Source organism: Pseudomonas marginalis (genome assembly GCF_024169655.1).
Classification (GTDB): Bacteria; Pseudomonadota; Gammaproteobacteria; order Pseudomonadales; family Pseudomonadaceae; genus Aquipseudomonas; species Aquipseudomonas paraveronii.
The window spans coordinates 1,087,814-1,145,484 of record NZ_JALJWV010000001.1; the positions used below are offsets into that span (position 1 = coordinate 1,087,814).

Genomic DNA, 57,671 nt, shown 5'->3' on the forward strand with positions numbered 1-57,671 from the left:
TGGGTTCAAACCGCGTAGCTGACCCCCCCCACCTTTGAGGCGTGATTCATGTCCATCTACAACAAGCTTGACCTGACTGGCTGGAAACCCCGGCAACTGACGTCCCAGGAAGTGCGCTTCGCCACCTGGATCGCGTTTTTCGCCTGGGTGTTTGCGGTGTACGACTTCATCCTGTTCGGCACGTTGCTGCCGGAGATCGGCCGGCACTTCGGCTGGGGCGAGGTGGAACAAGCTGAAATCGCGACCTGGGTGGCGGTGGGTACGGCGGTGGTGGCATTTGCCATTGGCCCCGTCGTCGATAAGTTGGGGCGGCGCAAAGGCATTATCTTCACCGTGGCCGGTTCCGCAGTGTGCTCGGCGCTGACCGCGATCGGTGGCGCGTGGGGCAAGTCGCCGCTGATTCTGATCCGTTCGTTGGGCGGCCTGGGCTATGCCGAGGAAACCGTCAACGCCACGTATTTGAGCGAGCTGTATGGCGCCTCGGAAGATCCGCGACTGACCAAGCGCCGTGGCTTTATCTACAGCCTGGTGCAGGGCGGCTGGCCGGTCGGTGCGCTGATCGCCGCCGGGTTGACCGCGCTGTTGCTGCCGATCATCGGCTGGCAGGGGTGTTTCATTTTTGCCGCGATTCCGGCCGTGGTCATCGCGATCATGGCGCGCAAGCTCAAGGAGAGCCCGCAGTTCCAGATCCATCAGCGCATCAGCGAGCTGCGTAAAAGCGGCGCGGTGAGCGAAGCGCAAAACGTCGCCGCGACCTACGGCGTGGACTACGACGAACACAGCAAAGCCGGCCTCAAAGCCGCCTTCCGTGGCCCGGCCCGCCGCGCCACCCTGGTGATCGGCGCCGCGCTGTTGCTCAACTGGGCAGCGATCCAGGTGTTCAGCGTGCTTGGCACGTCGGTGATCGTCAGCGTTCACCACATCTCGTTCGAGAACTCGCTGATCATCCTCGTGCTGTCGAACCTGGTGGGTTACTGCGGCTACCTCAGCCACGGCTGGATGGGCGACAAGATCGGCCGCCGCAACGTCATCGGCCTGGGCTGGATGCTCGGCGGGCTGTCGTTCGCCGGGATGCTGTTCGGCCCGAGCAACATGGCGATGGTGGTCGGGCTGTACAGCCTGGGCCTGTTCTTCCTGATCGGGCCGTACTCGGCGGCGCTGTTCTTTATCAGCGAAAGTTTCCCCACCAGCATCCGTGCCACCGGCGGCGCGATCATTCATGCCATGGGCCCGATTGGCGCGGTGGTCGCCGGTTTCGGCGCGACGCAAGTGTTGTCCGCCGGCAGCGACTGGCAGACCGCCGCCCTGTGGTTCGGCGCCTTGCCGTGCTTTTTATCCGGTGTGCTGATGTTTGCCGCACGCCATGTGCGTCCGGAAACCGTGCAGTAAGGAGTGTTTGATGAAGCGTAAAGTTGCCTTGATTACCGGTGCCGCCAGCGGCATCGGCCAAGCCCTCGCGGTGGCCTATGCGCGCAACGGCGTGGCGGTGGTGGGCGGGTATTACCCGGCCGATCCCCATGACCCGCGCACCACCGTGTCCCTGGTGGAACAGGCGGCTGGCGAATGCCTGATGCTGCCGCTGGACGTGGGCGATACCGCCTCGGTGGACGCCTTGGCCGCCCACGCCGTGCAGCATTTTGGCCGCCTGGACTATGCGGTGGCCAACGCCGGTCTGTTGCGCCGTGCGCCGCTGCTGGAAATGACCGATCAACTGTGGGACGAAATGCTCAACGTCGACCTGACGGGGGTGATGCGCACCTTCCGCGCGGCGACTCGGCATATGCCCGCGGGCGGCGCGCTGGTGGCGATTTCGTCGATTGCCGGCGGCGTATATGGCTGGCAGGAGCACAGCCATTACGCGGCGGCCAAGGCCGGTGTGCCGGGGTTGTGCCGCTCACTGGCGGTGGAATTGGCGCCATTGGGAATTCGCTGCAATGCGGTGATCCCGGGGTTGATCGAGACGCCGCAATCGCTGGACGCGCAGAACTCCCTCGGGCCGGAAGGTTTGGCCAAGGCCGCACGGGCGATTCCGTTGGGCCGGGTGGGGAGGGCGGATGAAGTGGCGTCGCTGGTGCAGTTTTTGACCAGTGATGCGTCGAGCTACCTGACCGGGCAAAGCATCGTCATCGACGGAGGCCTGACCGTGCGCTGGCCCGACTGACCCCACGCGGTGGAAAAAGTGTGGGAGGGGGCTTGCCCCCGATAGCGGTGTGTCAGTCACAGCTGTTTTATCTGAACCACCGCTATCGGGGGCAAGCCCCCTCCCACATTGGCACTGTGTTTTTTCAGGAGTTTTTGCATGAACCAACTGACCCATCGCCGCGCCGTGATCACCGGCGCCGGCAGCGGCATCGGTGCCGCCATCGCCCGTGCCTATGCCGCTGAAGGCGCACGCCTGCTGCTGGCCGACCGCAATGCCGTCAGCCTCGCCGAAACCGCCATCACCTGCCGCAACCTCGGCGCGCAAGTGTTCGAGTGCCTGGCCGATGTCGGCACCGTCGAAGGCGCCCAGGCCAGTGTCGATCGTTGCGTCGAGCATTTCGGCGGCATCGATATTCTGGTCAACAATGCCGGCATGCTCACCCAGGCGCGCTGCGTCGACCTCTCCATCGAGATGTGGAACGACATGCTGCGCGTCGACCTCACCAGCGTCTTCGTCGCCAGCCAGCGCGCCTTGCCGCACATGCTGGCGCAGGGCTGGGGGCGGATCATCAACGTCGCCTCGCAACTGGGGATCAAGGGCGGCGCCGAGCTGACCCATTACGCAGCGGCCAAGGCCGGTGTGATCGGCTTCACCAAATCCCTGGCGCTGGAAGTCGCCAAGGACAACGTGCTGGTCAACGCCATCGCGCCGGGGCCCATCGAAACGCCGTTGGTGGGCGGCATCAGCGACAGCTGGAAGCGCGCCAAGGCCGCCGAACTGCCCCTGGGCCGCTTCGGCCTGGCCGACGAAGTAGCGCCCACCGCCGTGCTGCTGGCCAGCGAGCCGGGCGGTAACCTGTTCGTCGGCCAGACCCTGGGCCCGAACTCCGGCGATGTCATGCCATGAGCGGGGTGTAGCGATGTGCGGACTCTGCGGGCTGCTCGGCGAAGACCTGCACTGGAGCGACCCCTTGGGCGATGAGTTGCCCCGGCGCCGCGAACGCCTGCGCCGGATCGCCGCGATCAACCAGGTGTTGGCGGTGTTCCGGCTCCAGGTCGAAGACTTCCAGGGCGCCTCATACCTGCTGTTGGGCGCCACCGGCAAACAGGCGTTGGCCAGCGGCCTGGATCAACTCTGGCAAGCGGCCGAAACCCTGCTCGGGCGGCCGCTGGACCCCCTCGACCCGCAACTACTCGATCACTTGGAATGCCCCTTGTAGGAGCGAGCTTGCTCGCGAAAAGCCCGAGAGCGCCGCGTGCATCCAGGATGCCCGCGTCATCGTTGACGATTTTCGCGAGCAAGCTCGCTCCTACAGGGGGCGGAGGTAACATATGAGTATTGCCCTCAACGTCATCACCGGCTTCCTCGGCAGCGGCAAAACCAGCTTGCTCACGCGCCTGCTGCAAGGCGAGAGCCTTGGCGACACCGCGCTGCTGATCAACGAGTTCGGCGACATCGGCATCGACCACCTGCTGGTGGAAGAAGTGGCGCCGGACACCGTGCTGCTGCCCAGCGGCTGCGTCTGTTGCTCGATTCGTGGCGAACTCAAAGACGCACTGCTCGGCCTCTTGCAACGCCGCGAGCGCGGCGAGATCCCGGCCTTCAAACGGGTGATCCTGGAAACCACCGGCCTGGCCGACCCGGCGCCGATCCTCGCGACCCTCAACAACGACGTGCAACTGCGCGGGCGTTTTCATATCGGCCTGGTCATCACCCTGGTCGACGCCAGCCACGCCGCCCTGCAGGAACGCCTGCACCCGGAATGGCTGGCCCAGGTGGCGGCGGCGGATCGCTTGCTGCTGAGCAAGACCGACCGGGTGGACGATTGCGAGCCGCTGCGTGTGCACCTGCAGGCGCTGAACCCGGGCACGCCGATCCTGAATACCCACGACATCCACAGCGGCGATCAACTGCTGCTCGGCGAAGGTTTGCGCAGCGCCGAACCGGCGGTCGAAGTCAGCCGCTGGCAACTGCACCGGACCACCACGGCCAGCCATGGCGCCGCGCAAGTCTGCTGCCTGACCTTCGACCAACCGCTCGATTGGGTCGGCTTCGGAGTGTGGTTGTCGATGCTGTTAAGATGCCATGGCGAACGAATCCTTCGCGTCAAAGGACTGCTCAACGTGAACGCAAGCTCGGCCCCCATCGTCATTCATGGCGTGCAGCACTGCCTGCATGCGCCAGTCCACCTGCCGGCGTGGCCGGGTACCGACCGCCAATCGCGCCTGGTGTTTATCCTGCGCGGCATCGACCCCACGCAGTTGCGCCGCTCGTTTGAAGCGTTTTCACGGCGGTTCGCAGCATGATCACCTTAAGAGTCCTCGGCACTTCGGTGACCTTGCTCGAATGCTTGCGCGTGCGGGCCGAGCAGGAACTGGGCATTCGCCTGGTATACCAGGTGCATGACGTCGAACAGGCCCAGCGCATCGCGGTGATGCAGCCCGACAGCTACGACCTGTACGACCAGTGGTTCCACAACGTCGACTTCGTGTGGCCCGCCCGCGCAATCCAGCCCATCGACACGCGGCGCATCGCCTTGTGGCACGAGATCAACGACCTGCCCAAGCGCGGTCGCCTGTCGCCCAGCGACCGCCTGGGCAGCGGCAGCGTGCCCAGTGAGCGGTTGTTTGTGCAGCACGATGGCAGCCTCGGCAGCACCGTCACCGAACGCATCAGCATGTTGCCCCTGACCCACAACGCCGACAGCTTCGCCTACCGCCCCGAACGCTTGCCCGAGGCGTTCAGCCGTAGCAATGAAAGCTGGGGCTGGTTGCTCGACCCGCAGTTGCGCGCGCGCACCGCCCTGCAAAGTGACGCCGCCATCGGTGCCCTGGATGCCGCGCTGGCGGTGCAGGGCGCCGGGCTGGCGACGTTCAAGGACATCGGCAATATGAGCATCGAAGAGATCGATGTGCTCGCCGATATCCTGGTGCGCAAGCAGAAAGAAGGGCACTTCGCAGCCTTCTGGTCCGACGATGAAGAGGCGGCGCACTTGATGCTCAGCCCGAGCATCGATATCCAGAGCCTGTGGTCGCCGACCCTGATGCGCCTGCACCGTGCGGGGGTGAAGTACCGCCTGGCGGTGCCGCGTGAAGGCTATCGCGCCTGGTTCGGTGGCCTGTCGTTGTCGCGCCATGCCCAGGGCCCGGTGCTCGACGCGGCCTATGCGTACCTCAATTGGTGGCTGTCCGGCTGGCCGGGGGCGGTGATGGCCCGCCAGGGTTACTACATCGGCAACCCGGCACGCAGCCGCGATCACTTGACCAGCGCCGAATGGGACTACTGGTACGCCGGTAAGCCCGCGCGGGAAGAATTACCGGGCAGCGATGGCCTGCCGCTGATCGATATCGGCGAAGTGCGCGACGGCGGCTCCTATGAACAGCGCATGGGGCATATCGCGGTGTGGAATTCGGTGATGGATGAACACAACTACCTGGTGCGGCGCTGGGGGGATTTCATGCGCGCGCGAGGGGGATGATGTCAAATTGCCTGTCGCCAATAATATGACGCGAAATATCCTGTTTTTATTGTATGCGCTTGCCTGAACTCCCAGCTAATCTGCTCAAACCCAACATCTTCTAAAAATGGATGTTTTTTTGACGCAGAGTCAGTCGTCGCAAGGAAGGCACATGACGAAGGGACGCAATGGCATAGAAAGGCGCACGCTTGCGCGGGCCGCGGCCATGCCGTGGCGCCACACGTTTCAGACCCGTATTGCCGGAGTGCTGGCGCTGTTGCTGCTGCTGGTGGTCGCTGCCACCTACTTCGCGGTCAAGGCCGCCACCAGCCGCGCCATGGAAAACCAGGCGCGGGTCCAATTGAAAACCGGCACTCAGGTGTTCGAACGCCTGCTGGACTTGCGCGGCCGCCGCTTGCAATACGGGCTGGACTGGCTCACCGCCGACGGCTCGTTCAAACACGCTGTGGCCGCAGGCAAGACCGCGCCGATCCTGGCCGCCCTGGGGCAACACGGGACCGGCATTCGTGGCAGTGAAGTGTTTGTGCTGGGGCTCGATGGCAAGGTGATGGTCAGTACCCTGCCTGTGCTCTCCAGCGGTCAACCGTTTCCCTACGACGCGGCACTGCGCCAGGCACGCCGCAGTGGCTTGCAAATGCTGATCGTGGCCATGGACGGGCGCCCCTATTTGCTGGTGCAAGACGAAGTGCTCGACCCGCTGCCCGTCGCCCGCGTCGTCATGGGCTTTCCCATGGACACACTGTTTGCCAATGAACTGCGTTCCATGAGCAACCTCGACGTGTCGTTCCTCAGTGTGCAAGGCGCACGCCCCGGTGCACTGTTCAGCACTCAGCCCGATGGCTACCAGGCCACCCTGGTCAACCGGCTGCGCGACCCACACCCCAACCCCGAGGCACAGATCGATCTGTTCTACGGTGAACGCGTGCTCAGCCATGTGCTGTCACTGGCCAACACCGGCGATGGCGATGCAGTGCGGGTGCTGCTGCAAAGCCCGCTGGACCATGCCCTGGAAGCCTTTGCGCCGCTGGGCCGGCAATTTCTCGGGATTGCCCTGGCGGTGTTGCTGGTGTCGCTGGCCGGCGCGTTGTTTCTGGCGCGGCGGGTGTCGCGCCCGCTCAATGCGTTGGTGGAGGCCGCCGAACGCATCGGCGCCGGTGACTACCGCACGCCGGTACGGGTGCGCGGCAACGATGAATTCGGCCTGCTGGCCCGCGCCTTCAACGCCATGCAAAGCGGGATTGCCGTGCGCGAACGGCAACTGGCCCATAACGCCCTGCATGACTCGCTCACCGGCCTGCCCAATCGCGCCCTGGCCATGGAGCGCCTGGGCAGTGCGATCAGTGCGCAGCGCCCGGTGGTGTTGCTGTACCTGGGGATTGAAAACTACCGGCTGATCAATGAAGGCTTCGGCCCGCAAGGCGTCGAGCAAATGCTCCGCGAAGCCAGCCGCTGTTTGTCCGTGAGCCTGCTGCCCAGCGACACGGCGGCGCGCATCACCGGCAGCGAGTTTCTGGTGCTGCTGGAAAACACCCAGATCGACCGCGCCGTGGCCCGTGCCGACCGTCTCTACGCGCTGATCACCGAACCCCAGCGCATCGGCAACGACGAACTGCGCCATGAAGTGAGCATTGGCATCGCCGCGTACCCCGCCGACGGCCAGCAGGTCGACGAACTGATCAGCCGCGCCGCCATTGCCCGCCATGATGCGGCGGCCTTGCCTGGCTATCTGCAGATCTACCGGCAGGACCGCGACCTGGCGCACCAGCGCCAGATCACCCTGATCCGCGACCTGCGCCGCGCCGCCCTCGAAGGTGAGTTGTTCCTGTGCTATCAGCCCAAGCTCGACCTCAAGCACGGCCATGTGCGCCAGGCCGAAGCCTTGCTGCGCTGGCAGCACCCGACCCTGGGCCTGGTGTCACCCGTCGAATTCATCCCCCTGGCCGAACGCACCGGCAGCATAGGGAGCCTGACGTTGTGGGTGATCGAAGAAGCCATCCGCCAGATCGCCGAGTGGGCGCACAGTGGTCTGCATATCCAGCTGTCGGTGAATATTTCGGTGGACGACTTGGCCGATGACGACCTGGCGATTCGCGTCACAGCCTTGCTGCTGCAATACGCCGTGCTGGCCCAGCAACTGATTTTTGAAATCACCGAAAGCGCGATCATGCACAACCCGCAACAGGCGCTCAGCGTGCTGGAACAACTGCGCGGCTGCGGCATCAGCCTGTCGGTGGATGACTTCGGCACCGGCTATTCGTCGCTGGCGCAATTGCAGCGCCTGCCGGTGCAGGAACTGAAGATCGACCAGTCCTTCGTGCGCAACCTCGACAGCACCAGCGGCGACGGCGTGATCGTGCGCTCCACCATCGAGATGAGCCATAACCTGGGGCTCAAGGTGGTGGCCGAAGGGGTTGAGTTCGAGCCCAGCCTGGCGCTGCTCAAACAGTGGAATTGCGACACCGCCCAGGGTTACTTGATCAGCCGGCCGTTGACCGCGATGGCGTTTGAGCGGTGGATGCGGCGCGAACACGTTCTGCTGTGAAAAAACCGCAGTAAAAAGGCGGCTACCCATGAGGGAAGCCGCCTTTGTTGTGCTGCCGGCACCGCTTAATCCGGCAGTTTGAACGCCATCACATAGTCACCCTGCTTGGTGCCCAGGGAGCCGTGACCGCCGGCCATGACCAGCACGTACTGCTTGCCGTCCTTGCCGGTGTAGGTCATCGGTGTGGTTTGCGCACCGGCTGGCAGGCGACCTTCCCACAGTTGCTTGCCGTTTTTCACGTCATAGGCACGCAGGTACTGGTCGAGGGTGCCGCTCAGGAAGGACACGCCACCGGCGGTGGTGAAGGTGCCGCCCAGGCTAGGCACGCCCATGGTCAGCGGGACCGGAACCGGCGAGCTGTCGCGCACGGTGCCGTTCTTGTGCATCCAGATGGTTTTGTGGGTGGTCAGGTCGACCGCTGCTACATAACCCCACGCTGGCGCCTGGCACGGCAGGCCCATCGGCGACAGCATCGCTTCGAGGATCACGCCGTAGGGCGCGCCTTTGTTCGGCTGCACGCCTTCGGTTTCGCTGACGCGTGGGCCTTGCTTGGCGATGTCGGCGGCCGGGATCAGTTTCGATTTGAATGCCATGTAGCTCGGGTTCACGAAGGCGATCTGGCGCACGGGGTCGACGGAAATGCCGCCCCAGTCGAACACGCCGAAGTTACCCGGGTAGACGATCGAACCTTGCAGCGATGGTGGAGTGAAAGCCCCGTCGTAGCGCATGGATTTGAAATCGATGCGGCACAGCATCTGGTCGAACGGGGTCACGCCCCACATGTCACGCTCTTTGAGCGGCGGTGGCATGAAGTTCAGGTCAGACTTCGGTTGCGTCGGCGAGGTGTGATCGCCCGCGACGGCGCCTTGCGGTACGGCCACTTCGTGGACCGGTACCACCGGCTGGCCCGTGGCGCGGTCCAGCACGTAGATGCTGCCTTGTTTGGTCGACGCCATCACCGCTTGCTTCACGCCGGCTTCGGTCTTGATGTCGATCAGCGACGGCTGGCCGCCCACGTCCATGTCCCACAGGTCATGGTGGGTGAACTGGAAGGTCCACTTCACGTGGCCGCTGTCGATGTCCAGGGCGGTCAGGCCGGCGCTGTATTTTTCCGAATCTTCGGTACGGTCGCCGCCGTATTGGTCGGGCATCTGGTTGCCCATCGGCAGGTAAAGCATGCCGAGTTTTTCATCCACGGAGAACATGGACCACATGTTCGGCGAGTTGCGGGTGTAGGTCTTGCCCTCGGCCAACGGGGTGGTGTCGTCCGGGTTGCCACTGTCCCAGTTCCACACCAGCTTGCCGGTGTGTACGTCGAACGCACGGATCACGCCGCTTGGCTCGTCGGTGGAGACGTTATCGGTGACGTGACCGCCGATCACTACCAGGTTTTTGGTCACGGCCGGCGGCGAGGTGGAGTAGTAACCGCCTGGGGCGAAGCTGCCGATATTGGCACGCAGGTCGACCTGGCCTTTGTCGCCGAAGTCTTCGCACATCTTGCCGGTGTCGGCGTTCAGGGCGATCAGACGGGTGTCGGCGGTCGGTACGAAGATGCGTTTCGGGCAGGCGTTCGGCGCGGCAGCCGGGCTGGCGCTGCCGGTCGGGCTCTGTTCGGAGGCGTAGGCGGCGTCATCGTGATACGACACGCCACGGCAGGTCATGTGCGCCCAACCCTTGAAGCTCTCGGCGCCTTGGGTGGTGATCTTCGGATCGAAACGCCAGATTTCCTTGCCGGTATCCGGGTCGAGGGCAATCACCTGGCTGTGCGGGGTACACACGTAGAGCATGCCGTTGACTTTCAGCGGGGTGTTTTCCGCGGTGGTTTCACCGGGGTCGCCTGCGCCGGGAATGTCGCCGGTGCGGAAGGTCCAGGCTGGCACCAGTTTGTGGGCGTTTTCCGGGGTGATCTGTGCCAGGGGTGAGTAGCGATCGCCGTAGGCCGAACGGCCGTAGGAGTTCCAGTCGCCATCGGCCTGGGTCGGTGCAGCGCTGGCCATGCCTGGCACCGCGTCGCGGTCCAGTTGGCCTTTGATTTCACCCGGGTGGGTGAATTGGCTGGCCACGGCGGCGGCGCCGGCCAGGACCACGGCCACGCTCAGCGCGCCGGTGCCCAGCGGTGCCGGTTGGCCACGCAGCAATGGACGGCGAAACCATGGGAGCAGCATGACGATGCCCAGGGCGAACAGCAGTGCCAGGCGCGGCACCAACTGCCACCAGTCCAGGCCGACTTCCCACAGTGCCCACACGGTGCTGGCGAACAGCACCAGTGCGTACAGGCCCAGCGCGGCGCGGCGGGTGGCCAGCAGCAGAAGGCCGGTCAGGGTGATGCCGATACCGGCCAGCAGGTAGTACAGCGACCCGCCGAGCAGGCTCAGCTTGATACCACCGGCCAGCAGGGCCAGGCCCATGATCAGCAGCAAGACGCCTAGCAGCCTGGGCAGTAGGCGGCTTGGGCTTGAGGCACCATCAGTGCTCATAGTGTGTTTCTCCGTGACGTTGGAATTATGTATCCCCGTGTTGCTTCACTGTAGATGACGATTTGGCACGGGCTTGGTTCAGCGTTAATTGGGTTTTTCTGGGGGTAGCGTGGGTTATCCACAGGCGGGCGATTTATCCCCAGGCGCGGCTGGGTGTGAGACAGCGCTGTCTTTATGGCGAGGGTTAGTCGGCAAGATGGGGTTGACCGAGGGTGAATCGTTTCAGGTTATTGCCGCCAAGGATAATGCGCTGGGGCGTTGAGAGAAAGTGAAAATCGCAAGATGCATTATTTCGGATTTGGTAACAGTGACGGATTGTCGCTGTTAAACGGGGGAGTTTGCTGGTGTGGCGGCCTTGTAGTCAGCCCGGGGAGTGGGGTGTATATGCGTTTCTTTGGTAACGGCGGCTTATGGTTCCGCCCTTACGGCGGGTCACTTTTGAAAAGCGCAAAAGTAACCCAAACGCTCTTGCCCCACCACTCGGCACCGCCCCTCCCACATTTGGATCTCCATAGCGGCGTTTTTTTGGGTGGTTAGAAGGTGGTGCGTAGGCCCACTTGCACGCTTCTGCCTGCTGCCGGGGCGATGTCGCGCAGGATCGAGCTGGCGTAGCGCACGGTCTGGTTGGTCAGGTTTTCGCCGTTGACGAACGCCAGCCACTGGCTGCCGCCGACGTTGAAGCGATAGCCGGCGCTGGCGCCTAACGTGGTGTAGCCGTCGGTGCCGTTTTCGTTGGTCGGCACGCGGCCTTGCCCGGCGGCGTGTTCGATGTCGATGCGTGCTTGCCAGCGGTCCAGTTCCCACAACAAGCCGCTGTTCAGGCGCAGCGGTGCGATGCGTGGCAGGGCTTCGCCGGTGTCGAGGTTGGTGGCGCGGGTGTAGTCGCCTGACAGTTCCAGCGCGAATTTGCCGTAGGCGCTTTCGCCGAGCTTCCAGTGATCCTGGGCTTCAAAGCCGGCGAAACGGGCGCGTACTCCCGAGTATTTGTATTCAGGGATGCCGGCTGCGTCTTCTTCACCTTCGTCGTTCAGTGTGCGACCTGTGCCCAGCAGGCCGATGTAGTTGGAGAAGCGGCTGTAGAACACGCCGAAGCTGCCTTTGTGCGTGCCGTTGTCAAAGCGCAGGGCCAGGTCGCTGGACACGGCTTTTTCTTTTTTCAGGTTGGCGTCGCCTAATTCGTAGGTGCCGGTGGCGACGTGGGCGCCGTTGGCGTACAGCTCGTAGAAGGTCGGCGCGCGTTCGGTGTAGCCCAGGGTCGCGGCCAGGGACCAGATTGGCGTGAGGGTGTAGACCGCGCCGGACGATAGGCTGCCGGCGGTGAAGTCGTTGGTTTTGTTGGCATTGGCGAAACGTGCGTTGCCTTTGCCGTCCGGGTCGACGCTGGTGTGCTCCAGGCGTCCGCCGAGGCTGAGTTTCAGGCGTTCGGTGGCCTGCATTTCTTCGAGGATAAACAGTGCGCCGGTGTTGGTGTCGGTCTGGGGCACGAAGGCTTCTTCGCCGAGGGCCGAGAATTCGTTGCGGGTCACTTGTGCGCCGACCACGCCGTCGAACGGGCCGAGCGGCTGGTGGCGCGCTTCAACCCGTGCTTCGTAGCCCTTGTTCTTGAAGACCGTGCCGGTTTCGCCGCCTTCGATTTCGCGGTGTTCGTAGTCGGTGTAGCCCGCGTCGAGTTTCACCGAGGTGAACGGGCCTTGCAGGTTGCGGATCTCGGAGGCAAACGCGTAGTGGTCCTGCTTCATGCGGATGCGCACCGCCTGCTCGGCGGGTGAGCCGTAGTTGCTGTCGTAGGTGCTGTAGGACAGCCCGGCATAACCGTCGTCCCAGGTGTAGGAACCGCCCAGCGCTCCGCCGTCCTGGCGCCCGTCGCTGTTGCCCAGGCGGCCGTTTTTGCCGGGGCCGTCTTCGGTCTCCGGGGCGTGGCGGCTGCGGGCCTGGCCCGGGATTTTCAGGTCATTGAATTGCCGCGCGTTGGCGTCCAGGTGCAGGGCGAAGGTGCCGTTGCCGGCTTCGAGCTTGCCCGCGCTGCTGCGCGTGGTGTCGGCGCCGCCGTAGCGTAATTCACCGGCGCCGTGGATGCCTTCGATGGCTTCGGTGGGGATGCGGTTGTCGAAGGTGTTGACCACGCCGCCGATGGCGCTGCCGCCGTACAACAGGGCCGCCGGGCCACGCACGATTTCGATGCGGTCGACGTTGACCGGGTCCAGCGGGACGGCGTGGTCGTAGGACAGCGACGAGGCATCCAGTGCGCCCACGCCGTTGCGCAGGATGCGAATGCGGTCGCCGTCCTGGCCGCGAATGATCGGTCGGCTGGCGCCCGGGCCGAAGTAGGACGACGACACGCCCGGCTGCTTGTTCAGGGTTTCGCCGAGGCTGCCTTTTTGTTGCAGGGTCAGGTCATCGCCTTCCAGCACGGTGGTCGGTGAAGCCAGTTGCTCGCTGCCCAACGGGTTGGCGGTGATGACTTGGGGTGGCAGTTCCAGCGCGTGGGCTTCGGAGCAGATCAGCAGGGCGGCGGCGAGGGGGGACAAGCGCCAGGCAGAGGAGAGGGACATCGGACATTCCTTGGCAAAACGACAAAAAAGAGAAGGCGGCAGACGTTATCGAACGGCTTGTTTTTGATTGTTATCGTTATAATATAACATCTCTTTTTGCTCTGAAAAGAGCAACTTTTCCCCAGGGGCTATATTCAATGCGGTGCTTCCACCTGTTCGCCCCGTCGGCTAAGGTGCGTGGCTGTATTTCCTCTTTTTGCGATAGGCCTGGCATGACCGCGACAAGCAACGACCCGCTTCACGGCGTGACTCTGCAACACGTCCTCACCACCCTGGTGGAACACTACGAATGGAGTGGTTTGGCCGAGCGCATCGATGTTCGCTGCTTCAAGAGCGACCCGAGCATCAAGTCGAGCCTGACGTTTCTGCGCAAAACCCCGTGGGCGCGGGAGAAAGTCGAAGGGCTGTACGTGAAACTGATGCGCACCAAACGCCCGTTGGACTGAACCCATGAAGCGCTGTGTAGCGGCGGCCGCCCTGGCCGGTTGGGTGGGGTTGGCGGTTCAGCAATACCTGATTTTCTATTCGCGCTGGTCGACGGGCGCCAGCCTGTTGGGCGGGCTGGTCAACTTTTTCAGCTTCTTCACGGTGCTGACCAACACCCTGGTGGTGGTGGTGCTGAGCTACGCCGTGGTTGAGCGTGATTCAGCGGCGAAGCGGTTTTTCCTGGCGCCCAGGGTCAGCAGCGCGATTGCCGTCAGCATCGTGCTGGTGAGCCTGGCCTATAACCTGTTGCTGCGGCATTTGTGGCAGCCCGAGGGGTTCCAGTTCATCGCCGACGAATTGCTGCACGACGTGATGCCGCTGCTGTTTGTCGTCTACTGGTGGCGCTGCGTGCCCAAGGGGGCTTTGCGGTTCAGGCACATTGGCCTGTGGGTGCTGTACCCGCTGGTGTACTTCGCCTATGTGCTGCTGCGCGGGGATTTGCTCGGGCAGTACCAGTACCCGTTTTTCGACGTCGGTACCCTCGGTTATCCACAGGTGTTCGTGAATGCCGGGGGGATTCTGGCGGGGTTTGTGCTGATTGCGCTGGCGGTGGTGGGCTTGGACACATGGCTCAAGCAGGCCCGATAAAAAGGCGCGGCTTGCTCGCGATAGCAGGGGGCCAGACGAGCCTGTTGTGATTGATACACCGCTATCGCGGGCAAGTCCGGCGCCCACCGTTGACCGAGTTGTTCATGAGAACACGCTCCAATGTGGGCTTGCCGGCCCGAACATCTACCCTATCAACCCCCCCGCATTCGCCGTCATCGGCATCGCCCACAGTGGCGTTCGCGCGCGGCTTCCTCTCCTCATTTTTTGTTTAATTATTTAGTGGGTTTGGCCAAGTAAGTGCTGCTATTTTCTGCGCGTGTAATCCTGTTCTTACATACTTGTTAGTTGCTGATAGATTCTCATTAATCTTCATGTAGCCGTTTTCCTACGGATACTTTTAAAGTTTTGGCAAAACGCCATAGTTTTCCTATGTGTCTGGGTGTAACAAGGCTACGCAAGTTTGCGAAACAGACGGCTTACTTGCTCGTGATAGACCTAGACAATTGTCTCGCTTCGAACGCACTCCTGTTTTGCAATACAAATAATTGGAAAAGACTGTTTTGCGCGCCATCGCGTGATCCCAATTGTTGTCGAGGTGAAATAGGAAGTTGAAACCTGTTCGTCGCTTGTTTGATGAGTCCTACGCACTGCTGCGGCAGGGTTTCTTTTTATTAATGTGTGAGTACTGGTAAATGAAAAGCAAAATGAAAACTGCACTGTTGTCTATCGGGCTGCTGATGGGTTCGGCATCCGTTGTTCAGGCGGCGGATGGAACCGTTACGTTCATCGGCTCGGTCCACTCGGGGGCTTGCTCCATTAAGCCTGACTCCGTCGATCAGACCGTTCACCTGGGGGCGATCGCAAAGCATCAGTTGCAAAGCGGCGGCAAGTCTGAAGCCCGACGTATGCTTATTGAACTTGAAGGCTGCGATTTGACTGGCCTCACTGATAACACCGTGACGACCACCTTCACCGGTGCACCCTCGGGCGCTGTGCCTGGCGCGATCGGCACGGTCGGCGGTGCGGGTGGCATCGGCATCATGATGACGCATGGCAACAAACTCGTTGAGCTGGGTGTCCCTACGACTCCGCAGGCCATTGTCGTCGGTGATAACACCCTGGAGTTCGGTGCCTATGTACAAGGCGCCGCTGCGGACCCGATCGTCCCTGGCAGTTTCAGCGCGGTAACCAATTTCACCTTGGCTTATCAGTGAGTTTTCCCCCCGCCACTTAAGGTGGCGGGGGACGCTGGCGGGAGAAAACGGTGAAAACATTCATACGCCTTGCTATCACCTCTTCATTGACGATGTTCATCAACCCTAGCGTGTTCGCGCAGGAGCCTGCGCAAGGCGCCGGGGTCGTCACGTTGGGGGGGGAGATCATTGACTCAGCTTGCGGGCTGGAATTGGTCAGTGCCGATCAATCCATCGAGATGGCTCCCGAACCCATAGGTCGGCTCTTGCGAAATACGATGGGCGAACCACACCCCTTCCAGCTGCGTCTGGTCAATTGCTCATTGAGTCGCCCCGACCCGTCGCGGCCAGGCGTCAGTCTGCCGGATTGGCAGCATCTGCAAGTGACCTTTGACGGGGCTCGCGATAGAGACGGTCGCTCCTTTGCTGCCTTCGGCGATTCAGAGGGGATTGCCCTTCATATCTGGGACGCGGCTGGTCAAGAGAGTGTTCCGGGTGAGCCGATGCCTCTGCTGCCGTTGGCTGAAGGTGACATGACACTTCACTACACGCTTCGCCTGATTGGAAACGGACTGCCGCTGGTGCCTGGCGCTCACCTTGCTGCGGTGCGGTTCAAGTTGGAATACTTTTGAACAGTGATGGGTTGTTTTCATGTTGAATGCGTCGAAGATCAAAAAAACGCTCCGCCCAAGCCTGTTTGGCGGGTTGATGTCAGCGGTGGGAACTGCATTGGGTGCAGGGGATATCGAGTTTAATACCGATGTTCTTGATCTCGTTGACCGCACCAATATTGACTTGTCTCAGTTTGCTCGCAGTGGGTTTATTCTGCCGGGCACCTACTCGATGGTTGTGCAGATCAATAGCCAGCCTATTTCTGAGCAATCGGTGACGTTTTATCCCCCCGATGATGACCCCAAAGGCAGTCAGGCCTGTGTGTCGCGCGCTCTTGTGGAGCAGTTGGGCCTCAAGGCCTCCGGCGCTGCCGGGCTCACCTGGTGGAAAGGCGGGGAGTGCCTGGATATTCAAGGCTTGCCGGGTATGGAAGTCGCCGGCGATTTGGCCACCTCCACGCTGAACATCAACCTCCCCCAGGCCTACCTTGAATACAGCGCCATCAACTGGGACCCACCCTCCCGCTGGGACGAGGGGGTGCCGGGGTTGCTGGTTGACTACAACGTGACGGCGCAAGCCAGTCACCAAAAGAATGACAGTGTCCGCCATAACTTCAGTGGCAACGGCACCGTGGGCGCCAATGCCGGGGCCTGGCGCCTGCGGGCGGACTGGCAGGGGCGTGTCGACAGAGACCGCGATCAGGCGGCCAGGCATCCGACGCTGGAGTGGAGTCGCTACTATGCCTATCGCGCCATTCCTGCGCTCAAAGCGCGCCTGGTACTGGGTGAGGACTACCTGTATTCGGACCTGTTCGACAGCTTCCGTTTTACCGGTGCTGCACTCAACTCGGATGAAAGCCAGCTGCCACCCAACTTGCGCGGTTACGCACCTGAAGTGGTCGGGGTCGCCAAGACCAATGCAAGGGTCATCATCAGCCAGCAGGGGCGTGTGCTGTATGAAACGCTGGTCGCGGCCGGACCGTTTCGTATTCAGGACCTGAATGACGCCGTGAGCGGCAGGCTGGATGTGCGGGTGGAAGAGCAGGATGGTTCGGTCCACACGTTCCAGATCGATACGGCGGGTGTTCCCTACCTGACGCGGCCTGGACAAGTGCGTTACAAACTGGCGAGTGGGCGACCGTCCAATCTTCAGTACGGCGGCGATGGTGACTTTTTCGGCAGTGGCGAGTTCTCGTGGGGCATCAGTAACGGCTGGTCGTTGTATGGCGGCGGTATAACCGATAACAACTACCGTGCGCTGTCGGTCGGTGCCGGTCGTGACCTGTTGGCGTTCGGTGCTGTGTCGCTGGATGCAACTCAGTCGCACGCGAGTGTGTGGAATGAGACGCTCTCGGGGAAATCCTACCGCCTTCAATACTCCAAGAAGTTTGAAGAATACGACAGCCAAGTCACCTTTGCCGGTTACCGCTTTTCCGAGAAGAACTACTTGAGCATGAGTGAATACCTCGATGCTCGACATTACGGGAGAAACGGCGAACTCGCCGGGCTCGACAAAGACAGTGAGTACAGCGGCAGTTGGAAACCGATTGGTGGCAGCAAGGCACTTTATACGGCCACGCTGAATAAGCAGTTTCGGGATCTGGATGCCACGGTTTACCTGAGTTACAACAAACAAACGTATTGGGAGCGCCCGGCCACTCAGCGTTGGAACGTGTCGATGTCACGCTACTTCAATGTTGGCAGCGTCAAGAACTTGAGCGTTTCGCTGAATATGTATCGCACTCAGGAATACAACTATAAGGATAACGGCATGGCGCTGACGGTCAGTCTGCCGTTGGGGCGCAGCGGCACGCTGTCGCTGGATGCCAATAGGGCGGCAGGCAAGAACAGTTTTTCGACGCGCTACAGTGATCGCCTCGATGAGCGTAATAGCTACCAGCTCAGTGCCAGCGATAACGCTGCCAGTGGTTATCTGAGTCATATCGGTGACCAGGCAGACATCGATCTCGCCGCCAGTAAACAACAAGGCGATTACACCAGCCTCAGTGTCTCGGCGCGTGGTGGCGGCACGCTCACGCCTTACGGTGCGGCACTGCATCGTACCAACAGCACGGGCGGCACCCGCCTGATGGTCGATACCGCCGGTGTGCCCGATGTGCCTGTGCGGGGTTATGGCGCGCCGACCCGCAGCAACGCCTTCGGCAAAGCGGTCATTTCCGATATCGGCAGCTATCAGCGCACGGCGGCCAGTGTCGATCTGGAGAGTTTGCCGAGCAATGTCGAAGCCACTCAATCCGTCACGCAACTGACGCTCACCGAAGGGGCGATCGGTTATCGATTCCTGGACGTGATTTCCGGCCAGAAGGCCATGGCGGTTCTGCGCCTGCCGGATGGCAGTTCCCCGCCCTTCGGCGCGACGGTGAAGAACGTCAAACAGCAGGACACCGGGATTGTGAATGACGGCGGCAATGTCTACCTCAGCGGTATTCAGCCCGGCGAAGAGATGATCGTCAGTTGGGGTGGGGCCGAACGATGCGTCCTCACGCTCCCAGGCGTTTTGCCCGCCGATGGCTTGACCCATGCCCTGCAACTGGGCTGCCGCAGGGTAGCCACTGATCAATCCTTGCCCGAGCCAGCCAAGCTGACCGGGAAGCCTACCGATATGGAGAACACATCCTCATGATGCTCAAAACGCGCCTCACACTCCAAGCCTTCACGCTGCTGGCCCTGGGCTTGAGCCAGAGCGCCAACGCGGCGGTTGGCCTGGATCGTACCCGAGTGATTTTTGATGGTGGCAAAGAGGCCACCAGCGTGAACATCACCAACAACAACACCCAGTTGCCGTATTTGGCTCAGGGCTGGATCGAGGACGAAGAGGGCAAAAAAATCACCTCGCCCTTGATCGTGCTCCCGCCGGTTCAACGCCTGGAGCCAGGGAAGCAAAGCCAGGTGAAAGTTCAGGCGTTGCCGGCGGCCAAATCGTTACCGCAGGATCGAGAGACGGTCTACTACTTCAACTTGCGGGAAATTCCGCCGCGCAGCGATAAGGCCAACACCCTGCAAATTGCGCTGCAGACCCGGATTAAATTGTTCTATCGGCCGCAAGCCATTGCGCCAAGCCAGCAAGACTTATCCAACCCGTGGCAGGAAAAACTGACCCTTACCCGCGAAGGCGAGCGTTACCAGGTGAATAACCCTACGCCTTACTACGTGACCCTGGTGGATGCGCGCAGCACCAAGGACGGTAAAACCGTACCGGGCTTCGAACCCCTGATGGTTCCGCCCAAAGGCACGCTGACCTTGGGGCCAACGGCCACCGTACTCGGCACAACGCCTTATTTGGCCTATGTGAATGATTACGGCGGGCGTCCGGTACTGGCATTCACCTGCGGTGGCAATACTTGCAAGGTCAACTCGCAAGTATCGACGCCTAATGAATAGTGCCTGCTGCTGGAGAACGTCATGAAGTCGCGCAATGTGAAGGTCTTGGGCGGCCTGTTACTGGTCTTTGCGGGGGGCGCACAGGCCGAGGATGTCGAGGGCATGAATGGGTTGCTGAAGATTTCCGGGGCCATGCATGAAACCCCCTGCAGCCTGGAGATGGCCTCACTCCATCAAACGGTCGACCTGGGCGCCGTGTCGACCAGCCAGTTGCAGCGTCCCGGCGATCAGGCAAAACCGGTGGCGTTTCAGCTGCGGTTTACCGATTGCCACCGCACCGCAGGCAGCATCCGCAGTGAACGTACCGGGAACCTGACCTGGAGTGCCTTTCAACCCGTGCTGTCGGTGGCGTTTTCCGCGCCCGCCGATGCCGATGATCCGCGGTTGGTCAAAGTGCAAGGCGTCACCGGGATGGGCCTGCAATTGACCGATGCACTGGGGCGGGATGTGCAGTTGGGCGCCAGGGGCGAACCGTTGTTTTTACCCCTGGGCGGCAATGTCCAGACCTGGAATGTTCAACCCACGCGCACCTCCGCGGCGTTGACCAGTGGGGCGTTTCGGGCCGTGGTGGATTTCAGGCTCAATTATGAGTAGGGGCAGAGTGATGGCAACCTCAACCGGCCCGTGGGCCATTCTTATCGCTGGCAGCCTGCTGTGGGCTGTCGGCCAAGGCGTGCAAGCTGAAACCAGCCTGACCATCCGCGCGGTCATCATCGCGCCGCCGCCCTGTGTCATTAACAACGGCAGTACGCTCGATGTGCCGTTTGGGAACGACCTGCTGACGTCGCGGGTGGACGGGGTCAATTATCGTCGAGACGTGCCTTACACCGTCAGGTGCGACTCTCCCTTCAGCAACGCGTTGACCCTCGAACTCAAGGGTTCGGGGGCTGCGTTCGACAATCGTGTGCTGGTGACCCGCAAACCGGATCTTGGGGTCAAGCTGTTCGTGAACGGGGCTGACTGGCCGCTGAATACGGCGGTGAATTTTACCTATCCGAACTTTCCGGTGGTGCAGGCGGTGCCGGTCAAACGGGCGGGCAGCAAGCTGACGGGAGGCGCATTTGATGCGACCGCCACCCTTGTGGTCGATTACCAATGAAGAGGAACGATCAATGACATTTTGGCAACCGCGAGCGTTGCTCGTCTGGTGGTCCATCGGCCTTTGCAGTGGTGCTTCGGCCAACCTGACCTTTAGCGGAACGCTGAACGAGCCTCCTCCTTGCACGATCGATGGCGGCAACACAATCGAAGTCGACTTTGGGGACGTCGGCGTCAAGCGAGTCGACGGCGTGAAATACCGCAGGGGGCTCGGTTACACCATCAGTTGCAGCCCTGCCACGCTCCCGTGGGAGCTGAAGTTGAGTGTGAACGGCACGCCCACGGTGTTCGACGGCTCGGCGGTGCAGACCAATGTGCCTGAACTGGGCATTCGGATTTTTCAGAATAACCTGCCGTTTCCACTCAATACGCCACTGGAGATAACCCTGTCGTCGCCGCCGGTATTGGAAGTCGTACCGGTCAAACCGCTGGGTGCAGTTCTGGCCCCGGCAAGGTTTACGGCGGTGGCCACGCTATTGGCCGAATACGAGTAGGAGTTGAGCCCATGCGACATGAAATGCTTCATAAAGGCTGGCCATGTGCCGGACTGGCATGGCTGTTGATCTTCGGCCTGATCCCGGCGGGGCAGGCGGCGGACAACCTGAGTTTCAAGGGCAACCTGGTTGAGGAGGCCTGTACGATCCGCCCTGGCGACGAGGCCATCACCCTGGAACTCTGGGACGTTACCAGCAAGCACCTCTATATCAACACGCGCTCACAGGGGAAGGGTTTCAAACTGCACCTGGAGGACTGCGACACCACGATTGGCAACACGGTCACCATTACGTTCGGCGGTAGGGAAAACATGGCGCTCCCCGGATTGTTCGCGCTGGACGGTGGAAGCGGTGCGTCAGGTATTGGGGTCGGTTTAGAGACGCCGAGCAACAAGCCATTGCCGCTCAATACCGTCAGCGATGAACAGGTGTTGAGTAATGGCAACAATGTCATCGAACTCAAGGCCTATGTGCAGGGCGAGCCGGATGCGATCAGGGATCAAACCATCGGGCATGGCCTGTTCACGGTGACCTCGACGTTTACGCTGGACTATCCGTAACCGCCTCAGACAAACCTCAACTCTCCCCAGGGCAGCGTTAAAGCGCGGGCTGAATGTTCGCTGGGCAATGCCTGGGTAGAGACGCAAGAGAGATCAACATGAAACAACTCTATGGTGCGATGGCGCTGTTCGTCCTGATGGGTTTCAGTACGATCGTAAGCGCCGCTACATGCCGTGTGAATGGCGGACAGTGGACAGAGATAGTCGGGGAACTCCCCCTACGGGTCCCTGTTACGGTGACCTTGGCCGCAGATCGTACACGGATAATGATGGAAGGCGCACGGCTTGAATGTGGGTTCTCCAGAGGCTCGCAAAGCCCGTCTTCCCGGCGGGACTACTGGGCAACGGGTAGCTCGGCGGGGACCCCCTGGGTACCGGGTATCAAATTCAGTCAAGAAGGGGCCGGTTTACGAATCAATGGAACGTACCGAAATATTCCTATCCCGAATGGAATACGGTTCGCCACGCTGCCTGATGACCTGAGAGGTTATCCGATCGATGTCACGCCCTATATTCTGCTACGCAACAATCCGTCCAATCCGATCGATATTCGAGCAGGGGATACGCTTGGAATCCTGCGTCTCACCGCCACGAACAACTACAACGCCAATACGGCAAGGATCTCGGTTACCTACACCGCCGCCAACAACTTCACCATCACACCGTCAACCTGCACGATCAACAATAACAACCCGATCGAGATCAATTTCGGCAACGTCCACCAGCGGGCCATCGGCGCCGATCCGTTGACCACGACGATCCGCAGCGACCGCAGGCTTACCTACTCATGCCCGGATGGCGGGATTACCATGCCGATAAGCATTTCCTACAAAGGCAGCCCGTCGTCGTTCGACACACGCCTGCTGATGATGACCAACCCGGACGTGGGCACCGCCCTCATCCGTGCGGGATCTGCGGTTCCAGTCAACGGTTCGTTCCTGACCCGCATTACCAACAGCGTGGGGGGCGACGATGTGACGTTTTCTCTGGTTCGGCGCGCGGGGTCGCTACCTGTCGCTGGCGCCACCAGCGGCAGCGGGGTACTCGTGATGGGGGTACCGTGACATTCCCACTCGTTTGCTCGTTTTAGTCGAGGCGACCAGCGGCCTAGTTTTACGCTGGAACAACCGTTGTGGTGACCCGCCACTCGTAGTCCGGAAACCGCTTCAGATAAACCTCACCTCACCCCAGGGCGGCTTTAAAGCGCCGGCTGAATGTTCGCTGGGCAATGCCTGGGTAGAGACGCAAGAGAGATCAAAATGAAACAACTCTATAGTGCGATGGCGCTGTTCGTCCTGATGGGTTTCAGTACGATCGCGAGAGCAACGGATTGTCGTGTAAATGGCGGGCCGTGGAATTTTGTAGGCGCCGGCGGGACGCTCAACCTGCAAGTCCCTGTCACCGTCCAGCTGGGGGCGGACAGAACCCGGATCATGCTCGAAGGGGTGAGGTTGGAGTGCCGATTCTCCGGTTTTGGTGGTAGCCAGCCCTGGTATACGGACTACTGGGCAACGTCGGCAAGAGTCGGTCCCGCCTGGGTGCCCGGTCCCAAATTCACCCGCGAAGGCACCGGTCTACGCATAAATGGAAGCTACTACAACACCCCTGTTCCGAATGGTATTCGAATGACGACCATGCCTAATAACGGCGTAGGGGTTCCGGTGGATGTAACGCCGTATATTTTGATACGCAACAATCCGACTAACCCCATCGATGTTCGAATAGGCGATGTCCTCGGAAGGTTAAACCTCGACCAGACCAATAATTATAACTCCGGCAGTTCAGCGCTTGCCCTGACGTATATCGCCGCCAATAACTTCTCCATCTCCCCATCAACCTGCACGATCAACAATAACAACCCGATCGAGATCAATTTCGGCAACGTCCACCAGCGGGCCATCGGCGCCGATCCGTTGACCACGACGATTCGCAGCGACCGCAGGCTTACCTACTCATGCCCGGACGGCGGGATTACCACGCCGATAACCATTTCCTACAAAGGCAGCCCGTCATCGTTCGATACACGCCTGCTGAGGATGACCAATCCGGACGTGGGCACTGCCCTTCTCCGTGGGGGGGCTGCGGTTCCAGTCAACGGTTCGTTCCTGACCCACATTACCAACAGCGTGGGGGGCGACGATGTGACGTTTTCTCTGGTTCGGCGCGCGGGGTCGCTACCTGCCGCTGGCGCCACCAGCGGCAGCGGGGTATTGGTGATGGGGGTGCCGTAACACCCGCGCCAGGCTCATTCTTCCTCACTGCCCTCGGCACGCCAGTAACCGACGGCCTTGAGGAACGCTTCATCGACCTTGTGCGTGTCCAGCAACACCCGACGCACCTGGCGCGACAGCTTGGTTTCCATCGCGACGAAGGTGTACAGCGCGCCGCTCGGCAACGTCAGTGTGCGCACGGTGTCGAGCAGGTCAACCTGGCCGCGTAGCACCCAGATCACTTCCACCTCGGCCGCGCTTTGCAGCACCTGTTGCTCGGCCGCATCGGCGATTTCAATCACCGCCAGCACCTTGCGCCCGGTCGGCAGTTCTTCGAGGCGGCGGGCGATGGCGGGCAGGGCGGTTTCGTCGCCGATCAGCAGGTAACTGTCGAAGATATCCGGCACGATCATCGAGCCCCGTGGGCCGCCGATGTACAGGTGCTGACCGACTTGGGCCTGTTCGGCCCAGGTGGAGGCGGGGCCATCGCCGTGCAGCACGAAGTCGATATCCAATTCGCCAAGGCTGAGGTCGAAACGCCGTGGCGTGTAGTCGCGCATCGCCGGCTGCGGGCCATCGCCCTTGATGCTGAACGTCGGGCTTTGCAGCGCGGCCTGCTCGGCGGCGTTCTGCGGGAACATCAGCTTGATGTGATCGTCACTGCCCAGGCTGACAAACCCCGCCAGCTCAGGCCCGCCGAGGGTGATGCGGCGCATGCGCGGGGTGATATCGACCACCCGTAGCACGTCGAGGCGACGGCGTTTGATTTCGTGGGTGACGCGATGGATGACGGGCGTATTCATTGGGTTTTCCCCTGGACAGGTTGAACGGCCGGGCCGTCGACGATGGCGCGGGCGGTGCTGTTGAGCAACGCGGCGACGCGCGCGATTTCTTCGGCGCTCCAGCGCCCATGGTGCAGTTGCAGGGCATGGCGCAGGTTATGCACCGCCTCGTGGATTTCCGGCGGGCGATCATGGCCGCGCAGCGAGCGTTTGCTGACATCGATGCGCATGCGCACGCCTTCCAGTGCAATCGCCTGCTCAACTAAAGAAAGACGACCGGCGTCGGTCAGGGTGTAGCGTTTTTTTCCACCTTCGGCGTCGCCGCTGATCAATTCGCTTTCTTCAAGAAAGGTCAGGGTGGGGTAGATCACGCCGGGGCTGGGGCTGTAGGCGCCGTCGAACAGGCCTTCGATCTGGCGGATCAAGTCGTAGCCGTGGCACGCCTGTTCGGCGATCAACGCCAGCAACAGCAACTTCAGGTCGCCGGGGGCGAACACGCGTGGGCCGCGGCCGCCGCGTTCGCGGCCGGGGCGTTTTTCGAAGCCGTCTCGGCCGTCGCCGTGGTGGTGGGAATCATGCTCTCTCATTTTGGGCCTCTCCGTTCTGGTTAAGATATAACTTAAGATATATCTTAAGGCCGTTCAAGATCAGTCGACCAATGGTCGCGGCCCTACTTAACTACCACCGCCTCGCGTGATGCGCCCAGCATGCTGATAGCCCTTCCCATGTGCATGGAGCCAGTGCGATGAGCACATTGATTTCCCCCCCTTACTCGCCGACCTCCTTGGAAATACGGGGCTATCTGCATCAGATCGGTCACCAGTTACTCGAAACCGACACCCCGTTACTGTCCAAACGGCCGCTCCCCATCGAGTTGCAGCAGTTGGAAAAACTCAACCAGACGCTCAAGGCGTACACGCAAGCGCATGTCGAAAAAAATCGTGCGCTGTACGCCGATGTGGCCCAGGCCGACCTGCAGAGTGACGAGGGCAAGCAACGGCTGGCGACGCTCAAACGCGACCTCACGCCGCAGTTGCAGAAGCTGGACGAAGTCGGTGTGCTGGGCAGCAAAAGCCTGCGCACGTTCATGGCCAACGACGCGGGCCTGGTTGCGTTGGAACTGGAAGCCAAACTCAACATTCAGGACTATCTGCTGCATCGTGAAGAAGCCCGGCTGGTGCAGAACCTGGGGCTGGGGCCGAGCTTTCGACCGGGCATCTATGCGCTGACCTTCACCTACCAAGCGCAGACGATCGAATTCGCCGGGGCCTTTGTGCTGACCGAAAAAAACACCCCCATGGTCACGCAACTGACCGCTGCGGATGACGTCGGCTTCGTGGTGCTGTTTACCCCGGCCCGTGGCTTCGAGTCGTTTGGCTCGCTGGCCGAGATGAACAGCCGACTGCGCGAAGCGATGGCGGTCGGCAGTTGGCGCAAGGAGTTCATGAGCCTGCTGCCGCGCCAATACCAGGGGCTGTCCGTCATGGGCGTCTGGCCTCTGCTGTTGGCGGCCATCGATGGCGAACCGCTGTGCGAACACACCTACGACGCCCGGCTGGCCAAGCGCGCGCTGGATATCGACTGGGCTCTGAACAACCCCGGCCCCAGCGCCCAACACCTGCTTGCCGAGCTGGACGCTGCGATACGCGCCGCGTTGCCCGACTTCAGTCAGCGCCTGGAATTGCGCGCCCAACGCCTGCTGGACCGCTGCCTGGAACACAGCGCCCCGGCCTGGTACCGCAACGCCCCCAGCCACCAACGCGAGGCTCTGGCGCGGCACCTGACCGAGTACGACGAGGCTCGGCAAACCCTGCTGAACCTGTTCGGCCATGCCGCCTCGCCGCAGACCCTGGCGCGCTATCAGTTGCTCGAACAACTGGCCACTGACCTGGAAATCAACGACCTGGACCCCGACCGCCTGCACGTGCGCACGCGTCGCAGCGTGGCCAGGGTCGGCACCTACGAACAAAAACACAGCCTGACCGAGCTGGCGCTGCGCGGCCTGCACAGCGGCGACGAACTGGCCGGGTCGACGTTTTTGCTCAATACCTCCTTCACCTATGGCGACGCGCCGCTGCCCGAGGCCTATCAAGACTTGACCGCCGACTATCTGGTCGGCCTGCTCGACACCCTCAAACCGCGTGTGGCGTTTGAAACCGTGCGGCGCGAGTACTACGCCAAACCCGAGATCCATGCCGCCATCGAACAGATGCTCGACCGCCGCCTCAATGCCCTGGCCTACACCGCCATGCTGCAACACCACATCACCGAGGCCGACTATCAACGCTTTACCCGCCTGCGTCGCGGCACCGACGCGCAACTGCGCGCGAGCAGCGTGGCGCTCAATGGCTACGTGCTCAAAGACCTCTGGCTGCTGCGCGAGAGCGACGAGCAGGGCGGCCTCACGCGCTTGCTGCTGTGTACCCCCGAAGCGCCCCAGGCCCAGCAGTTTCATGGGTTCGACTCAGAAGTGCTGTGCCAGGCCCACCTCCTCGCGTGGTGTGCAGACGACGCCATGCGCGCTTATCTGCTGGAGCAAGTCGCCCTCAAGTCCCGTGCGGGCCTGCACACCTTCATGACCGGCCTGGGCTTCATCCCGGCACACCAGGAATACCGTCACGTCACCTTCAGCGAGGCGAGCAGCCACGCCGACTGCCTCAAGGCCTTGCGCGGCCAACTGCTGGCGGTGCAGACCGACGATTACCACTGGGGCACCCCAACGTGGTACCGCGCGGCCAGCGAGGCCCAGCGCCGACAATTGACGCTGTTGGCCGAGCAGGCCGAAGGCGCCGCCAACACCTACGCACAGCACCCGTTGTCCGACGCTCGCTTCATCACCTTCGAGCGGTTCCTGCATGCCCAGGCCAAGGCACAGCTCAATACCCTGCTTGGCCGCCAGCGGCAAAACGATGTCGACCCCGATACGGTGTGGGTGCAATACCCCAAAAACTTCCCGGCGTTAACGCGCCCCGCGTCCGTGACTTATACCCGGCTGTATCGCGATGGTTATGAGGAATCCCTGGGGTTTCTCGACGCCAAGTTCGAAACCGTCGCCACCTTCATGGGCCCGGCCGGGGTCGACCTGAGCAAGCTCACGCCGCGCAACGTCGAGCTGTCAGTGCGCGGCGTGTGGATCGGCCAGCGCTACGCCGATGAAGTCCAGGCCAAACTGCAAAACCCCACCAGCCCCGGTTATGCCCTGCGCCGCGATGCAACGCTGGCCATCAACCAGTTGCAGTTGCGCAGCGCGGCGCTGGAGTCGCGCCTCAAAGGCCATATCGTCCAGGTCGATCTGGACTGGCTCGAGCGCGCCATCCAGAGCCTGGACGACACCTCGGTCGAGACGCGCAGCACCTACCGCGTGCATCGCCTGATGATCGACGGCGACTGGGTGATCGACACCCTGCTGTTCAGCCACGCCGCGAACCCGGTGTTGCTCTATACGCCGCAGGCCCCGGACGGCGTGTTCTTCCGTGAAGCCAGGCAGTTCAACTACCTGCTGAAAAAAGTCGACGGCATGCTCGACTACTTCTGCACCCGCGTCACGGTGCAGTCCCAGGTGCGCGTGCGGCATTTTCTGCAAACCGCCCAGGCCGGCCTGCCCGCAGACCTCAACAGCACCGACCTGAGCCTGGCGCGCTACGACACGATCGAGCGCGTGCCGCCCGTGCTCGACCTGCGTCACCTGCTGCACGACATGAAGCTGCAACGCAAGATCGACGACGTCGCCGCCACCACGGTCAATCGCACTGACATGATCATGGGCCTGGTCTGGCGTTGCCTCGAACCGCTGATCGCGATTGCGACCGCGCCGTTCCCGGTGTTGAGCCTGAGCCTGGGCCTGCTGCTGGCGCTCAAGGACGGCATGCTCGCCCTGCACGCCTACAACCAGGGCGACACCGACGCCGCGCTGCAACATTTCGTCGGCTACCTGAGCAACAGCCTTGGCGCGGTGTTCACCGACCTGCGCCCGGCACTCAAGTCCATCGGCCCGCTGGTGCGGCCGATGCGCCACCTCATGCGCCCAGCCGCGCCGCGCGAGGCCATGGCGCTGATCAAACAATTGCAGCCCCCGACCCCCGCGCCCGCCGCTATGCAGGCCGTACTATTCGAAGGCCGGCCGTTATGGGCGCCCAAGCAACCCGATGCCTTGGGCCGCTATCTGCTGTTTCGCCAAGACCCGGTGAGCGGCAAACTGTTGTCGACCGCGCGCCTGGTCAACCAGACGGTCGAGGGGCGCTGGGTGCGCTCGGGCCTCACCGGCGGCGCGCCGAAACGCGCGCTGCCGACACCCCACGCGTTGCAGCGCTATGAAGTGCCGATCGAACAGGCCAAGGACTATGAAACCGTGATGACATTGGAATTTGGGCAACTCTCCAGTGTCGATCAGTTGTTAGGCGAGGGCACCCGCGACAGCCTGCTGACCTATGAAATGAGCTCGCTACGGGCTCCGTATTTAAAGGCATACCTGCAGTTGCGCAGCGACGCCGACACCTTCTTCGCCCAGCTCAAACCCATCGTCCCCAGGGCCGATGTGCTGGCCTTGGAAGTGAACGCGAGCCATCGGCATATCCTGGAAAGCGCCTTCAAGGAAAACCAAGGCTTGGTGCTGGGCGCGGTGCCTGGCTCGCTCGCCGCCAAACAACTGCTGATCGACAACATGCCCACCCTCTACGAGCAGGGCGTGCGGCGCCTGTATATCGAATACCTGCCGGGCGACTTGTTCCGGGCCAAACTGGACAAGTTCAACGCCGGCGGCAGCTACAGGCACATCGGCGACTATCTGAAAAAAGTCGAGGCAGCCCTGGGGATCGCCAAAGACTCGCCGCACTCCTATCGCGCCCTGATCCTTGCCGCGCGCCGCGAAAAAATCGCCGTCTGTGCGCTGGATGCGTCCACCGGCTACGAGGTGGACAAAGCCTTCAACCTGAGTAACGGTGCGATGGTCAGCCCGCGACCCAACGCCCAGCGCAATTTTTATTCCCACAAACTGATCGAGGCCGACCTCGCCGAAAAACCCAGCGAAGGTTGGGTCGCGCTGGTCGACAGCCGCCGCCTCAACACGCACACACAGACCCCAGGGTTGGCCGACCTGCAAAAGACCCTGAGTGTGCGCGTTGAAGACGTCGCCGCCGGCCAGCCGGTAGGCATCTGGAACGACGTGCCCGGCTCGATCGCCGACGACCCGTTGGCCAAAGCCGATTTCAAGCTGACCCTGCCAACCTCCTACAGCGCGCCCCCTGTGTTCCTCAGCGCACCCCGCGCGGCTAACACCTTCAGCGACTTCGATATCGACCCACGGTTCACCCACGAACTGCACCAAATGGGCAAAGACCCGCATCCGTTCGACACCCGTTACGGCTCCCTCAACCCGAAAATCGCCGCCGCCGAAAACGCCTTCCGGAAAACCCGCGACCGCCTGAACAAGCGCGCGCAGGAGTTCTTCAAAACCCATGAACTGCCACCCCGGCCCACCTTGCCGGACCTGCCGGCGAACACCACGCCTGCCGACTTTATCGAACGCAGCTACCAACACGCCCCAGGGCTGATCATCTGCGAGAGCCACGCCGAGCAATCGAGCAAAGCCCTGCTGATCGATCAGATGAGCGTACTCAAGGCGCAGGGGGTCAAAACCCTGTACATGGAGCACCTGTTCACCGACCTGCACCAGGCGCACCTGGATGCCTTCCATCAAACCGGGGTGTTGGCCAAACCGCTCAAAGACCACCTGTGGACCCTCGACCGTGGCCACATGATCGAGTACCTGGGGCCGCACACCTACACCAGCGTGGTGGAGGTGGCGGGCAAGCACGGCTTGCGCATCCGCGCATTGGATTGCGTATCGAGCTACTACACCAAGGGCATGAGCGAACCGCGCACGTCGCGGACGTCGATGTTCAACTTCTTCGCCAGCGAGGTCATCCGTCAAGACCAGGTCGCCCAGGGCGCGCACAAGTGGGTGGCGCACATGGGGAACGGCCATGTGTATCCGGTCGAAGGGATTGCCGGGGTGGCCCAAACGCAAGGCGCGATCAGCCTGCGGACATTCGATGTACCGACGGGCACGACCACCGAGTTGCGTTCAGGGCTGGAGTGGACAGTGGCCTACGGCTCGTCGTTGTACCCCAACCGGTTGACGGCGATCCGCAGCGACTTCACCTTGAGTGTCGGCATCCCTGGCAAGCGTCCTCCTCCCGCCTATGTGCCCGCCGATCGTTCACGCTTGACGCGACCGGGACAGTTCATGGTCGAGCAGCTTTCACCCCACGAAGTGAACCTGGTGCATCACTCGCGCAGTGGCGAGATCCTCACCACGCCGATCCAGATCGACGATCAAGGCCGCTTCTTCATCGAACGCTGGGCAGAACTGAAGGACGAGCGCTTTACCGTGTTCGAACGACTGCTCAGCGCCCTCGATCAGGTGCTCAAGCTCACGCACGTCCAGTAGGTCTGGCCCCCCCCTGTCGGCATGCGGCAGGGGGGAAGGGGAGTCCACTGCGTTGTCCAGATCATTGACGAATTGCGATATTCTAGCCCACCCGACGATGGTGATTGTAAGCGATCCATCACCCACACATTCAAAGCCTCAAGTTTAAATCCGGTGCTGTGCTCCCGATTCTTTTCTGGTGCCAGCCCCTCATGATGCGACCCGACGCCAAAGTCGAAAATCTATGGTCACCCCCTTTTTTGCAATGCTGATCAGTGATGGTTAGTTGGCTTGCCTAAATCTATCCGGCGTCTGGTTGGAGCACGCTCCGCGCCACAATGAGAGTCGCGCCTGGCAATCCTTAAAAGTGTACCGGCTTGAAAAGCCGATTTTCGACACAGGTTCTTTGCCAGGCCGGTGGGCCGTTCACGTCATCGATTGTTCAGTCATCGCAAAACCTAGGTGGGTGATTCTTAGCACAGCACAACATCAGCTTCAGGCAGCTAAAGCCTCTGGCCCGGTTTCAAATTGCGTATGGTGAGCCGCTATCGCCCATGCGATTCGTGCCAGCGTGTTGGCCAAAGCGCATGCCACGACGTTCGAGTGGCGACGACAGAGCATTGAGCGCACCCAATCGGCCAGAGCGCCGTGCTGATATTTCAGCCTAAGCATGTAAACCCTGGCGCACTGCACCAACAATCTTCTGAGGTTCTTATCGCCTCGTTTGCTGATTCCCAGCAGAGTCGCCTTAGGCAGTTGTTTTTGCAGGTGAATGGGCGGCTGCGTAGGGATAGGCGGGGTCACTGGGCCGATTATCTGTGAGAGCCACGCCGAGCAGTCGAGCAAAGCGTTGTTGATCGAGCAGGTGATCAAGCTCAAACATGTTCAGTAAGCCGGAGCATCAGGATTATTTGGAGCGGGTGCCTGATGGGGGGAGGTGTGACTTTGTATGGCCGAAGCGGACGTGAGAACGAGCGAAAATAGGCGGCAGACCAACAGTATTGTGACTGTGGTCTGACACCTGTTTTGCGGCTTTGGCAAGAAAGCGTAAGCGTCCAGCCAACACACGTTGCCGGCAAGGGCGAAATGATTTGAGTTCGATGCATTCCTTGTAGAGAATCCCCGCCTTTGGCTCGAAAGGATGCGTGCAATGAAGTTCGAAGGGACTTTTCAATACATGGGCAATCACGGGATCGTTTTCAACGTATCGCAGATCACCCTCACCGACAGCGAACGCGGGCGCCTGCGCGAGCTGCATTTTGGCGAGGCAGGACGAGCCCACTATGAGGTCAACAACAAGGTCGTCGAGGTGTACGACAAGATGTTGGCCAAGAGCCTGCCGTGCGTGATGATGATCGGCATCTCCAAGCCGCTGACCCGGCAGCAGGGCGATGTTCTCAATGCCCAACGCACCAAGATCGCTAACCTTGCTGCCAGTGCCTTCGCTGGTGCCACCTCTGCTGTGGCCTCCCCATACGTCGGTGTTCCTGTAGGCGCCGGTGTGCGCATGTACGCCAATGAAATCTTGCCCACCTATCATGCCGGCGACGTACTGGTCAGCATCGAGGCGCAGGTCAGCGGCGGCATCGGCCCGCAACGCTCCAGCTCGACACTGATCATCAAGACCTGACTGGAGATGCACATGTCTGAAATTATCCAACTGGTCATTGCCCTGGTGCTGTTCTTTCTGCTCGACCGGTTTCTCAAGGCATATCTGCTTCGCAAATGGCTAGGGGTGCTGTTAGTGGTGGGGGGCGCGGCCGGCTGCGTTGCTACGGGCCAAATCCGCTTGTTAGGGTTTGATCTGGGGTTGCTGTCGATCTTTGCCGTTGCGCTGGGGGTGGGGTTGTTCCTGAAGCGGCGGCGGTTTGAGCGGGTTGGCTGAAGGGGAGGCGTTTGCGCTCATTCACCGAGGTCAGCCGGTGCCGCACAGTTTGAACGTATAGAGCAATGCTCGCATGTAGTTTCAATACTACAGTCGCGGCTTTATCGGCTAAGTTGGTTTTTATATCTGTGCTGCTTTTATTGATTTATCTGTGTGTCACTCAAATCTTACAGTTGTTTTTTTGAAAGTCGTATTTATTGTATTTCTTCCTCCAGCGTAATGGCCTATTGGCCTGCATGTTTCTCGGAGCGTGCCTGCTTACGTTGAGCTTGATTTGGTCGATTATTTGCGGCGGTGAAGGTTCATAAAAAATGAACCTGATGCCCAGGTGTTAGTTGGAAGTGAGTCTTGACTTGCTTTTGAGTTAACCGCCTTCCTTTAAATGACTATTAGGTATTCAAGCATGATCAAGAAGTTTGCTGTTCTGCTCCCTCTGGCTGTTGCGGTATTGGGTTCTTCGGCTGCCATGGCCGCCAACGATGCAAGTACCACGATCAACATCAAGGCCGATATTCCGACCAAGCAGTTCCACGCCCAGCCTCTGGACCCCAACTTCGGTCGTGACGAAATCATGACCTACAACACCGTGACCGGTGAGCTGAGCACCCTGTCTTCGATGTTCACCCTGAAAAACACCGGCGGCTCGATCGATGCCTACCTGCAGGATGGTCCGGCAGCGCTCACCAACGGTACGGACTCCATTGCGCTGACCATCAGCCTGGGCTCCGTGGCCCTGACCGGCACCCCGCAAGAAGTGGCCGCCGATGCAGAGTCCAACCCTGGCCTGCAAAAGCTGATGACCATTAAAGCCGCCAAGCCGGCGGACACCCAGGCCGGTCTCTACACCAGCGTCGCCACCGTGATCTTCGACAACGTGCCGCGCACCACTTTCTAAGCGCCCGGCACTCGATAAGGCCTGGCCTTATTGATCACCCGACCACAGGCGATATTGCCTGTGGTCGGTTCCCCGATGGTTTGCAGTTCGCCCTAGAGTATTAAGTTCATGTTCCCGATGAAACCCATCGCGGCGGCGCTGGCCTTGCTTGCCTGTTCGGCGGCTTTGGCAGCGACTGACACTAGTTATACGCCGCGCAGTTTGCTGGCTCAGGCGAAAGGTCTGCCGAGCGAATTCGAAGAGCACTTTTTTGATGTGCCCCTGGCCGTGCGTATCGAGCGCGACGAAGTCTTGTTGGGCGAGGCGATGGTGGTACTGTCGCGCGATGACCGCCTCACGCTGCTGGACTTTACCGATATCAGCGACAGCCCGGTACAACCGGCTGAGCGCGATACCTGGAGCAACTATCTGCAACAAGGCGTGGCCCTGGGAAGTTGCACGCAAACCTGCCCGGAAAAGATGTTGGCGGTGCATTACAACCTGGAAAACTCGCTGGTTTCGATCCTCACGGAGAACGCCGAGCACGACACCGATCATCAACGTTATTACCACCAGCCCCAGGATGGCAGCACGGGCCTGATTGTCAGCAATCAGTTGAACCTCAACGGCGGACAAGACCAGGAACTCGGCGGACGTTTCGGCGTTGAAGCCAGCAGTAGCCTGGGTAACTGGAGCCACGCGCTCAACCTGCAACTGGCGCGCCTCGGCGGGCCGGACACGCAGCTCTATCACGCACTGTATTCGCTGTACGCCCAGCGCGAATTCGAAGGCCGGTTCCTGCGCCTGGGGTATTTCACGCCTACCTCCGAGGGGCTCAATCGCCAGCCGCGTGCGTTCGGCGCCGCGCCGGATATCGCCGTCGGTGTGATGCTCGGCAGTTCCGACAGCCTGGCCATCAGCAATCCCAAGCCTAGCGTGTACCCGATTTACGTCACCTCCAACCGCCAGGGCTCGGTGGAGATCTACCGCAACGGCCTGCTGATCAACACCCAGGCGGTGGCGGCCGGTTTGCAGAGCATCGACACGCGGCCATTGCCCGGCGGCATTTATGAAGTGGAAGTGCGCCTGGTCGAAGACGGCCAGGTCACCGCCACCACCCAGGAATTGGTGTACAAGCCCAACAACTGGCGTAACCACGACGAGCGCTGGCGCTACAACCTGTTTGCCGGTCGCGAAAGCACCCTGTTCAACAACTGGGAGCAACGCGACAAGGGCGACATGACCGCCGGCGCCTCGGTCAATTACCTGCTGCACCCGCGCGTGATCGTCGGCTTGTCCGGCCGCCAGGTGCAGGACCGCATGCAATACGGCACGTCCATCGACTGGACACTGGCGACCCATGCGAGCCTGTACGCCAACGTCTACCAGACCCAGGACCACGGCACCGGCATGGACCTGCAAGGCCTCTACAGTTATGGCGCCGGCAGCGTGATCGCCAGCCACAACCGCAGTTGGCTGGACACCCGCAACACCTACGACACGCTGCCCGACGGCACGCGGCTGCGCACCCGGCAAACCTTTGTCGGCCAGACCAGCACCTCGTCGCTGTCGATCAACCACCGCCTGATCAACCAGCATTCGCTCAATGCGCGCCTGTCCCACAGCCAGGGCAACGTCGAGGGCGTCGGCCTGGACCTGGGCTGGAGCAAACACGACACGTTGTTCGGCAGTGATGCCAACTGGCGCCTGTCGCTGTTCGACCGCCCCGCCAGCCACAGCACCGGCGACCGGCGCAACCGTGGCGTCGACCTGACCCTCAACCTGGCCCTCGGCGGGCCGGGCGAACAGTGGTCGGGCAGCATCGGTTCGCGCACCTCGCGCGACGGCAAGCGCGACAACAACGGCTCGCTGACCTACCGCAAAGACCTCAGCGACCACGTGCTGCAGAACGTCTCGGCCACCGTGCTCACCGACACCTACGGCGTCGGCCTGTCCGGCATGGCCAGCTTCCACGGCGACACGCTCGCCGGCGATGCCTTTGCCCAGCGCTCCTCTTTCAACGGCAACCTCACCGGCGGCCTCAACCTGCACAGCACCTTCGCCGTCGGTGGCCAGAAGATGGCCCTGACCAGCCAGTACCACGGCGACGGCGCGGGCATGATCGTCGATGTGGAAACCGATCTGGACGACATCACCCTGCGCGCCGACGACCTCAGCGGTGGCAGCACCACGCTGCGGCCGGGGCGCAACTTCGTGCCGATCACGGCGTATAAAACCGGCTCGGTGGCGTTCGATTTCGACGGCAACCACCCACCGGCGGCGAACATCCAGCCGCCGCGCAGCGCTTACCACATCAACAAAGGCGGGGTGGACTACCGCAAGATCAGCGTGATGAAAACCGTCACCGTGCTCGGTCGCCTGGTCGACCCGCAAGGCCGCCCGCTCAAGGGCCATCACGTGATCAACCACGCCAGCCGTGGGGTCAGCGAAGTGGACGGGTTCTTCTCGATGGAAATGAACGCCGGCTCGCCCACCTTGGAAGTGCGCCAGGGCAACCAGTTGCTCTGCCAGTTCCGCCTCGACCCGAGCCAGGCCCGCAGTGAAAACGATGTGCTGATGATCGGTGATTTACGTTGCACGCCGGACACCCTGGCGGATGCCGCACTCACTCAACAGCAGTCGGGTTGACTCACACAGGATTGAAGACATGAACATCAAGCCATACCAACTGCTGCTCGGGGCACTGGCGCTGGGCGTTGCGCCGTCCGCCATGGCGCTGAACCAGGACATCACGGCGAGCTTTCGGCCCGACCCGAGTCAGGCGCAGCACAATAAGTTCGTCAACACCACGCCGGTCAGTGGCTACTGCGCGGCCTACCCCAGTTTTTGTGTTGGCATCTTCAGCATTCGGTTGCCGGTGCGCTATGACTCTGCGCAGCCGCTGATGCCCGGCACCGACCCGCGTAATCACGCGATGTTTTCGGTGCCCGCACAGTGGCGAACCTTGACGGTGACACATACCGAGACCGGGGAAACCGAGCAGGTCGAGCTGCGTGTTGCGGGCATAGGCTCCCAATATGAACTCAGCGACACGGTAGAGAACCTGACAGGCATCCCGAATGCGCTTTCCGCCCACCGGGCCTTGTGGGGGGGGTTGAGCTGGGTGTATCCGCCTCCACCCTGCGGCTACACCGGCCATGGTTTTTTCGGGAGTAAAACCTACGCGTTTTTCTGGCGGACTCCCGTTGAGGGGGCTTGCGTCAAATTCACGCATTATGCGATTCCTGCCATGGGTTACACCTATCTGGACTTCGCCTACGAACTGCGCACACCCAACCCCTTGGGCATGTCATCAGGCACCTACACCGGCCAGTTGACTTACCGGGTAGGCCCAGGCGCTGACTTCGACATGGGCGACGTGATGTTGCCCAGCGATAACGCGATCAACCTGAACTTCGTCCTCGCCGTGGACCACATCCTCAAAGTCGAAATTCCGCCGGGCGGTGACCGGGTCGAGCTGGTGCCTCAGGGCGGCTGGCAAGCCTGGTTGCAACAGGGGCGCAAACCGTCGCGGTTGTTCCGGGACCAGACCTTCAATCTCTACGCCTCCTCGCGTTTCAAGATGCAGCTGGCCTGCGAGCGGGTGATCGGCGACACCTGCGCGATCAGGAATGCTGCCAACGGTCATGAAGTCCCGGTGGATATCCGCGTGAGTTTGCCCCACGGCCTGAGCAACCCCGACGGCTCGGCGGTGAGTCGCCAGCCGCTGCTGTTGAGCGGCGCGGGCACGCAATTGTTTAAACCGGCCATGTACGTCGACCGGCGCCCCGGCACGCTGCATTTCGAGGTGAGCCAACAGGCGGTCGCCGAGATGCTGGCGCAGGACCCTGGCACTTACGCGGGCGCGGTCACGGTTATTTGGGATTCGCAAGTCTAGTGCGTTGGCCTCGGGCCAATCGTTAATGAGGTGTTATGCAATGAAAGTATTAGCCGCAATCCTGGGCATATGGTTGGTTTCCCTGGGCGTCCAGGCAGGCCCGAATATCAACGTCGGCGTGGTGTATGACTACCTGGACGGCAGCAAAAGCAGCTACCTGAAGCGCATCTTCAATGGCGGCACGAGTACCGCCTTCGTCAGGGTCGAGATCCTCGAAATCGTCTACGACGCCAGCGGCGTGCCCCAGGAAGTGCCGCTGCAATCCCAGGCCGACGCCAGCACCCGCAATGGCCTGATGGCCAGCCCCGCGCGCCTGATCGTGCCGGCCAACGGCATGCAGAGCACACGCTTGTTGTACATGGGCGAGCGCGCCAGCGAGCGGTATTTCCGGGTGCGTTACATCCCGGTGGTGCCGGAAAAAGAAGACGCCTTTGCCCTCTCCGAAGAAGAGCGTGAGGAATATCAAAGAACCTTGCAGGCCGGCGTCAGCGTATTGGCTGGCTACGGCACGGTGTTTTTCGTGCGGCCCAAGGACACCCGCTACGACACCCGCATCGACGACGGCGCCGCGCGCTATGAGCTGCGCAACAACGGCAACAGCGTGATCGTGGTCGACGAGTTCAAGAATTGCGTGGCCGGCAAGCCGACCGACTGCCATCCGACCACCAAAAACCACGTGCTGCCGGGGCGCACCTTTGCCTTCGAAAAACAAGCCGGGCGCCACTACACCTTCAAGCTGGTGGAAGGCGACACGCAGAAGAATCAAGAGGTGAAAGGATGAGCCGGTGGGCCATGTTGGGGCTGTTGAGTGCGCTCAGCTTCAGCGCCCTGGCCGCCCGCGAGGAGGCGGTGTTTCAGGTGTCGGTCAAAGTCCCCACCAGCGACTTTTATGTGTTGCCGCTCAACCCCGGCTTTCTGGAGCGCGAGCAAACCATGCGTTGGAACCCGGTGACTGAAACCCTGAGCGCGTTACGCGAGCCTTTCGACGTGAAAAACGTGCTGGGCGCGGTGGACGCTTACCTCGCCTATGCGCCGGTGTTGTTCAACGGCCGCGACAACATTGCGCTCAAAGTCACCTTCAACCAACAGGAACTGGGGCTTGACGCCTTGCGCGTGGTGCCGGAAGAGGAGGCCCGCGTCGGCAAACGCGTGCTGCTGGAAATCGCCGCGCAGAAGCCTGACGACGGTTATCTGCCCGGCCAATACTTCGGCAACGTGCAGATCATCTTTGACGCGTTGCGCCCATGAGCGGCGCGCCGTATTGGAATCGTTCGAGGACGAGTGAAGGCGGCGCGCATGAAGCAAACGTCACGGTGATCCGGGATTCGCAGATGTAACAGACTAACTGTCTACCGCAGTTGTCCATGGCTGCAGAACTAGTTTCCCTGGCTTGGGTGAGTCGCCGACTCACCAGGCAAGGAGCTCGTTTTGTGACACAAGCCAATCCCACGGCGCTGCTGCGTCAGACCCACATCGATACGATCCACACCCTGTTCGCCGATCCACCGTCCCTGCGGGCGGTGGCCCAGGCCAGCGCCCAGGCCCATCTGGACGAGCACTTCGCGGCGCGTACACTGACCGCCGAGCAGCTTTACCTGCGCACGCCGCTGGCGGGCCAAACCGCGACGTATGACTACACCGCGTTGGCGGACGCACTGGTGGCGCGGCTGGTCAATGGTGAACCGGTGCTCTACGTGCCGGGCCACCATGAGAGTGTCCAGCGGGTGGGGGATGACTATGAACCGGGCACACTGGACCTCTTCGAGTGTGAAGTGCTGGTCAATGAGCGTGGCGCGCTGTTGTTGGCGTCTTACCGGGAGCAGTTGCAGGTCTGGTGGAAAACGCGTTGGTGGCCGCTGGTCGAGGCGTTGATGGGCGTCGTCAGCGATACGCCCAGACAGCCTGGCATGAGCCAGCGCCATCTTGATACGTTCTTTTCGCTGTCTTTCACCAACCCCAGCGGGGAGCTGACCGCTCCGGCCGGTCCGTTGCGCGTCTCTACGGTTCACCTGCGCCGCGAGGACGCGGGAGACGACGATTCGGGCGAAGTGCTGCCTCTGTGGTTGCTCCAGGCAACGCATTCCACGGACATGGCGCTCTACAGCCCGGCCATGGGCGTGCAGTTGATCGACCAGTTGGACGATATCGGGCCGTTGCTGGCCGATCACCTGAGCCCGTTGTTGGATGAACCGGCAGGTGAGTGGTTTGTAGGTGAGCACGCAGGCCTGGCCCCTGAATCGCTGGCAAGCGGTTACCTGGCACGCCAGTTGAGGGAAATTGCCGCCATCGACCTCACGGTGCGTAGAACCGCGCAACAGTATCAGGCCCTGCTCAATGCCATCACCGACACACGTCGCTGGTTTGTGTCCCCCCTGACGGCGTTCGGACAAGGCGTTCACGAGGCCATTCCGGCGTGGCTGTTCAACGCCGCGCAAACTGATCGACTTCAATATGGGCGTCTACTGGTCGAGCAGGTGCGCCACTTGAACCAGGGCGCGGGCCGGCGGTTTTTCCCCGAAGTCCCGTCCCTGGCGGCGTTTGCCGAAACAGCGTTGCAAGACTGTCTGGACAACGAGCCACGCGCACTTGAGCTCAAGGTCCTGGATATCCATGTGGTGTTCGGCCCGCCGAGCGCTGCGTCCCTTGAGTTGACCCTGACCGAATGGGCGCTGGAAACCCTGGGCGGGTTCACGCCGAGCCCCACCGCTATCACGCTCAAAGGCGCCCCCGCGCCCGCCTGGCTGACCGAGCCCTTGCTCAGAGACTGGCTGATCAAAGCCGATATCGCCAAGGCTTACGGCGCGATCCTGAGGCAACGGTTTGCCAAGGGCGACGCCGCCAACGACTGGGACCGGGACCTGGCCGGCGATCAGGTGCTGTCACAGCTGAAGATGCTGGCAATGGCGTACAAAATCCAGGGGCTGCATGGGCTGACCCAGCAGGGCTATCGCCTCATTAGCGAGCGTGCCGGGGGGCTGCGGGCATCCTCCCGTCTGTTGCCGCTGACGCTCAAGGCCATGCCCCAAGGGCAGACGGCCGTTGTGCAGCACATGCACCTGTTGATGCCCCGGCAGGCGTCACCGGGCGCGTGCCTGTTGTATCGACCGCTGTTGAACCCGGTCGTACAGGAATTTGCCTCGCTGGAGGATCTGCACACAGCGATCAAGGCGCCTGGTGGCTTGCGCGACAGTGTCCTGGCATGGCTGCCGACGAATCACCGAGCGCTGTTCGAGCCGCTGCTCAGCGCCCTACCGGCCGATGACAACGCGGCGCTGGCGGTGGAGGTGAGCGAGGACCTCGAGTCGGTGCATTCCTTGCGCGAGGTGTTCTATCTGGCGCTGGAAACCTTGGGTGAATGGCCCGTATCGGGTGGTGATGCACGGCATTGGGCCTGCTTCAAAGCGGCCGGCTGGTCGTTGCCCGATGGGCTGATGCCACTGGTGCAGGGCGTGGACACGCTGAGCGGGTGGCTGGGGCAGTTGATGGACGCTGTGCGCCAGGATGGCGGGGCTACCACGGGTGTCGACGTGCTTGGCAACCTGGCGTGGGTGCTGGCGCACCGGGTTTCGCCGGCCAACGTGCAGTTGCAACTGGACCTGTCAGCGTTGATGTTTGCGACGCCGCAGAGGCTGCAAAACCCGTTGGAATTGACCCGTGTCCCAGCGCCCAAGCAGTTCAAGCAGCCGGATAAATGGGGCTCCGTTCTCCGTGTGAAAGCGCTCATTCAGCAGGTTCGGCAACAGACGGATCTGCGTCTTGAAGAGTGGCAAGCGCTCTACGACGGCGCCGACAGCACGCGTGCTGAGGCTGAGAGTCGAGTGAGCGTGCTGTCCAGGCTGGTGGACAGCATTGCCGACAACCTTGCAGATGCAGCGGCTAACCAGGTGCGTGAGCAATACCACCAGATTTTGCAGGTCAAGCTGAAGGCGCTGTCCCAGCAATTACACGCGCTCCGGCAGCTGCGCGGCCTGGCACCGCGCCTGGGCTATGAGGTGCAGGTCTGTGCGTTGCTCGAGTCTCTGGTGGGCACAGCACGCACCCTCGGTAGTCTGGAAGCACGCTACATCGCGTCACTCGATACCTCGCTGGCGTCGATGTCGCAAGGGCAAGTGGACGAGAGCCGGCGCAACCGCCTGGCCGCCTACAATTGGTCGATTCACTGGCGTGAACTGGAAAATCGTCACCTCGATGAGTTGACGGCGGTCATCGGCTGTGGCGCCGATAAGGGGCAAGCCCTCACGCTGGCCGTTGCGCCAGCCTCGGTGCTGGCGTTGCAGGCGCAGCAGGTCCGGCGTTTGTGGCAGGCGGCCTGGCGCGCCGAGGGTTCGGGAGGCGACGCGCTGTTTGCCGGGATGCTGGCACTGACCCTTCAGCGCGTCGCGTGCGCGAGTCAGTCCCATGCGGGGTTCATGGTGCTGACGCGAGCCGAGCGGATCGAGTTGTTCGACAGCGTGCTGCAGGTGTATGGCGATACCGCCGACCGGTTGGCGTTTTGCAGGGCGATTACGCCGCAAGCGTTTGATCTGGACTACCTGCATGAGCTTCAAACCTTGATCGACGAGCTGCACGCCACCGCCGAAAAAAATCTGCTGGAGGCGCTGGCGGACAACGCCCCGGCTGCACCTGTCGGCGCGCCGCGCAACAGCCTGATTCGTACCCGCGGCGACGACGTTTATCAGGTGCGTATCATTGAGCCGACTCACGAACAGCCCGCGCGCATCGCTCAAGTGCATGACCGCGCGGATGAGTTGATTGCCTCCTTCAAACAGGCGGCCGATGGTTTGTGGGACCCGATGGAGCGAGCACCCGCCACGCTCGGCTGTGCAATGGCCGACACGTTGGTCGAGATGATCGAGCACGGCAAGCAAACGGTGGCCGGTGTCGAGCGAATGATCGCCCAGGTGTTGAGGATGGTCCCCACGGCCAAAAGGGCTCATTCGCTGCAAGACGTGCTCGCTGTGCCGGCGTTTTTCTTGCTTGAGTGCGCTGAAGCGATGCGTCGCAAGTTGGCGCAAGCGAGCGCTGCCCGCTGGCCGGTGAAGCACCGCAGCACGGCGCAACGCATTGAAGCGGATTGGCGCGCGGCGGCGGCCCGTTTGTATGAACAGGGGGTTCATGCCAGGATCGCGGTGATCAAGGCACGCGCACCGGTCCAGGCGGGGGTCGACGCGCTCCTGGCGGGTCATGAGGTGCAGTTGGTCAACCGGCCGGGGCGGTATCGGGTGGACGACGGTGCGGATGATTACGTGCAGTTCTGCCAGGTCGTGGACGTTCATACCCGTCAGTCAGAGGGGTATATCCACCTGTACTATCCGCAGGCAGTCGGTCGGGACGACTTGTTTACCGCTGCGTATCTGAAGAGCCCCGAGCAGCACCACGCGACCCGGCAAACCGAGCTGCCGCTGTCATTTTCGCGCTGGATGATCCCGACGGCGGCGACAATACTGGCCGACCATCGGAGTCAGGTCAGCCGGTCCCAGACCTGTCGCTGGATGGCCGATGCCGATCCCCGCTGATCAACGAGGGCAGGCGCGAACATGCTCGCGCCTGCGCTGGCCTCACCGTGCGGACAGCGGCTCGCGGTTACGGCGCAGGTGCGCCTTTTTCAGCGCCTCGCGTGTCAGGCCGCGCATCCATTCCTTCTCGTTGTAGCCCAGGTCATTGAGCAGGCGGTTGTACAGCGCGTCGCTGATCGGCGTGTCGGCGAACACCACGCTTTCCTGCGTTTGCAGTTCGTCGGCCAGGGCCTTGAGCTGGTCCTTGAGCCGGGCTTTCTGCTGCGGCTCCTGTTCGGCGTGCCATTGCGCCTGCAGGGTTTGCAGGTCGTCCAGGCGGTAGAACTTCTCGGTGTACTCGGTGAGATTCTGTTGATAAAGGCTGTCGTAGGTTTCCTGCAGGAAGGTCTCCCAGTACGGCTCCAGTAACATCTGGTTGACCAGGCCATCGCCCCGGCCCAACTCCCTGACGCTGGTGTGCGCCTGTTGGATCCGGCTCGGGCTGACGTCGGCGGTGTCGCGGTAGAGCATATGGTCCGACAGCCACGGCAGGTCCAGCTCGTTGGCCAACGCGGTCTGATAGGCCAAGTGGATGTCGACTTCGTCCACCTCGCCCGCTTCGCCGTCCAGCACCTCTGAGCGCAGGCGCTGGCCTTCGCCGCCGGCCGCTTTGGGTCGCAGGCGCCGGGCGACTTCTTCCTGGGCCACCTGATTGAGCTGCTTGAGCCGCGCCGCGCCCTTGGCCAGGGTCACCAGGCGACCTTCGAGTTCAGGCAAGGTCGTTGAAAAACGCCGCGCTTCGCTGGCCATGACCTCGATCCCCATTTCATTGAAAATCTGCGCGCCGCCATCGCCACACAAGCCGGGGAAGCTCGACAGCTTGAACAGGCGCTCGCGCAGGGCGCTGTCGGCGTGGGCGGCGTTGATCAAGCGCCAGACCCGCTGGGTCAACCCGACCTGGTTGGCGGCGTGGCGCTGCCGGTCTTGAGGGTTTTCAAAGAACTCGGGGGGCTCCAGGTACTTGATAACCTCGAAAAAGCCTTGGGAGCCGTGCTCGTCTTCGACGGCGTCCCACAGGTGCTCGCGCACCACGCGGGTGTCCGCGTCGGCGTCTACCAGCCACGGGTCGCTGTTGCCCTGGGGTTCATAGGTGCGATACGGGTCCAGCCCGGCCTCGGTGCGGTAGCGTTCGTACAGGGCGCGCTGATCGTCGTTCAGCGTGTGGCGGTCCAGCCGCGTGCGCGCCACGGTGCGCGCGGCCGTCGGCTCGGCGGTCAGCGCGGGCAGGGTGGTGATCGGGTTGCCGCTCAGGTTCAGGTCGAACAGCTCGTTCCTGGCGTGCGCGAACAGGCCGGCGGGCCATTGGTGGATTTGCGTGTGGTTCAAGTCGAGGCGGCGCAGGTTGGGCATGCGCGTGATATCCGGTGCGGCGGTGAGGGGGTTGTGGTCCAGAATCGCGACGTGCAGGCGCCGCAGATTGCGCAGGCGCGTCACGTCTTCAGGGAACAGCACCATGCGGTTGTTCGACAGGTTCAGGTTGCGCAACTGCCGCATCGCCGTCAGTTCGACCGGCAAGCTCGTCAGGTGGTTGTGGCTCAGGTCCAGGGAGCGCAGCGCCGGGAAGTGTTTGAGCAAACCGCAATGGGATTGCCCGACGCTGCTCTGGCTCAGGTTCAGGAACGTCACATGCTCAAAGTTGACGGTCAGCGCGGGCAGCGACTCGGGTAACGGCATGCCGTCCAGATTGACCCGCGCGCCGGATTGGGTTCTGCCCCAATCGTCGGTGTATTCGGCGTAACGTTCGCCCCAGCACTGTTCCAGTTGGAGGGCCAGGCGTCTGCGGGCGGCCAGTTGTTGCCGTTCCTGGGCGCTGCCTTTGGGGTGATGGGTGGGCGATTGCTTCCAGGTTTGCAGCTGGGTGTTCAGGGTGTGTTTCTCCAGCGTCAGTTCGTTCAGGGTGCTGCTCAATTGGTCGGCGGGGATGTCCTCGATAAAGCGGTTCAGGCGTTGCTCGCTGAGGCTCGGAAACAAGCGTTGCAGGACGTCCCTGGCAAACGCCGCGTGGTTCTCGGCCGGGGCGGGGCGGCAGCGGCTGAGCAGCGGGCCGCCGAGCAATTGCGCGGTATCCCGCTCCATGACGCGGTGGGTGTCTGGCCCGGCGAGGACCTTGCGTCGCTCGGCCAGGGGTTCAAGGTGGGTCATCAGCCAGTGCTTGAAGTCTTCGCCCTCGCCGGGTTGGTAGCCCAGGGCGGTGCGTGGCTCGCTGGGCAGCGCGAGCAACACTGCTTCATACAGGCTGGCGGGGCGGTGTAACGGTTGGCCGGCATTGTCGTAGACCGAATAGCCCAGGCGGGTGTGAACCAGCACCCGGCGTGTGGCGGCCGTGTCCGAACCGGCCTGGCTGCGCAGGGTGCCCGTGACCGTGGCTTCGCGGATTTCAAGGTGCAGATCGGTGAGTGCATCGGTATTGAACAGCAGGCTCTTGAGCAGCAGGTGTTCAGTCGCCGGGTTGGGCATGGCCGGTGGATAAAAGCCTTCGTAGGCATGCACCGAATCAGCCGCCAGCTGCAATTCGCTGGCTTGATTGCGCAGGCGCAGGGGCGCGTGCCGGTCGTTCGCCAAGGCCTCGCGTTCGTGGGGGCGGGCGCGCTCCAGCAGGCGGCGGGCCAGGCTCAGGTCGAGGTCGGGATGGTCCCGGCGCAGGCCGACGATGCCGGGGTCGTCGCTCTCTTCGCGGGCGCGGTAGACCGCCGGGGCGATATCGCGGCTCTGGCTCAGTACGTAGTTGGCCAGCAGATCGCGCAACGCCTGTACCCGCTGCGATTCCGGCACCTCGGCGCCGAGCAGGGGGGGGATCGCCGCTTCATCGAGAAAGCCCAGCACCCGCTCCGGCAAGTGCCCGGACAGCACCTCGCCGAGGCTGATGCGCAAGGTGTCGGCGGGGCCGGCTTGCGCGGCGCCATAGCGGTGCGAGCTGCCGCTCAGGTCGGGCTTGAGGAACACTTGCAGCGCTTTGTCCTGGGGCCAGCCGTCGAGTTCGGTGACCATTTGCTCGAACCAGTCCGAGCTGGGGTCGGCGCTCAAGGCTTGCCCCGTGCGGATTCTGTCACTGGCGACCTGGATCGATTCGGCCGCTTCGAGGCGTTTGAGGCCGGCATCGAGCAGCGGCGGCAGCGCTTCGTTGTGCTCGTATACACGACGCAACGCGCCGTCTTCGGTGGCGCTGGCGACCCTGAGCTGTTCCAGTTGCGTGTCACTGAACGGTTGCACCCGATGCCCGAGACGCCGCAGCAGCTGCGGGCGCTCCCAGGTGCGCGGGCGTTCGCCCTCGTGGGTCACGGCGCCGTCGCCGTTCAATTGCAGGCGCGGCCGGTAGGCGTCCGCGCGTTCGGGGTGGACCACGCGGTGCGCGTCGCTGAGCGGGTCGTAATGCACCTCCAGGTGATGGCCGTCCAGCGCCAGCAGGGTTTTGCCCTGGTGTGTGTGCAAGCCCGAGGGCGCGGGAGTCGAGCCTTCGGGGATCAGGTCTTTCTGGGCGAACACGCTGATATCCGGGTTCCACAAGCGCCGTGAGCCGTCGGCCCGCTGCACCGGCACCAGGCCCTCGACAAACGGCGAGAGCTTGAGCCGCGCCAACTGACCGATGCTGGCGCCCGCCGCGAACAGGGCGAACTGGATCACGCTGTCGGCCACCCCCACCACATGTTCCCAGGCTTCGGTGCGCAGGCCTTCGCTCCAATCGACGACGCCTTCGAACACCTCGTCCATGACCTGGTACGCGCTGTAGACCAGCATCAATTCGCCGAGTACCGGCACGAAGGGCGTGACCACCAGCAACGCCGCGTTGAGGATGTCGGCGAGCATCTGCTCCAGGTTGTCCCACCAGGCCCAGCGGGCACGGCGGTCGGCGTCGACGGTGGACAGTGCGATGTTGCGTGCGTCGTTGACGATTTTGTTCAGTTGGGTGCGAAACAGGTAGTCCCACAGCGTATCGGCGGCCGGCGAAGGCGGGCGCTGGCGATAGTCGTCCTGCCAGGCGTGCAGGCTGAAGTGCAGGTTGGGATCGCTGATCGGCGTGTCTTGCCAGCTCGGTCCGCTGTCGGTGGGCTGTTTCTGATGCCATTGGATGTGGCTCAGGCGCGCATTGATCCCGGCGAAAAAGGCCGCGCGTTTGGCGTGGGGCACGAACTGGCTGAAGAACACTTGATAGCGCGCCTTGTCGCGCAATTGGCGGGTCAGTTCTTGCATGAACGCCTGGGGCGACGGGTATTCCTTGAGCGGGTGCTCGGGGTCTTCGGCGACGTAGGCGATCACCCGTGGGCTGGGCGCGGCGATAAACAGCACGATGCCCACCAGAGCGACGTTCATCAGGCTGAGGGTGTAGGCCTGGAGCGCGGCGCCGTCGAGCTGCGGGGTCGGCTGGTCGTCCACCAGATTGAGCATCGCGGCATGGGCATCGGGCTTCAGGTCGGCCTTGGCCAGGGCCAGGAGCGCGGCGCTTTTCAGCGCGGCCTTGTGGCGTGCCGTGACCTCGCCGTGCAGGGTGCGGGCGAGTGCCGGGTTCTTGAAACCGAGGGCCTGGCTGAGCTTGAGTTGATACTGCGCGCCGATATCCAGCTGGCGGCAAATGTCTTTGAACTGTTGCGCGGTGAGCCGCGTGCCGCTGCGGCGGTGGGTGATCGAGAGCACGTCGCGTTGCCCGCGCGCATCGGTCGGGCCGAGGAAGGCGAAGTCGAGAAAGGTCTGGTCGGCGGCGAAGTTGTACAGCGCCGCATCGAGCAACGAAAAGGTCTTGCTCGCCTGGGCGCCGGTCACGTTGAGCTTCCACCCACTCGTCTTGGCGTCGACGTAGAGGCGCAGGTAGGTGTTGCGTACATCCAGGTTGCCGTAGTCGCGCAGGGCGTGTTTGAGCAGGGGTTCGGCGAAGGCGTACACGTCGTTCAAGCCGGCGAGGCGTTGGTCCAGGCGGTTTTGTTGTTGCCAATGCTCGGCAATGGCGGCCTTGAGCGGGGCTGGCGCGGTCACGTGTTTGACGCCTGCGGCTTTCAGTGCGCCGAGGCGTCCCGGCGTGGCCTGGGTGAGCCAGTCTGGCAGGGCGTCGCGGATGTGTGTGTAGTGGGCGCCGTTGAAGGCGCTGTTGGGTGGCGGTAATTGGGGCATGGATCAGGTCCTGTCTAAGGGTGATCCAGGAGTGTGTTCAACGCTGCCGCGCCGAGGTGGCAGATAGATAGTGCCGCCTGGCGTCAGGGGGTGCCCGCCAGGCACAGCGCCGGGTCGCCCGGTTGCAGCAGCGGGTTGAGCAGCGGCGCCATGCCCTTGAGCACCTGCACCGGCAAGGCCGAGGTGAAGGTGAAGTGCTGCGCCGACGCCCCCGGCACAAACGCGGTGAGGGTGCCGAAGTGATGGGCGCCGATGTAGAACACGAAGGTCGCCGTGCGGTTGATCGATTTGGAACTGAGCATGCGCCCGCCGGCTCCCATGGCTTCGATGCGGTTATCGCCGGTGCCGGTTTTGCCGCCCATCGCCAGCGGTGTGCCGTCGGCCAGTTTGAAGCTGCCGGCCACGCGCTTGGCGGTGCCGGCGTCGACCACTTGCGACAGCGCGCCGCGCAACGCCGTGGCGACTGCGCTGGGCAGCACCCGTTTGCCGCGGTTCGGGTCGTTGGCGACGTGGGTTTCGTAGGGCGTGCCGCTGGCAAATTGCAGGCTGTCGATACGCAGCACGGGCAAGCGCACGCCGTCGTTGAGGATGATCCCCATCAGTTCCGCGAGAGCGGCGGGGCGGTCGCCGGAACTGCCGATGGCGGTGGCCAGCGACGGCACCAGGTGGTCGAACGGATAGCCCACGGCTTGCCAGCGCTGGTGGATATCGAGGAACGCTTCGATCTCCAGCATGGTGCGGATGCGGCTGTCACGCGCACTCTGGTGGCGGCTCTTGAACAACCAGCTGTAGACCTCCTGGCGCTCGAATTCACTGGCTTTGACGATCTCGTCGAAGGTCGCCTCGGGGTGGTTGAGCAGGTAGCCCAGCAACCACAGGTCCAGCGGATGCACCTTGGCGATATAGCCCTGGTCCGGCAGGTCGTAGGCGCCGGGGCCGTAGCTCTGGTAAAGGCGTTCGAGGCGCTCGTCGCTGAGCTTATCGGTGGTTTTGAGGTTCTTCAGGTGCGAGCGCACGAAGCCGTTGAAACTTTCCTGGCTGGCCTGGGGCAGCAGGTAGCGGTGGACGGCGGCCAGGCGGATCGCGGTGGGGTGCAGGCTGTCCATGAAGGTGTCGAGCCGGGCCTGGGTGTCTTTGTGGCGGTATTTTTTCCAGAACTTGAGCAGGAACGCGGTGCCTTCGTGGTCGGCGAACTTGGCCAGGTATTCCTGGCGGCGCGGGTCGTTGTCGTCCTTGAGCAGCCGTGCGCTGTTGTCTTCGCCCGAATAGGTGGTGTAGCGCACCAGATCACGCATCAGGCGAATGAACGGCAGGTTGATCGATTCGCGTAGGGCATCGCGCAAGGTCGGGTTGCGGCCGTTGTCTTCGTTGCGAAAGTTATGGAAGCGGTGCAGGCCGCCACCGGTGAAAAACGCCTCGCCGGGGTTGGCCGAATAGGTGCGGTCGAGGGCGGCGTCGAGCATCTTCGCCAGGTCGCGGTCGCTGTGCTGGGTCAGGTAATTCAGCGCCCAGCGCGAGAGCACGTCCTGTTCGGGCAGTTCGACGTTTTTCAGCTCGGCGGGCGTGCGTGCCTGATAGCGCTCATGCAGCTCGGTGATGATTTGCAGGTAGGTGGTCAGCACCCGCAGCTTGGCGGTGGAGCCCAGTTCCAGCTTGCTACCGTCGTTGATGTCGAACGGCTGGTCGGTGTTGTCGGTCTGCACCCGCACGCGTGCGCCGTCGGGCGTCAGTTCGTAGAGGGTGAAGCTGTAGCGCACCTGCGGTGTGCTTTGCGGCGTCAGCAGGCGCGGGCCGAGCAGGCCCATCTGCGCGGCGAACGCCGGGTCGGCCAGGTGCTTGAGGTAGTCGGTGGCCTGGGTTTGCAGGGCGTAGTGCAAGGTGCTGGTGGCCGACAGGTCGAGGCGGTCGAGGTCATACAGCGAGCGGTTGAGCAGGCTGGCGAGCCGGCTGCGCGCAACGTTGATGGCCTTGTTGGTTTCCACCGGCTGCAGGGTCGGTTGCTGCTGCCAGTCGCGGTAGGTCACAGGGCTGGCGAGGGCGGCGGCGGACAAGGTGGCGGGGATCACCTGGTTCTGCGCGAGCAGGCGTAGATGGCTGTCGGTCAATTGCGCCAGCTCTTCGCGGCCTTTGGTCAGGTAGTGCGAGGGGCGGCGTTGGGCGATCATCAGCGACAGCACCTGGCGCAGGGCCAGGCCGCGTCTGGCCAGGCTCGCCGGGTCTTGCGCGCTGTCGCTCAAGGCCTGATTGACCTGATTGAAGTCGGCGCCGTACCACACCCGCAGGCCTTCGGCCAGGCCGTGCACTTCGCCGTGGCCCGGCACGGCGGACAACGGCACGCTGTTGAGATAGTCGCGCACGATAGTCTGCCGACTGCCCAGGGTGTCCGGCCCGGCCTGGTAGGCCCGGACGCTGGCGGACAGCATCTGGCGGATTTTCTCGCCGCCGGACACGGTCAAGCCGTCGGGCGAATGGCGATATTTTTCCAGCTGCGTGGCCAGGGTGCTGCCGCCGGCTGTCTGCCCCGGCAGATGCATGAGTTTGGCCACTTGCGACCAGGCCGCCTTGGCAAAGCGCGGCCAGTCGACCGCCGGGTTGGCCAGCGGTTGCTTGGGGTCGAGCAGGTCGCGGTCTTCAATGAACAGCAGGCTCTGCACCACCAGCGGCGGGATCGCGGCAAAGCGGGTGTAGAGCTGTTGTGGGTAGATGAAGGTATACAGCGGCGCGGCGCGGCAATCGGTGATGCTCAGGCCGGCCTGGACTTTTTCTGCGTAGGGCACGAACAGCCCGTTCCGGGCGTAGTCCATCAAGGCCGGGGAGAAGCGCGTCTGGGCCTGGATCAGGTAATTGCGCTTGAGCAGGCGCGGCAAGAATTCATCCAGCGCGCTGTAGCCCAGGCGCCGGTCGAACGGGCCGTCGCCGGGGTACACGATGGCATCGCTGGCGCCGGGCTCCAGGCGGTAACCGAGGGAAGCGGCCAACGGGCTCAGGTAGCGGGCCTGCAGGCGCGAGGTGTGCATTTCTACGCTGGCGGCCCAGCCCAGCGCCAGCAGCGCGAACAACAGCACCAGCCACACCAGGCGCCACCACCGGCTTCGCGTGTGGGCGCTGTGTGGCAATGGCGGTTGATCCGGGCTGTCGGTTGGCTGCGCAGCCTGCTTCGAATCGGTTTGCCATAAAGCGCCCATAGTCGATTCATCCATTGACGTAGATTGATCGGACTTGGGTGTAGCTTAGTCGTTAGTTGCGAAATGTGTCGGTTCACGGCTGTGGGCGTTTCACTGCGCTGCGTAGCAGGGTCAGCCAGTTGCGGTCGTTGGCCCGGCCCCAGCGGTAGGTGCCGTGGTCGTTGAATAACACCGAAATGTCCGCCAGGTACCAGGCGTACATTTTGATGCTGAGCTCGCGAATGTATTCGTTTGCCGGGCAGACGATGGCCGCCCAGGGGTCACATATCCACAGGCCCCTCCAGCCCGCTTCGCTGAAGTTCAGCGTCGAACCCAATGTCGGGGGCGTTATACCCACCACCACAAACGCGTGAGCCGGTGGGCTGGTGCCCCAAACGCGCGAGGCACCGCCGTTGAAACGGATCAATTCGTTCGCCACATGGGCCATCTGGTCGCAATTGCCCGCGCCGGTCTTGAGGATCACTTCGGTGTAGTTGGGCTGCCCGGCCCGGCTGTACTGCCACATCACCAGCGATTCGGCAATGGACAGCCGTTCCAACTCGTCGACCCCCAGCCCCGCGACGTTGGACGGGCCGATGCCGGTGGCCTTGACCAGCGCCAGGGTGCTGGCCTGGGCCTTGGTGGCCAGGTACTGATTGATGGTCTGGCCCGGCTGGGCAACGTAGTGCGGCCAGGTGTCGAGCTGTAAGGGGGCGGCGGCCACATCCAGGTCCAGGCGTTCGCCCTGATCGCTGGCGTTGAGCAACAGCTCGCGCTGCTTGATGGTTCGCAGGCCTTCGGCCTGCTCGGTCAGGCGCCTGCGTTTTGCGGCACTGAAACCGCGCGAGGCGAGTTGCATGTTCAGTACCTCCAGGGTGGGCAGGGTGACCAGCGGACGGTTATGCACAAACCCGGCGGCGCTCAAATAGTCGAGCTTGCGCTGGCTGAATGCACGGATCAGTTGTTCGGCTTCGCCACCCTGGCTGAAGTCCAGGCGGTTGAACAGCATCGCGGGCGCGGGGGTGCTGGGGGTCGCTTCGTAAAAGACTCCGGCGTCGGCCTCCACGATAATGCGCGTGCCCCCGCCCGGGCTTAGCTCGATCGCCATGGCGCGCAGGGTTCGTTTGTCGTCCGTACCGAGCGTCAGCCCGTTCAGTTCGACCACCCGCGTTTCGCGGGTGAGTTTATTGTCCACTTGATTGTTGGGCAGGCCGAATTGCGCTTCGTTCTCGATAAGCCGGCCGGTGACCTGGGGTTTGTAGGTCAACGGTGTCGGCGCGGCCACGGGCGTCAATTCAAATGCGGTGTTCTGGGGCGTCACTGCGTACAGCCGGCGGTTGTGGACCAGCTTGCGCGTGTCGGTGCCGATGGCAGGCGCGGGGATCAGGCGAATGTGTTCGATGGCCTCGGCCCGGCGTTGGTGGATCGGGGCGTTGAACGCGGTGAGTTTTTTGGTGAAGCAGATCAACGGGATCGGGCTGCGTTTGCTTCGTCTCGGGCCGCATTGGCTGTCGAAGCCTTCGGCGGCCTTGAAGTAGGCGGGCGAGGTCAGGTCGTCCAGATGGGTCGGCGCCTGGTGCTGCAGACGGAACAGGCTGTCGTGGTCGAGCAGGTCGGTGGCATCACGGCGCGCGATGAGCAGCGGCGGGGTGGCGAACAGGCGGTCGGTGACCAGCACCGGATGGCCCTTGGCGGTCTGCATCGGCGTCACGTCCAGGGCGTTGTCCAGGCGAAAGCTGGGGCTCGGTGGCCCGTAGGGTTTGCGGGTGAAGGGGTGGCAGGGGTGCCAGTGGTTTTTGTGCAGGATTGCGTTGATGCGCAGCAGGTCACTGCCGCGCAACACCGTGCCGCTGCCGATGTCGGCGCCGGCCAGCAGCCGGGGGTAGTCCAGCAGGCGCAGGTCGGCGGTGTGGCGTTGCACCTGTGTGATGGCCGTGTCGAGGATTTTCCGTGTGCCGCTGCTCAGCCGGATCGCCCCGCTGCGTGCCAGCCTGAACAAGCCCGGAAGACCATCCAGCGGGTTCAGCACGGTGTTGAGGAAGGTGCTGCTCAAGCGGCCCAGTTGCAGCAGTTTGATCGGCAGCGGCGCGGTTTTTTTCAGCACGCTCAGCGATGCCTTGAGAAAGTGTTGGGTGGGAAACAACAGGGTCAACAGGTCGATGAAGCAGGCATATCCGCCGTCGATGACACGACGGGTGTTACCGGAGCCGAGGTCTTCGGCGCAGGACCAGAACGGCACGAAGGCTTTGAGGCGCTGCCACAATCGATCCCAGCGTTGTTGAAGCTGCTCGCGCTGCGTGGTGCCCCGGGCGTGCGCGTGCAAGGCATCGACTTCGAGGAAGAAGTGCTGCTGCACGATGGCTTGGGCAATCGTGCGATTGAGCGCCGAACCATAGGTCAGCGCGGTCGTCGGTGGGGGGGCGGACGTCGGTCTGAATGACCACAGCGTGTGTACGATCACCTTGGCGCGCTGCCCCGGCCGTGGCGGGCGCCCGCTGGCATAGGCGTCCCAGTCCAACGGCAGGTCATCGCCGATCAGCAGTGGGGTGACTGGATGGGTGGCATGGGGCGTGCCGCTGATCACCGTTATCAGCGTACCGCCCTCGCGGAACGCCAACGGCGCGCCGCTGCGTTTGTGAACGCGGTTCAACAGTGGGAACAGCTCGTATTCCTGCACCGCCGTGGCTGATGTGCCGCGCAGGATCACGCCCATTCGGGCGCTGCGCGCCAGTTCCTCCTCCGGGCTCAGCAGGGCGAGGTCTTTGCCGGGCTCTTTTTTCAGCACCAACAGCTGCAGGTCGGCCTGTTGCAGGAACATCCGATCCGCCAGCGGCAGTTGCGCCAGCAGGTCTTCGATCAGGGTGCTGTAGGCCTGCTTCAGGCGTTCGATATGGGCGCTGAAGGCTGTGTCGAAGCGTTGATGAATATTGCCCAGGCGCCCGAACGACGGGCGCAGTCGCGCCAGGTCCAGCTCGGGCTCGGTGGATTGCCAGCGGCTGTCGCTCAGTTGGCCATCCATGTGCAACTCCACCAGGCTGTGCAGGCTGTAGTTCTGGCGTTCGTGATGGTGCATCGGAAAGCGCAGACTGCCGCCGGCGAGCGGTGGGATGGGGCGCCACAGGCAGGCTTTGTCCAGCAATGGCTGGTTGGGGAAGACGTTCTTCAGGTCGGCCAGGGCAATGCTGCGGCGGCTTGGCGCTACGTCGGCAAAGGTGATCAGGGCCTGCTTCAAGGCGTGCAGGCGTTGCGTGAGGCGCAGCTTCAGCGCGTCGATTTCCTGCGCCAGGTAGGCAGTGGTGTCGCGCTCGGGCAGTTCGCCCACGGCGAGCGCCCAGTCGAGCAGGGTGCGGGTGGCGAGGTATTCGCGCCACTGTTGCTGCTCGGCGGTCGTGGGGGGCTGGGACGCCAGGGCGAGCATGTCGTGGTAGGTCAGGTGGCGCGGCGAGCCGGGCGCCATGGCCTGCGCGATCAAGACCCCTTGCTTGAAGCTCATCCAGGCGATCGAGGTGCGAAAGCACAAGGTCTCGGGCAGCTCCTGCACCAGAAACTCCGGCGCGGCAGCGGCCAACAACAGGTGGGCGGCGAGCGGTGCCGCGCGGGCCGAGACGGTGCAGGTGCGGACCAAATGCAGTTCCAGGGCTTGGCGCACTTCGCCGTGGGGCTGGCCCGCGTGGGCGCTGAGGTCGAAACCGGCGACGGGCGCGCCCTCTTCGCCGGCTGCAGGGTCGAGGTCGAGGATCACTGCGCTCAGCACCAGCAGGTCGAGGCTGGTCTGGCTGGCGGTTTCGTCCGGGTGCTGCCCGTACCAGTGCAGCGCCGTCACCAGGCGTTGGCCGAGTTGTTGCGCCGGCTCCTGGCGCAGCAGTTGCTTGAGCAGATGATCGGCCTGGCGGCGGACCTCGTCGGCGGGTGTGTCGGTCAGCAGCGTGCCGCACAAGCGGTCGAGCAGGCGTGGAGGGCTGGCGGGCAGGTGGTTATTGGCCGTCGCGAGCAGGGTTTGCCGTTGCTCGCTCAGCAGTTGCAGCGGCGAGTGGGGCGTGGCGCTCAACAGCCCATGGTAGTCGTCGAACTCGACGCGGCGCGGCAGGTTCATCGCCAGGGCTTGCAGGGTGTCCTGGGCCTCGTCGACGTTGCGCGGTGGCTCAATATCATGTTGTTGCAGCAGTTGCTTGAGGGTGAAGGGGCCGCAGGCGGGGCGCGGGATGACGGCGGGGTGGTGCGGCGCAGCGGAGTCCGGTGCGGGTGTCAGCGTCACGCTGGCGGTGTCGATCAGGTGGTCACTGGGCGGGTCCTGGATCAGCCCGCGCAAACACTCGGCCATGACGTCGCGGTCGTGGTCCTGGGCCAGCCACTGCTGGTATTGCATCAGGGCGAGATCGGAGTCGGCCAGGTCGCTGACCGGCAACGTGGTCAACGGCGTTGACTGGCGCAGCGTGTCGATCAGTGCGCGGGCGTCGGCGAGTGTGTCGGGCACCGGCAGATCGTGGCACTTCAGCAGTTGGGCGAGGCTGAACTGGCCGTTCTGGTGGATAAAGCTGCCGAGTTGCTCGGCGACCGCGACCAGTTGTTCGAGCTGGCCGTCGAGGGGCAGCGCGAGCAGGTGTTCGATGTCGATATCCACCATCCCGCCCCAGGCGTTTTTGCCGATGAGCCGGCGCGTGGCAGGGTCGAACGTATACGCGCCGGGTTGCAGGCCGTCGACCACGTCCAGCGCCAGGAACGCGGGGCTGCGGGTGATGGCGTCGAGTAACGCGACGCCGGCTTGCTGGGTGCTGGCCCAGAACGAACCGGAATCGAGTGTGAAATAGGTCTTGTAGACGGAAAACAGGTTGAAGTCGTCGTCGAGCAGGGCTTGCAGTTGGTCGGCGATCTGCTGCTGGTCCTGATTCAACCGCCTCAAACGGTCATTCAGGCCCGCCTTGGGGTCGACGAAGCTGTTCGATTGATCGAGCGCCTGGGTGATCACCCGGCGCTGGCCGCGATGCCCGGGGTAGGGGTAACCGTAGAACTTCAGCACCGATTGCGCCGGCAGTTCGAGCGGCGCGGTATCGAGTGGCACATCCAGGCCCGCCAGCGCCACCGGCAGGCGCGTGGTCCAGGCCTGCAAGTGGGGGCGGCTGAGTGCGCGGCGGTACACCTGCAGCCAACAGCCCAGGGTGGAGTGCTCGGGCACGATCACTGTGGTGGAATTGCCGGTTGTCAGGTGGTTGAACAACGCGCTGATCAATTGGCCATCGGCGGCCAGGCGTTGCGTTCGACCTTGTTGGAGTACGTCGAAGGGGGTTGGCATGGGGAGATCCTTTCGCTGGGATTGCCGTCCTGGCAATCGAAGCGTCCCATGGTGAATGGGCGGCCCGGCTGCTGATATGGCGATGCTTCTCGTCCGACCGTGGCCGGCTTCCGCATTGTCTGCCTGATGGGCTCAAAGCATTGAAGCAGAGCCTTCGGCTGGGTATATACGGCCTAGGTAGGGGCATGACGCTGCACCAAAGCTGTGCAATACTCGGCGCGCGTCAAACGGAGAAAATCCCTACGCTATCCAGGTAATGCACCTCCACAAAAGCCGCTTTTACCGCGACTTCTCGCTGAATCTTGGCGTTTATTAAGTGAAAAACCCTGGCTTGAGCTTTTTATACTGCACCCCCGCTGATCTGGCCCTGGCCAGACGGGTTGGCCCATGAGGCGAGCCCGGTATGAGGCGTTGTGGCGGACCTGCCGTGACGTCGAGTACTCGGTGGCTTAATCCAATAACAAGACGAGGTTGTACCCCTATGCCAGTTGGCAACCACCTGCCTCATGGCGAGACCGCTCAGGGCGGCCCGCTGAAACGTGAACTGGGCGAACGGCATATTCGCCTGATGGCCCTCGGCGCCTGCATCGGTGTCGGCCTGTTCCTTGGCTCGGCCAAGGCCATTGAAATGGCCGGCCCGGCGATCATGCTCTCTTACATCATTGGCGGCCTGGCGATCCTGGTGATCATGCGCGCGCTCGGCGAAATGGCGGTCCACAACCCCGTCGCCGGTTCGTTCAGTCGCTATGCCCAGGATTACCTCGGCCCATTGGCGGGCTTCCTCACCGGTTGGAACTACTGGTTCTTGTGGCTGGTGACCTGCGTCGCGGAAATCACCGCCGTGGCCGTGTACATGGGCGTCTGGTTCCCCGATGTGCCGCGCTGGATCTGGGCCCTGGCG

At 62.6% G+C, this 57,671-nt stretch carries 36 protein-coding genes and 1 pseudogene (1 of these 37 cut by a window edge); 29 read left to right on the forward strand and 8 right to left on the reverse strand.

The annotated features are described in order from the left end of the window. Positions 1-48 precede the first annotated feature (48 nt). The 7 genes from J2Y83_RS04875 (at position 49) to J2Y83_RS04905 (ending at position 8,163) form a co-directional block, all read left to right on the forward strand. Positions 49-1,389: an MFS transporter gene (locus J2Y83_RS04875; protein WP_253393535.1), complete on the forward strand. Its 1,341-nt coding sequence runs from the start codon at positions 49-51 to the stop codon at positions 1,387-1,389. A gap of 10 nt (positions 1,390-1,399) precedes the next feature. Further along, entirely contained in the window at positions 1,400-2,161 is a 762-nt protein-coding gene (locus J2Y83_RS04880) for an SDR family NAD(P)-dependent oxidoreductase (RefSeq protein WP_247402140.1), read from the forward strand. 138 nt (positions 2,162-2,299) lie between these two features. Then, on the forward strand, positions 2,300-3,049 hold the full coding sequence (locus J2Y83_RS04885) for an SDR family NAD(P)-dependent oxidoreductase (RefSeq protein ID WP_253393536.1): 750 nt from the start codon (positions 2,300-2,302) through the stop codon (positions 3,047-3,049). Positions 3,050-3,062: 13 nt separating this feature from the next. Beyond that, positions 3,063-3,362, forward strand: a complete 300-nt coding sequence (locus J2Y83_RS04890; protein WP_253393537.1) for a hypothetical protein — start codon at positions 3,063-3,065, stop codon at positions 3,360-3,362. A gap of 112 nt (positions 3,363-3,474) precedes the next feature. Beyond that, a complete protein-coding gene (locus J2Y83_RS04895; RefSeq protein WP_253393538.1) occupies positions 3,475-4,449 on the forward strand; it encodes a CobW family GTP-binding protein in 975 nt (324 codons plus the stop codon). After that, a complete protein-coding gene (locus J2Y83_RS04900; protein ID WP_253393539.1) occupies positions 4,446-5,621 on the forward strand; it encodes an ABC transporter substrate-binding protein in 1,176 nt (391 codons plus the stop codon). Before J2Y83_RS04895 ends, J2Y83_RS04900 begins: the two co-directional genes overlap by 4 nt. Positions 5,622-5,826: 205 nt before the next feature. After that, positions 5,827-8,163: a putative bifunctional diguanylate cyclase/phosphodiesterase gene (locus tag J2Y83_RS04905; RefSeq protein ID WP_253400347.1), complete on the forward strand. Its 2,337-nt coding sequence runs from the start codon at positions 5,827-5,829 to the stop codon at positions 8,161-8,163. Between the two features lie 65 nt (positions 8,164-8,228). Here the strand turns inward: J2Y83_RS04905 and J2Y83_RS04910 are convergent, their stop codons facing one another. Then, entirely contained in the window at positions 8,229-10,640 is a 2,412-nt protein-coding gene (locus tag J2Y83_RS04910; RefSeq protein WP_253393540.1) for a glucose/quinate/shikimate family membrane-bound PQQ-dependent dehydrogenase, read from the reverse strand. Positions 10,641-11,173: 533 nt separating this feature from the next. Further along, positions 11,174-13,192, reverse strand: coding sequence for a TonB-dependent receptor (locus J2Y83_RS04915; RefSeq protein ID WP_253393541.1), 2,019 nt, complete (start codon positions 13,190-13,192; stop codon positions 11,174-11,176). Between the two features lie 212 nt (positions 13,193-13,404). Here J2Y83_RS04915 and J2Y83_RS04920 point away from each other — a divergent pair, with 212 nt between their 5' ends. The 12 genes from J2Y83_RS04920 (at position 13,405) to J2Y83_RS04975 (ending at position 23,816) form a co-directional block, all read left to right on the forward strand. Continuing rightward, complete coding sequence (locus tag J2Y83_RS04920) at positions 13,405-13,638, forward strand: VF530 family DNA-binding protein (RefSeq protein WP_010212838.1); 234 nt, start codon at positions 13,405-13,407, stop codon at positions 13,636-13,638. Positions 13,639-13,642: 4 nt separating this feature from the next. Then, positions 13,643-14,266, forward strand: a complete 624-nt coding sequence (locus J2Y83_RS04925) for a Pr6Pr family membrane protein (RefSeq protein ID WP_253393542.1) — start codon at positions 13,643-13,645, stop codon at positions 14,264-14,266. Between the two features lie 665 nt (positions 14,267-14,931). Then, positions 14,932-15,441: a fimbrial protein gene (locus J2Y83_RS04930; RefSeq protein ID WP_253393543.1), complete on the forward strand. Its 510-nt coding sequence runs from the start codon at positions 14,932-14,934 to the stop codon at positions 15,439-15,441. A gap of 50 nt (positions 15,442-15,491) precedes the next feature. After that, complete coding sequence (locus tag J2Y83_RS04935) at positions 15,492-16,052, forward strand: fimbrial protein (protein ID WP_253393544.1); 561 nt, start codon at positions 15,492-15,494, stop codon at positions 16,050-16,052. Between the two features lie 19 nt (positions 16,053-16,071). Then, complete coding sequence (locus J2Y83_RS04940) at positions 16,072-18,675, forward strand: outer membrane usher protein (RefSeq protein WP_253393545.1); 2,604 nt, start codon at positions 16,072-16,074, stop codon at positions 18,673-18,675. Beyond that, positions 18,672-19,433, forward strand: coding sequence for a fimbria/pilus periplasmic chaperone (locus tag J2Y83_RS04945; RefSeq protein WP_198729774.1), 762 nt, complete (start codon positions 18,672-18,674; stop codon positions 19,431-19,433). Before J2Y83_RS04940 ends, J2Y83_RS04945 begins: the two co-directional genes overlap by 4 nt. Before the next feature lie 21 nt (positions 19,434-19,454). Then, entirely contained in the window at positions 19,455-20,027 is a 573-nt protein-coding gene (locus J2Y83_RS04950; protein WP_253393546.1) for a fimbrial protein, read from the forward strand. Positions 20,028-20,037: 10 nt separating this feature from the next. Beyond that, positions 20,038-20,532, forward strand: a complete 495-nt coding sequence (locus J2Y83_RS04955; RefSeq protein WP_253393547.1) for a fimbrial protein — start codon at positions 20,038-20,040, stop codon at positions 20,530-20,532. A 13-nt stretch (positions 20,533-20,545) separates the two neighbouring features. After that, on the forward strand, positions 20,546-21,025 hold the full coding sequence (locus tag J2Y83_RS04960) for a fimbrial protein (RefSeq protein WP_198729776.1): 480 nt from the start codon (positions 20,546-20,548) through the stop codon (positions 21,023-21,025). An 11-nt stretch (positions 21,026-21,036) separates the two neighbouring features. Further along, entirely contained in the window at positions 21,037-21,585 is a 549-nt protein-coding gene (locus J2Y83_RS04965; protein ID WP_198729777.1) for a fimbrial protein, read from the forward strand. A gap of 98 nt (positions 21,586-21,683) precedes the next feature. Beyond that, positions 21,684-22,649, forward strand: a complete 966-nt coding sequence (locus J2Y83_RS04970) for a fimbrial protein (protein ID WP_253393548.1) — start codon at positions 21,684-21,686, stop codon at positions 22,647-22,649. 195 nt (positions 22,650-22,844) lie between these two features. After that, complete coding sequence (locus J2Y83_RS04975) at positions 22,845-23,816, forward strand: fimbrial protein (RefSeq protein ID WP_253393549.1); 972 nt, start codon at positions 22,845-22,847, stop codon at positions 23,814-23,816. Between the two features lie 14 nt (positions 23,817-23,830). Here J2Y83_RS04975 and J2Y83_RS04980 read toward each other — a convergent pair whose 3' ends face one another. Then, positions 23,831-24,598 (reverse strand): siderophore-interacting protein, encoded by a 768-nt coding sequence (locus J2Y83_RS04980; RefSeq protein WP_253393550.1) that lies wholly within the window; start codon positions 24,596-24,598, stop codon positions 23,831-23,833. Further along, positions 24,595-25,164 (reverse strand): PadR family transcriptional regulator, encoded by a 570-nt coding sequence (locus tag J2Y83_RS04985; protein ID WP_253393551.1) that lies wholly within the window; start codon positions 25,162-25,164, stop codon positions 24,595-24,597. Before J2Y83_RS04985 ends, J2Y83_RS04980 begins: the two co-directional genes overlap by 4 nt. Before the next feature lie 158 nt (positions 25,165-25,322). Between J2Y83_RS04985 and J2Y83_RS04990 the strand changes: the two genes are divergently transcribed. Next, positions 25,323-31,025 carry a membrane-targeted effector domain-containing toxin gene (locus tag J2Y83_RS04990; RefSeq protein ID WP_253393552.1) on the forward strand — a complete coding sequence of 1,901 codons (5,703 nt, stop codon included), beginning with the start codon at positions 25,323-25,325 and terminating at the stop codon, positions 31,023-31,025. Between the two features lie 474 nt (positions 31,026-31,499). Here J2Y83_RS04990 and J2Y83_RS04995 read toward each other — a convergent pair. After that, positions 31,500-31,754, reverse strand: a pseudogene (locus tag J2Y83_RS04995) (transposase); the annotation flags it as partial. A gap of 400 nt (positions 31,755-32,154) precedes the next feature. On the opposite strand from J2Y83_RS04995, the gene J2Y83_RS05000 reads away from it, so the two are divergent. The 8 genes from J2Y83_RS05000 (at position 32,155) to J2Y83_RS05035 (ending at position 43,177) form a co-directional block, all read left to right on the forward strand. Further along, complete coding sequence (locus J2Y83_RS05000) at positions 32,155-32,634, forward strand: hypothetical protein (protein ID WP_253393553.1); 480 nt, start codon at positions 32,155-32,157, stop codon at positions 32,632-32,634. 12 nt (positions 32,635-32,646) lie between these two features. Continuing rightward, positions 32,647-32,889 (forward strand): hypothetical protein, encoded by a 243-nt coding sequence (locus J2Y83_RS05005; protein WP_253393554.1) that lies wholly within the window; start codon positions 32,647-32,649, stop codon positions 32,887-32,889. 403 nt (positions 32,890-33,292) lie between these two features. Beyond that, positions 33,293-33,784, forward strand: coding sequence for a CS1 type fimbrial major subunit (locus J2Y83_RS05010; RefSeq protein ID WP_253393555.1), 492 nt, complete (start codon positions 33,293-33,295; stop codon positions 33,782-33,784). 108 nt (positions 33,785-33,892) lie between these two features. Further along, positions 33,893-36,412 carry a TcfC E-set like domain-containing protein gene (locus J2Y83_RS05015; RefSeq protein WP_253393556.1) on the forward strand — a complete coding sequence of 840 codons (2,520 nt, stop codon included), beginning with the start codon at positions 33,893-33,895 and terminating at the stop codon, positions 36,410-36,412. 19 nt (positions 36,413-36,431) lie between these two features. Continuing rightward, the gene (locus tag J2Y83_RS05020; RefSeq protein ID WP_253393557.1) at positions 36,432-37,661 is read left to right on the forward strand and encodes a hypothetical protein; all 1,230 of its coding nucleotides are present in this window, start codon (positions 36,432-36,434) and stop codon (positions 37,659-37,661) included. 40 nt (positions 37,662-37,701) lie between these two features. Beyond that, positions 37,702-38,442 (forward strand): molecular chaperone, encoded by a 741-nt coding sequence (locus J2Y83_RS05025; RefSeq protein ID WP_253393558.1) that lies wholly within the window; start codon positions 37,702-37,704, stop codon positions 38,440-38,442. Beyond that, the gene (locus J2Y83_RS05030) at positions 38,439-38,909 is read left to right on the forward strand and encodes a CS1 type fimbrial major subunit (RefSeq protein WP_253393559.1); all 471 of its coding nucleotides are present in this window, start codon (positions 38,439-38,441) and stop codon (positions 38,907-38,909) included. Before J2Y83_RS05025 ends, J2Y83_RS05030 begins: the two co-directional genes overlap by 4 nt. Before the next feature lie 182 nt (positions 38,910-39,091). Beyond that, positions 39,092-43,177 carry a hypothetical protein gene (locus tag J2Y83_RS05035; protein WP_253393560.1) on the forward strand — a complete coding sequence of 1,362 codons (4,086 nt, stop codon included), beginning with the start codon at positions 39,092-39,094 and terminating at the stop codon, positions 43,175-43,177. Between the two features lie 42 nt (positions 43,178-43,219). Here the strand turns inward: J2Y83_RS05035 and J2Y83_RS05040 are convergent, their stop codons facing one another. The 3 genes from J2Y83_RS05040 to J2Y83_RS05050 all read right to left on the reverse strand — a co-directional run bounded on the left by J2Y83_RS05040 (position 43,220) and on the right by J2Y83_RS05050 (position 56,770). After that, entirely contained in the window at positions 43,220-48,316 is a 5,097-nt protein-coding gene (locus J2Y83_RS05040; protein ID WP_253393561.1) for a dermonecrotic toxin domain-containing protein, read from the reverse strand. An 83-nt stretch (positions 48,317-48,399) separates the two neighbouring features. Continuing rightward, positions 48,400-51,501: a transglycosylase domain-containing protein gene (locus tag J2Y83_RS05045; RefSeq protein WP_253393562.1), complete on the reverse strand. Its 3,102-nt coding sequence runs from the start codon at positions 51,499-51,501 to the stop codon at positions 48,400-48,402. A 73-nt stretch (positions 51,502-51,574) separates the two neighbouring features. Further along, positions 51,575-56,770, reverse strand: a complete 5,196-nt coding sequence (locus tag J2Y83_RS05050; RefSeq protein ID WP_253393563.1) for a hypothetical protein — start codon at positions 56,768-56,770, stop codon at positions 51,575-51,577. A 481-nt stretch (positions 56,771-57,251) separates the two neighbouring features. Between J2Y83_RS05050 and J2Y83_RS05055 the strand changes: the two genes are divergently transcribed. Beyond that, on the forward strand, positions 57,252-57,671 hold the beginning of the coding sequence (locus tag J2Y83_RS05055; protein WP_253393564.1) for an amino acid permease. 999 nt of this gene lie beyond the right edge of the window; the window shows 420 of its 1,419 coding nt (coding positions 1-420); it begins with the start codon at positions 57,252-57,254; its stop codon lies beyond the right edge, outside the window.

What these genes read in the sequence shown, in the direction of transcription:
- J2Y83_RS04875 (WP_253393535.1), top strand. Translation starts at nt 49, where the DNA reads ATGTCCATCTACAACAAGCTTGACCTGACTGGCTGGAAACCCCGGCAA.
- J2Y83_RS04880 (WP_247402140.1), top strand. Translation starts at nt 1,400, where the DNA reads ATGAAGCGTAAAGTTGCCTTGATTACCGGTGCCGCCAGCGGCATCGGC.
- J2Y83_RS04885 (WP_253393536.1), top strand. Translation starts at nt 2,300, where the DNA reads ATGAACCAACTGACCCATCGCCGCGCCGTGATCACCGGCGCCGGCAGC.
- J2Y83_RS04890 (WP_253393537.1), top strand. Translation starts at nt 3,063, where the DNA reads ATGTGCGGACTCTGCGGGCTGCTCGGCGAAGACCTGCACTGGAGCGAC.
- J2Y83_RS04895 (WP_253393538.1), top strand. Translation starts at nt 3,475, where the DNA reads ATGAGTATTGCCCTCAACGTCATCACCGGCTTCCTCGGCAGCGGCAAA.
- J2Y83_RS04900 (WP_253393539.1), top strand. Translation starts at nt 4,446, where the DNA reads ATGATCACCTTAAGAGTCCTCGGCACTTCGGTGACCTTGCTCGAATGC.
- J2Y83_RS04905 (WP_253400347.1), top strand. Translation starts at nt 5,827, where the DNA reads ATGCCGTGGCGCCACACGTTTCAGACCCGTATTGCCGGAGTGCTGGCG.
- J2Y83_RS04910 (WP_253393540.1), bottom strand. Translation starts at nt 10,640, where the DNA reads ATGAGCACTGATGGTGCCTCAAGCCCAAGCCGCCTACTGCCCAGGCTG.
- J2Y83_RS04915 (WP_253393541.1), bottom strand. Translation starts at nt 13,192, where the DNA reads ATGTCCCTCTCCTCTGCCTGGCGCTTGTCCCCCCTCGCCGCCGCCCTG.
- J2Y83_RS04920 (WP_010212838.1), top strand. Translation starts at nt 13,405, where the DNA reads ATGACCGCGACAAGCAACGACCCGCTTCACGGCGTGACTCTGCAACAC.
- J2Y83_RS04925 (WP_253393542.1), top strand. Translation starts at nt 13,643, where the DNA reads ATGAAGCGCTGTGTAGCGGCGGCCGCCCTGGCCGGTTGGGTGGGGTTG.
- J2Y83_RS04930 (WP_253393543.1), top strand. Translation starts at nt 14,932, where the DNA reads ATGAAAACTGCACTGTTGTCTATCGGGCTGCTGATGGGTTCGGCATCC.
- J2Y83_RS04940 (WP_253393545.1), top strand. Translation starts at nt 16,072, where the DNA reads ATGTTGAATGCGTCGAAGATCAAAAAAACGCTCCGCCCAAGCCTGTTT.
- J2Y83_RS04945 (WP_198729774.1), top strand. Translation starts at nt 18,672, where the DNA reads ATGATGCTCAAAACGCGCCTCACACTCCAAGCCTTCACGCTGCTGGCC.
- J2Y83_RS04950 (WP_253393546.1), top strand. Translation starts at nt 19,455, where the DNA reads ATGAAGTCGCGCAATGTGAAGGTCTTGGGCGGCCTGTTACTGGTCTTT.
- J2Y83_RS04955 (WP_253393547.1), top strand. Translation starts at nt 20,038, where the DNA reads ATGGCAACCTCAACCGGCCCGTGGGCCATTCTTATCGCTGGCAGCCTG.
- J2Y83_RS04960 (WP_198729776.1), top strand. Translation starts at nt 20,546, where the DNA reads ATGACATTTTGGCAACCGCGAGCGTTGCTCGTCTGGTGGTCCATCGGC.
- J2Y83_RS04965 (WP_198729777.1), top strand. Translation starts at nt 21,037, where the DNA reads ATGCGACATGAAATGCTTCATAAAGGCTGGCCATGTGCCGGACTGGCA.
- J2Y83_RS04970 (WP_253393548.1), top strand. Translation starts at nt 21,684, where the DNA reads ATGAAACAACTCTATGGTGCGATGGCGCTGTTCGTCCTGATGGGTTTC.
- J2Y83_RS04975 (WP_253393549.1), top strand. Translation starts at nt 22,845, where the DNA reads ATGAAACAACTCTATAGTGCGATGGCGCTGTTCGTCCTGATGGGTTTC.
- J2Y83_RS04980 (WP_253393550.1), bottom strand. Translation starts at nt 24,598, where the DNA reads ATGAATACGCCCGTCATCCATCGCGTCACCCACGAAATCAAACGCCGT.
- J2Y83_RS04985 (WP_253393551.1), bottom strand. Translation starts at nt 25,164, where the DNA reads ATGAGAGAGCATGATTCCCACCACCACGGCGACGGCCGAGACGGCTTC.
- J2Y83_RS04990 (WP_253393552.1), top strand. Translation starts at nt 25,323, where the DNA reads ATGAGCACATTGATTTCCCCCCCTTACTCGCCGACCTCCTTGGAAATA.
- J2Y83_RS05000 (WP_253393553.1), top strand. Translation starts at nt 32,155, where the DNA reads ATGAAGTTCGAAGGGACTTTTCAATACATGGGCAATCACGGGATCGTT.
- J2Y83_RS05005 (WP_253393554.1), top strand. Translation starts at nt 32,647, where the DNA reads ATGTCTGAAATTATCCAACTGGTCATTGCCCTGGTGCTGTTCTTTCTG.
- J2Y83_RS05010 (WP_253393555.1), top strand. Translation starts at nt 33,293, where the DNA reads ATGATCAAGAAGTTTGCTGTTCTGCTCCCTCTGGCTGTTGCGGTATTG.
- J2Y83_RS05015 (WP_253393556.1), top strand. Translation starts at nt 33,893, where the DNA reads ATGTTCCCGATGAAACCCATCGCGGCGGCGCTGGCCTTGCTTGCCTGT.
- J2Y83_RS05020 (WP_253393557.1), top strand. Translation starts at nt 36,432, where the DNA reads ATGAACATCAAGCCATACCAACTGCTGCTCGGGGCACTGGCGCTGGGC.
- J2Y83_RS05025 (WP_253393558.1), top strand. Translation starts at nt 37,702, where the DNA reads ATGAAAGTATTAGCCGCAATCCTGGGCATATGGTTGGTTTCCCTGGGC.
- J2Y83_RS05030 (WP_253393559.1), top strand. Translation starts at nt 38,439, where the DNA reads ATGAGCCGGTGGGCCATGTTGGGGCTGTTGAGTGCGCTCAGCTTCAGC.
- J2Y83_RS05040 (WP_253393561.1), bottom strand. Translation starts at nt 48,316, where the DNA reads ATGCCCCAATTACCGCCACCCAACAGCGCCTTCAACGGCGCCCACTAC.
- J2Y83_RS05045 (WP_253393562.1), bottom strand. Translation starts at nt 51,501, where the DNA reads ATGGGCGCTTTATGGCAAACCGATTCGAAGCAGGCTGCGCAGCCAACC.
- J2Y83_RS05050 (WP_253393563.1), bottom strand. Translation starts at nt 56,770, where the DNA reads ATGCCAACCCCCTTCGACGTACTCCAACAAGGTCGAACGCAACGCCTG.